Origin of the sequence: Paraburkholderia bengalensis (assembly GCF_037126505.1) — a bacterium.
Taxonomy (GTDB): Bacteria; Pseudomonadota; Gammaproteobacteria; order Burkholderiales; family Burkholderiaceae; genus Paraburkholderia; species Paraburkholderia bengalensis.
Genome location: NZ_JACFYJ010000006.1, coordinates 115,344 through 168,417, shown reverse-complemented (window position 1 = coordinate 168,417; position 53,074 = coordinate 115,344). Strand labels below are relative to the sequence as shown.

The following is a 53,074-nucleotide window of genomic DNA, read 5'->3' as shown; positions in this document are numbered from 1 at the left end:
CATCGGAATGACCTTCGACAGCGCATTGACGGTCGCGTCCTTGCGGCTATTGAACGCCGGGCCGACGTCGATGAACACGTCCATGCCGCGCTTGAAGCATTTGCTGATGACCGGCTGTCCATCGCTGCCGATCGACGGGACATTGATCGTCGCTGTCTCGAATGTCTTATCATCGTTGACGGCGCTGAACTTGCGGTTCTCTTCCGTGTAGATGTCGCATGCCATCGACAGGTAGATCTCGCCGCAGCGCTGCATCGCGCGCTTCATGCCGTCGGTGAATATGTACACCTGCATGTCCTGATGCGCCTGAACGCGGCTCACCAGCGCATCTGACGTGTTCGCGACCACTTCGCCGGCGGCCAGATCGCCGCCCGTCACGTCCATCATATCGGCAGCAGTGATCTGAATGAGACCGGCAAGCGCGGGCGGCACGTCCGGCTGCTTGATGTAGCCAACCGGGCCCGACATCGTGGTCGAACCGTCTGCACCCGTGACAGGGTTGATGAGCAGATACGGATTGTTCGCGATCAGGTCATTCGCCCACGTCAGTTCGTGGCCTGCAATCTGCTCGGGCGTCAGGATCGGCTTTTCGCGGGGCGTGAATGCAGTGATGTCGGCAAGCGTGCTGATCTGCATGTTGTAGAGGCGCTGCGAATCCTTGGCGAGACGCACCGATCCCTGGAAGCGTTCGATCCCGTCGATGATCTGGCGGATACCGAGCACGACCACGATCGGGATTTCCGTGCCTGCGATGTATCCGCAGTCTTTCAGCACGCCAGAGCCGTCGAGGAAGTACTTGCGCACGCGCTTGCGGTTGCGCTTGCCGGTGCGGACCTTCACGTAGCCGATCGATTGCCAGTGCGTTGCCTGCTCTGCCGCTGTCTCGCGCGATTCGGCATCGACGCCCGCATAGACCTTCTGTTCGAGGCCCGAGTGCGGCTCGCGCCACACGGCGAAGTCTTCCGTCTTCTGCTCCACCTCGTAGTACTCGCCGATGTACACAGCATCGTTTGAGAACCAGTCGAACTGCTTGAGCTTGCGCACCTCCTTGAAGCTTGACGGGCGCGTCTCGAGTTCCAGCTCGGCGCTGTCGAGGTATTCCGTCGTGTACGTGTCCCAGCTGATCGGGTTGAGCACCACGCACCACTTCGCATCCGACTTGTCGAGCTTCTTGCTGTCCGGATCGAAGAACACGCTGATGTCAGCATCGCTGATCGGCTCGAAGAGAATGCGCTGCGGCGCTTCGTCGTCGTAATCCGTCTCCGCGCGCACGTCGTAATCGTTCGTCAGACGCCATGCACCCATGCCGCCGGAGGCCGCCTCGTCGAAGGCGGAGACGAACGTATCCTGCGCCTTGCTGTACTGCTCGTCGGATCGATAGACAGTGCGCAGCGCGTTCATGTCGTCCTGGCGCGTGTCGTCATCACCGGAGCGGAAGTTGACCGTCATCGCGTTGGCGCGGTATTCCGAGACGATCCGGCGGACCGCCTTCTGCACCTTGTTGACGACGAAGCGCGGCCGGTTTTCGAACTGCGCGCCGAGGCCGCCCTCCCACTGGGCACCGTCGACGAAGGCAAAGCGGCGGTCTTCGAGCGCGGCAAGCCGGATCTGCTGCTGCGGCGCGTACGCGCGGTCAAAGCGCGACGTGGCACGCTCCCAGACCTTCTCCAAGCGTTCTTTTTTGGTCACAGCCATAGCGCCCACTTCCGTTCAATAGGTTCGAATTTGCGCCGCTCAAACAGCGGTGCAGCCGGAAAAGCCAGTTTCTCGCCTGCCATGAAACACTTCACGCCGCGGCGCCGGAGCTCCTGTTCGGTCGCTTCGAACAGCGCATTGCCGAACATCGCGCCGCGCCGGGTTTGCTCGACGAAGAAGATGTCGCCGATCCCTTCGAGGCAATCGATGTAGTGGATGCTCGGGCGCACGAAAACGACAAAGTAAGCGACGATCTGGCCATCAAGCCGCCCAATCATCATCACCAGCTGGTCCGCGTCCTGCATGGCGCGATAGAGCGCCACCTGCGGCTTCAGGTCGTATCCCTTCTGCTTGTGGATGCTGATCTCGTCATAGTGCTGGTGCAGCAGCGGAAGCAGCTCTGCGTACACTTCGTGGAACCGCTCGACCGCAAACACGGGCTTTTTCATGGCAATCCTAACGGCTCTGGTTGAACTGGTTCGCAGTTGTCGCGGCCCCTGCATACCCCACTTTCCTCGCAAGCTGGTTCACGAACTCACGACGCGCGGCGAGCGACTCATAGTTGCGCAGCGCTGCCGCCAGAAGTTTACCGTTCGAAAGAAGCTTCGCGGCGTTCTCCGTCGTGATCGATGACACCTTTTGCGTGATCGTGCGCGACAGTGCCCCCGTAAGCGCGCCGGCCGCCATGCCGCCGATCGCACCGACAGGACCGAACGCCGCACCAGCGCCGCCCGAAATCAGCCCCTGCACGGCGGCGTCCTTGAGCGCGGATCCAAGGTTGCTGCCGAAGCGCTTGTAGACGTTCTGGTTCTGCGCCGTGTCGCTGCCCGCGATCTTGCCAGTCTTCGCATAGCTGGCCGTCTGCCGCAGCAGATCGTCGGAGACGTTCGCGAACTGCTTCGCATCTTGCGGCGACATGTACGGCGTGTACTTGTCAGCCGTCGAGCGGAACTGGCTGCGGTTGAACTCCGTCTCGCCGCGGCTGTTCAGATTGCGTTCGGACACTTCGCTCATCGCGAGCTCGCGCGCGCGTTGCTGGCGCAGTGCGATCGCCTTTGCGCGATCGGCTGCTTCCATGTCGGGCAACAGCTTCTCGATGGCGCGTAGACCTGCGGGCGAATCAGCGTTCTGGATGGCTTCCTGCGCCTGCGCAAGCGCTGTCTGGCTGGCCCGCTGCGATTCGATCGCGCCCACCTGCTGCGCGTGCGCACCGTGCAGCTCGCGATACGCAGGTGATTGCGCATCGAGGATCTTCTGAAATTCGGATTGCGCAGCGGCATGCTTCTCGCTCGAGGCGAGCGCGCGGCGGATGAATTCTTGCCCGTGGCCGGGAAGACCGGTGAGGCCGTTCTTGTTCTGCAGGTGGCGTGCGAGTTCAGTCAGCGCGTCCAGTGTGTCGGCAGGCACCTTGTCGGCGGGACGGATGCCGGGCTTCATCTGCTCGGCCTTGATGCTGTTGATCGCAGAGACGAGCTTGCCGGGATCGACCTCCTTCGTCACCGGATCGACGACGCTGTACAGGCGGCTCTGGACCGCCTGCATGGCATCGATCGGGCCCGAGGCCTCGGCGAAGTTCGCGCGCGCCTTGGCATAGTCTGGAATGGCCGTGTCCATGACATTCAGCAGATCGTTCTTCACGCCCTGCAGCGTGCGAACCTGCGAGTTCTCGCCGGCGCGCGCGGCCGCGCTGATCTGATCGTCGAGCGCTGCCTTCGCGTTGACGAGACCGCGGCCCGACACATACTTCTGAGGCGCAGACTTCGCACCGCCCACGTTCGCATTGGAGCGGTTCGTCGCCGTCGTGAAGATGCTGCCTTGGCCCTGGTTGGCCGCCGTCGTCTCGGCCTGCGAGATCGCTTTCCTGATCGCGGGTTTTTGCAACAGAGCGGCCATCTCCGGCGTGTCGATGGGAATCCCGACATGCGTCGCAAGGAAATCGTCCGCCGCCTGTGCGCCGCGCGCGGTCTTCAGTGCCTCCAGTTGCTCCGGCGTGCCGATGATCTGCTCGAGCGTGTCAGCGGCGGCCGCCTGCCGCGCCCGCTGGAGATCGTCGAACACGGTCGATCCTTCGTCGCGCGCCATGCGCTGCGCGAGTTTCACAGGCGCATCGAACTGCGGCGTCTGGAGCTTCTGTGCGACGTCCTGTGCGAGCGGTTGTACTTCGCCCTGACCTTGCGCGGCGAGCGCGTCACTGCGCTGCGCGGCGGCTTCCGCGGCCTGCTCGACCGCCTGCGGATTGGCGGGCATGCCGGGATTATTCGGCGTGCCGCGCTGTGTCAGTTCTGCCGCGATTGCCGCATCGTTATCCGCGCTCGCGTTGGCGAAGACAGACGGATTGGCGTTCGTGCTGGCTTTCTGGACTGTCGTCACATTCGCATCATTGGCGAGTTCGGCCGCCGTCGGCGTGTAGCCAGGCGTCGCGGGTGCATTCGCCGTCTCCAGCCTCGTCGCGAGCTCACCGGGCGTATTGCCAGAAGCCTGCGCGATGTCGGCCGCAACGTTGGCATCCGCAGCATTGCCGGCCGCTGCCACCTTCGTCGCCTCCGACGGCGCTTTGCCGAACCATCCTTGCGCCTTGGCGATGCCCTTCGCGATGGTCGGATTCTCCATCAGCGAACTGGCGACGTGCCCGAGTGCCTTGCCGACGCCCAGACCGACAGCGCCGGCGACGCCCCCGACAGCAGCATCGCGCGCGATCTCCGAGCCCGACTTGTTGTCAGCGATGGACGGCACCGCGCCAGCGAGCGCACCGCCCGCGACGGCCGTCGGCAACGATGCGCCACCAGCGGCGACATAGGGCGCGGCCTCCCCGATCGCGCCCGCGACCTTGCCGGGAATGCTGTTGTTGGTGTCACGCGCGACCTGCTCTTCAACCTGATGCCGCGCGGCATTAGCCTGATCAGCGAAGTCGTTCGCACCGACAAGACGGCCGCCGGCCGAAGCGATGCCAAGCAGCCCGCTTGCGACGCCGCCGATACCGCGCTCGGCGACATCAGAGAGCGTGGAACCTGTCTGCGCTGCGGGTGCGCGCGTCACAGGCGCGGTGGGCATGGACTGGGCGGAGACGCCACCAAGAGGCGACCAGCTGTTGTCCTGATCCGGCTGCGGTGTCTGTGCCTGTGGCGGCAAAGCGAGCGAACCATCTGCCAGTCCTTTCTGGACGATCGCCAGCTGATCGGGTGTGAGCGTGCCGTTGCGCATCGCTGCGAGCGTCTGCGGGCCGATTGTCTTGGCCTGCGGCACCACGCCTTTCGCTGCTTCGAAGCTCGCTGGGGCGCCGCTCGATGCATTGTCCGATCCGGCATCCGCGCGCACGAGCTGCGCCGGATCGATCGCGATGCGCCCTGCCTTCACGCGCGCATCGACCGCATCCATGTCCTGCGGCGAGAGGCGTCCCGAGTTGTAGTCAGAGACGATCTGCGCATTTACGCCTGCACCGGGCGCGACAGCAGGTTGCGGCGGCGAAACGGACGCGGCAGGTTGCTGAGGCGGCGCCGCAGAACCGACGACCGTCGGATCGAGGCCATAAGACGCGGCGCTCGGCAGCGCCTGTGACTGCGGTTGCGAAGGCGGCGCATCAGGCGTGTCGATACCGCCGTTGCGCGCATAATGCGCCATCACGCGGTTCGTGTACGCACGCGTCTGGCCACCCCAGTTCGCCGGATCGGTGCCGCCGATGTATTGCGTGACGGCGCCCGCGGCGCTGCCCGTGCGCTGCATGCCTTCCTTGAGCAGATACGCGGCGCCCAGCGCGGCAGCTTCCGGCGATGCCGTCGGATCGATGTTGTACTTTTTGATGATGAGCGCGCGCGTCGCTGGCGTGATCTGGTACGGCGTGACCGCGCCGGCGCTGCTCACCTGATCGGCGTTCGACTTCTCGCCGGCAAGCCGGATGCTCTGCAACAGTCCCGCGGGGATGCCGGCCGCCTCCGACGCGCTCTGATCGGCCGCCGCGTAGACCGGATCCTTGTAGCTGACAGGAAAGACGGAATCGCTCATTTTGTCGGGTCGAAAGAGTCAGCACCACCGGGCGCCGTGTAGTAGCTCGGCGCGGCCTTTTTGGCGAACTGTGTGAAGCTGTCGCCTGCCTTGACGAATGCAGCACCGTCAGGCGTCTGGATGGTCATGTCGCGATACGCTGGGCCGAACGAACCGTTGTTGCTGCGGGCCCAATCACCTCGCGCGTTCGACCATGCGGCCTTGGCAGCGAGGAACTTCTGACGCGCCTGCAGATAGGTCGCCCATGCTTTCGGGCTGTCGGTCACCTGCGGCACGTTCTGGACGGCGCGCGCAGTCGCTGCGTCGGTGAAGTTGCCGTTGACCATGCTCGCCGTCTCTGCCTGCGTGACGACGCTCGCCGCTTCCTGACGAAGCTGCTGCAGGCGTGATGTGTCGCCCGTCCAGCGCCGCGCGGCCTGATCCCACGTCGCGCCGAGAACGCCGCTCGTGCCGCCGTTCTCGATCGTGTTGAACGCGTTCGCAAGCTCGCCAGACTGGTCGGAAAGCTGCTGGTTCGTCTGGCCTGCCGTGTACTCGGGCTGCGCCGCCGCGATCGCAGCGGGCGGCGCCGTGATCTGCTGGTTGACGAGTCCCGTCTGAGCCTGCGTCAGAGCAGTTCCAGCATTCGTCGCATTGACTCCCGCCGCTGCCTGCGCCGGAGCGTACGCTGCCTGTGTTCCAGCCAGGGAAGCGCCAGCATTCGCTGTTGCGACTTTCGCAGGGACTGTGTTCTGCGCGACTGCCGCGCCAGCTTGGTTCGCCTGATTCGCATACAGTTCCCCCGCCGTATTCGCACTGCCCGCGTTCAGAATGCTCGACGCAAGCTGCTTGGCGCCTTCGGGATTGTTTGTGATGAGCTTCTCGAATGAGCGCGTCTGCGCAGCACCAGCTGCGTCGCCTGAGTTCTCCTGACGCACGGCGCGCGCCTCAAGCAGCTCAAGCGCACCCGGCACGTCGTTGTCCATCAGACGAGCCTGCATGCCAGCGACAGTTGCCACCGCGTCCGACGACATGCGCTGACGGATGTTCACCCAGTTCACCTGCTGCTGGTTCGTGTTGGCATTCACCTGCGCGGCGAACTCCGGATACTTCTGCGCGAGCGCTGTCCAGTCGGCTGACGTCGCATTCGGATTGCTAGCAAGCCCGGCCGATTCCATCTGAAAAGCCTGCTGACGCTGGTTGTTCGCGATCTGCAGATTGGCGGTCGAAGCAGCGGCCTGATTCTGAGCATTGGTTGCGCCTACACGATCCTTGGCCGTCGCAAGGTTGTAGCCGAGCTGCTGACCGATAAGCGCGTCCTGACCCATTTCGGTGTCGATACCGCTTCCGATGTTTGAAAAGTCATACATCAGGTGAGCCCTCCACCAGCGAATGCGTTAATGCCTTGCGTAATCGACCCAAGGCCAGACTTGAAGGAATTGGACAGCGCCGCGTCGTATTGCGAGCTTGCGTTCGCTGAGTTCTGCGTCGCCTGATTCGAGTTGTTCTGATACACGTTGCTCGCGGCCTGAGACGCACTGATCGAGTTGAGGCCGTTGTTCATCAACTGGCCATAACCCGCGAGACGCTGCGTGATCAGGTTGTTCAGTGTGTTGATCGACGTGTTGGCGAGGATGTTGCTCGTGTTCGAGCCGCGCAGACCGCCTGTCGCCGAGGCGTTCGCGAGAATGTTCTCGTTCGCGGTCTGCATATCGCCTTGGAACTGCGCGCCGTTCTTGATGCCGCTGATGGCATTGTTCTGGGCGTCTACGCCGTTCGCACCGAGCAGGTCGCCGTAATCCGTCAAGCCAGTCTGGCCAGCCTCAAGATACGGTTGGATCTGGTCCTGCATGGTGTCGTACTGGCGTTGTGCGAGCTCGAGCTGGCTTCGCGCGGCCTGTTGCTGCGATGCGTTCGCCTTGCCGGCCTGATTTGCTGCCATAGCAGAGCTAGCCACGCCCGCTACGGCGACGGCTCCTACCGCTGCTGCAACCATGATTCACCCCACAGAAGATTCATAGCAACCCGAGAGAAAGTAAGTTCCTGCATCCAATGCCGCGCCGTCGTAACGGCTCAATGTCAAAACCGACGATTCCGGGCCAACCACGCCCGAGATCAAGACACCGTTGGCTGATGCGCCAGGAATGATTCCCCTCTGGTCGCTTAATCCTTGGTGAGTGAATGGAAGGGTCACCGTCGGCTTACCCGAAGCCGGCAGCGACAGCGTGATTTCAACGTAGATCAGCGTGCCGATCGAGGCCCACACGCCGGACGCCGAGCCGCTCGATGCGACGGGATCGAAGCCATTCATGGCGCTGCCGTTCACGACGTTCCCGATGGCATCAGCAACACCCGTATCGCCGTTCAGAGCGGCGGTCAGGAGTTGCTGCGGGACACGCGTAAGGTTTGCCATGGTCAGGTCGCCAGTGCTTCGAGTTCGATCAGCGCGCTGAACCACGTCACGTGCTGCGTCGTCACGTGCGAGATGCGGATCTGCATGCGATCGCGCGCCAGACCGGCGGGAAGCCAGCGGATGCGACGATCGTACGCGCCGCGCGGCACAGCAGACGCGAAGCGGATCCGTGACCAGCGGATGCCATCCGACGAGTACTGCATGCCGATGCGCGACGTGTCGCCAGCCTGGCCCGTGACGCATTTCAGTTCGATCGAGCGCAGGCCGGCAGAAACGAGCGGCAGCAGCGCCATCGGACTGGTTGAGCGGTGCAATACGGGCTCACCGTAGTGGCCGCCCGTCGATGCATCCAGAAAGCCAACGCGGTTGTCGGCTAGATCGCCACACGTCCATATGCCGTTGAACATCACCAGATCACGCGCGCGGTAGAAGTCCGTGTCGTTCGGCCCGCTGTTCAGCTGCGTCCAGAACTTCACGCCCTCGCTAACCGTCGCCGTCGCGTCGAACACCAGCGTCTTTGTCGGAAGGTGAACGTACAGCAGCTCGGAATCTTCGAACGAGATCGCCTCAAGCGTCACCACGGCGATCTGTTCGGCCGTGAGCTTCGCCAGCTCGTGATCGACGCCAGCAGAACTGATCTTGTTCGGTGCGTTGCCATTGAGCAGCCAGACGCCGACGGGCATGTTCCGGCCGTTTCCAATCCACGCCAGCGTGCGGTTGAAATAGCACATCGTCTGCCGGGAGACGCAGCCGATGTCGAACGTATACGACTGCTGCGCGGTGAACGGGAAGTTGTTGCCGCCCGTGTTGGCCATCGTCTGCGTCGTGTTCTTGCCGCCGACGTACAGCTGGTTGTTCAGCTTGTAGAGATAGCTGATGCCGTCCGGATCGTATTCGGCGCTGCCGAAGTAGCCGGGAAAGAACAGCGGATTGACCAGGCTGCTGTTGTAGACGCTCACGCCGTCCGTGACCATCACATAGCCCGCCATAAAGGCGGCGTCGACGACAGGCGTGATGTTCGTCGAACGCGACAGATCGACCTTCACGAAGTTGCCGAGGCTTGTCCATGTGACGTTGAACGACGCGCCCGTGCCGCCTCCACTCGACAGCACCTGCGGTACCGGATTGGTCGGGAGGAACTTCGTCTGCACCTGCGGCTTGGTTTGAATGATCGCGCCGTTGACGGCGCTCCCCGCCACCGCAATCACCTTGACCGTTGCGTATATGCCGAGCGGGCCGAGCGTGATCGTGTCGTTGACGGCATAACCGCTGCCGCCCGACACAATGGAAAGTCCGGATGCCTCGCTGAAGCCGGTGGGCGAGTAGTAGTACAGATTCCCCGCGCTGACGATCATCAAGAAGTCAAAGCTGTAGTCGAGCCGGCAGCGAAGGCCGTCGTTCTCCACTGTGCCGATCTTCGTGCGCGTGCCGTCCGTCGCATAGGCATAGACGGAAGCGCCCTGCACGCGGTACATGACGCCGTTCCAGACGATACCTCCGCGCGTCGACTCGCCTGTCACCGAAGATGCAGCCCACTGCGACAGGCCACCGTGATCGGTGGGCGTGCCGGCCTTCTGGTTCGTCGGGATCTGGCGCAGCTTCAGGTTGACGGCGAATTCCGCCTGCACATTGCCGTCATCGGTCGTGACGGTGCCGCCCGTCATCAGCGGGACAGGAAAGGGCTGGACATCGGCGAGCGGGACGCGTGCCATCGATCACTTCTTCTTCGAGACTTTCTTGAGCGCGGGATTGGCCTTTTTCGCGGCAGGCGACGCCTTGCGCGCGGCGCTCGCGAGGATGGCGCCCGCGTTCTTCATCGGGATGCCTTCCTTGCGCGCGATCTTCGACTGCTCAGCGGCGAAGCCGGGATGCTTTTTCGACATGGTTACGCTCCCGACTGCGGCGAGTAGAACAGGTCAACGCCCGACGTGTTGGCTGCAGCAAGCACCGTCGTATCGTTGTCGGCAGGGTTCAGCGTGATCGCCATCGCCAGACCGTTCTTGAACGCACAGGTCTCCACGCCGAAGTCCACGCGCGTCGTCTGGTTAGCCGGCAGCATGATCGTCATGGCCGGAACATCGGTGCCGAGAACGGGTGCGGACGCCTTGTCGAACAGTTTGAGATACGCGGTCACCGTCGCCCAGCCGGTCATGCCGTCGAAGCCGGTCGGCACCTGCGTGAGCGAGTTGACGTTCGTCGACGCACCCGTGACCAGGTGGAAGCGCTTGAGCGAGCTGATTGCTGTGACGTTCATGGAGCACCTCCGGAGACACCCGACCCGGTACCGCCTGCGATCAGGTCAGCCTGATTCGCCACGGCGATGAACCAGTCGCGCACGGCCTTGGCCTGCACGACGTTATTCGTCGCGGCGAGTTGCGAGAGCGTGACCGACACATCGCGGCGAATGCCGAACGGATCGAGAAACGCGGGCGGCCCGGGCGGCAACTCGGACCAATGCGGATTCTTCTTTGTGGCAGGCATGGCGGCTCCTAGAGGGCGACCTTGATGACGTTGCCGGCTGAGGTATCGATCCACAGTTCACCGGAGCCAGCGACCGGCTGAACCGTCGGCAGTTGCGCCAACGCCTGCAACAGCAGATTGAGCGACGTGCGCTGCGTGACGCCCGAGCTCGTCTTGTAGAGCGGCACCGCGTCAGACAGCTGCGGCGTATCGTTGAAGCACAGATCGTTGATCGTCGTCATGTCAGAACCCGTCGATGTTGTTGTCGCCGTTCCAGATCTCCATGTCCGGATCCAGATGCGCGTCAGGGCCAGCATCGAGGCGCGGCGGCCGGTTGACGTAGAACTGGACGCCATCCGCCCAGACCTGATTGCCGGAACCGACAGGCATGTTCGTGTTGCGCTGGTACTGTGGGATGCGCTTGCCGAAGAACAGCAGGTTGTCGCGCGCGAGCTTGAGCTGCGCGACCGTGACTGACGACAGGTTCTTGCCGATGCTCGGCGCCGCGACGATGGCAGCGGACAGGATCACGAGATTGACGAGGCCGGTCGGAATGTTGACCATCGTCGCCGCGTTCGCGGCATCGGGCGTGTCTGCGTAGACCCAGCCACGGATGCGCGCGCCCTTCGTCTCCAGTTCGGCCAGGTTGGCATCAAGCCGGTTGCAGATCCGCTCCATCTCTTCGGGCGGGAAATCGAAAACGGCCCCGGAGAGCCCAAGCTCTGCGAGGCCGTTCTCGACGAAGAACGATTTCGGAGCGCGCATGACTACGCTGCCGGCGGCGCAGCTTCGGCCTGCGCCTTGACCGCGGCCGCGATTTCCTCGGCTGTGCTGCGCGATGCGTAGCCCTGCGGCGGGTAGTTGACAGCCTGATACCCGGCAGCCACGTACTCTGCCACCGTCGGGCCGTCCGTGCGCAGCGCGTCGGCACCGTCAGCGGCCTGCTTCTTCGCCTTGCGGCCGTCCAGCTTCGCCTTCGTCGCGTCGATCTGCGCCTGAAGCGCGGCGTTTTCCTGCTCGACTTCCGCCGCATTGGCCGCTTCGAGCGCTGTCGCCGCGTCCGTATGCCAGCCGTCAGCCACGTGTGCATCGACCTCATGCTTCTCGACAACCTTCTGCACCAGCTTTTCCCACACGCGCTCGCCTTCCTGAGCGGCGAGGATGAACGGCTTGAAAATGGCGATCGACATGGTTCAACCTCGATTCGTTAGGAATACCGCGCATTTTATACGCAAAGCGCGAGAGTTCAACGCGGTTCTGACTTGACAATCTCGATTTTCACGGCGGCCGCGTCTGGTTTGCCGCCCACCGCCATATCGACCGACGACAAATCCGGGATCGCTTTCTTGAGCAAAACCTCTATCGCACGCAGCTGCGTCGGCGACAAATCTTTCAGTTTTCCAAGTGCATGATCTTGAAGCCGATTGATCAGCTGACTCGTCTTGATTTTCAGCCGTACGTCGTCCTGATGGGTTTTACGAAGACGGGCTGCCATTTCGCTCCCCTTGCGCCTGTTCGACGGCAATCTCGCTGTACAGGATCTGCGCGGCGGCGATCAGTTCCCGGGCCTCGGCAAGCGCCGACTCGCGACGGTCGACGGCCAGACACGTCTGGATCCGATCGACGCGGCGCTTCGCTTCCTTGAGCCATTCGCCGCTGTTGCACTGCTGCATGATTGGCATTTCTTCCCCCATGTGGTGTCGGTCATCGTCCGCAGATGACCAGAGCGGCCGAGTGCGCGTCGGCGTGGCGCGGTGCAGCTGCGGTTATTCGACGACTGTCCAGTCTTCGGCCAGCATGTCCGTTTGCGATGCGAGCCAGCCCATGAGGATTTCGCCGGTCGCGGTCTTCATCGTGATCGACGGCAGCACTGTTGCCGCGCCTCCGTTCGCCTCCGCATATTCGCGATTCGGCGGTGCCCAGAAGCTTGCCGCCGGCACTTCGCGCGTTCCGTTGCAGCTCAGCGCCAGCCACATGCCCTTGCCGTTCCAACCCGAGCGCGCGACCTTCTTTCCGGCCTTTAGCATGACCAATGCATCGCCGAAGCTCAGTGCTTGATTCGCGCCTTCGATCGCCCGATAGGCTTCTTCGAACGTTTCCTTAGGCGACCAGCTCGTGTAGCCATCCGCGTACTTCACGGCATAGCCTTCCTTGCCGTCGCGGTCTTCACGCCATGCGGTGATGATCTTCGTGCCGATGTAATCCTTGGTCATGCTTGGCTCCTATGCCGGTTGGTGCTGCTGTTCCTGCCACTCCGCGAACGGACGGCAGATGAATCGTTGAAGGCGGTGCGCTGCTTCGCGATTGGTCGCAAGTTCGCGACGGCTCTCGATCTGGCAGGCGACGCGGATGAAGTGCGCGGCCTCGTCGACGGTGGGCTCACGCGGCGGGACCATCCATTGGCTGATGAACGCGCGGAACCGCGGGTCGCGTGGGAGCATGCCGGCGAACTGGATCGGTTTGAGTCGAGGGCGTTGGTCTTTCATCACACCTCCAGCGGATCAGCGATGGGCATCGCGAGATCGAGCCCGGCCTGAGCAACGGGCGCCGCAATCGCTTCGATGGTCACGACCAGCCGCGCCTCGCCATCCGGTTCCGCGCGCTCTGCCGTGATGCGCCGCACCCACGCGTCATCCTCGAACGCCACGCCCTTGAGCGCGTCGAGCAGCACCTTCTGCGCGTTGTCGAGGTCGATGCACTGCACCGTGTCGTGCCACGCGTCGCCGAGCTTGCGCATGCGCGTGCGATAGTCCTGCGGCCGATTCGGATAGAGCGTGTAGGCGACGGCGATGCGGCCCGCGATGGGCTCGCGCACGCCAGCGGCACGCAGGATCCAGCCCACTTGCTCCTTGTACGCCTTGGCTTCGGCGCTCACGTACGTGCTGACGATGGCCGGGCCAGCCTTGGGTTTGATCACCCGCGTGCGCCAGTAGCGATTCGCCGAGATCGGGTACGGAAGCGTCACGGTGATCATGCTTTCCCCCCGTATGGGCTTACCTTGTCCGCGTGGCGCGAGACGAACATGCCAGCGATGAGCAGGACAACGGCGATCGGCAGCAGCCAGAAGAACATGACGCCGAGAAAACCGAAGACGGTCGCGACGTTGAAAAGATTCGTCGACGTCTCGTAGAGCGCTATCGAACGTGCGTAGCGCTCGCGGCGCTCTGCATCGGTGATACGGCTAGTGCGGTCTAGGCTCACGCTTGTGCTCCATCGTTGTCGAAAATCCCGCGCGCGACGGGCGGAAAGAAGTCGGATGCAGGCGCTGCGTGATCGACGTCAGCCGTCTGCACGGTGGTCGGAATACGCTTCTGGACGCCAATGTCCGCGACGGATTCGATGAGCGCTCGCTCGAGTCTCGCGAGCCACGCCCGGGCGCCGCCCGTCTGCTTTTCGTCGGCGGACATGAGCAGATCGCGCCGGCCGCCGCCGATGAGACGCTGCTGGATCGTGCGGTAGGCAGTGTCCTCGCCGTAGAACGAGCAGCCGTGCCGGCGCAGGTCGAGCGTCGAATCGACGATGTGCATCTGGCTTTCGCGCAGCTCACGCGTGATGGCGTCGTTGAAGTTCGACGGCTTGTCGACGTGGCAGAAGCAGTACCAGCGCCCTTCACTGCCGCGTGTGCCGAGCAGCGGGCAGCCGAATGCTGAGCAGTAGCCCCAAGGTTGTCCGTTGACTTCGCTCATGCGGCGACTCCCTGCGCGCGCTGACGCAGCACGCTTTCGCATTTTTCGAGCAGCCAGCCGTGATCACGACCCGGCGGACAGAGCACGCCGAGTTCCGACGCTTTTCGCTCAATGCCGGCGGGCGTGCGCTTCCAAGCGTTGTCCTCGCGCGGTGCGGGTTTGGGACGTCGAACCTTGTCGACCATTGAGCGGACGAATCCCGCATTGATCGCTGAGACGTCGCCCGTTGCATCGCGATCGGCCACAGCCAGCTCATACGCTGCACGCAGTTCGGCGGGGCTGACGCGCATTGCCGCGAGGTCAATGACCTGCTGCTGACTGGGCGTCATGTTCCGCGCAGCCTTGCCGCGTTCCCGTTCCCATCCGATCAAGCTCGTGGAAATTCCGGCGGCGGTCAGCACGCCGTCGATTTCGTGCGCGCGCGAGGATGTACCGCTGCCGTCGTTAGAACCTATGGTGTTAACTACTGGGTATTGGGTACTGGTGGATGGTGTCTGGGTAGCCGTTGCAGGCGTTGCAGGTGCCGTTTCAGGTAACGGCGGTTCGGCCGTTTCAGGTTTGGCCCCTGACGCCTCGTTCGCCAACGTCCGAAGTTCGCTCATCCCTATATTCCACGGGGCATGCAGCCCGGCGTCGGTGATGATCTTGAACAGTCGCGCGCGTTCTTCGCGGTGACGTTTGAGACGGTTGTCCTCGTTGACTTTCTTTAGCTCGCGCTCGGGCTCTCCGGATTGAAACTCCGCGATCACGCGATCGCATGTGTTTTGGTGCCAGCCGTCTTCGCGCAGTTCGAAGAACTCATTCAGGACGGACGCAACAGCGTCGCGCTGCACCTTCGTCGTCGCGCGGACCTGCCGGCACGCTTCCTTCACATCGGCCGGAATCGCTTGCTCCTTGCGGTAGTACCAGCGAAGCAGGCGCGTGTAAGCGAGGTCTTCGTCCCACGAAAGGTGTGATGTGGCCGCGTCGTAATCGCGGATGTGGTGCTCGTAATAGTTCATCGCGCCCCCGTTGCAGACCGTTTCAGATCGCGTTTCAGGTGCATGAGAGCAAGAACGCGACGAGCCTGTGCACGCCGCTGCTCCGACTGACGGATCAGGCGCTGCCAATGGACACGTTCGGCGGCGGTTTGCATGTCACCTCTCCGCCATGCCTTCGATGCGGCCGACGAGGCCGAATATCGTCCGGATGTGGTCGAACACGCGATCCTTGATCTTGCGAACCTCGTGCTGTTCGACGCGGCCATCGGAGAACGTCGCGTTGACCTCTCGCCCGATATCGCCGTTCGTCTCCCACGTCTTCGCCATCAGCTCGATCACATCGGAGTCGGCGCAGTTCTCGGCCTCGGGCAGTTTGATCAGCGTCATGCCGAGCTCGCGAGCCCACGCCTCGATGATCCGGGTGTCGCCCGTGATCTCGGTCATGCGTACGGCTTCAGCAAGCGTCAGGTGATTGCGGTTCTCCGGGCCGCGGTTGAGCACGACCTTGTTGCGCAGGATTGCCCCGGAGGTAAGGCCCATCAACGTCGCGAGCGTGTCCGTGTTGTGCGCGAAGTCATGAGCGACAGCGTGTGCGGCTTGCTGTGTATTCACGATTAATAGGTCCGTATGTGGTGCGGCGCGGCAGCAAACTGTTTAATTCGCTTAACGCAGCCTGCGGGGAATCAGGCTGCGGCTTTCTCTGCCATCACTTCGGCGTGCACGCGCTGAATGGCGAGCAGAGCCTTCGACGAGCAGTTCGGTTGCCCGCGGAGGATTCGATTGACGGTCGGCTGCGAGACGCCCAGGCGTTTCGCCAGCCCGATCTCACCGAGCTGCGTTTCAGCCTTGATTTCGGCGAGCATTTCAGAGGGTGTGCGCGGTTCCATGTCGTTTGTCCTTGGGAAGGGGCTATACGTACATGCAATACACTATACGATCATGAATAACGATGTCAATGAGGACGTGAATAGAGATTTGGCGTCGTTCTATTCGAACGCGTATATTCCGGGCATGAACATCGCCCAACGTCTTGATAAAGCAATGGAAATCCGTCGATTCGACAGCCAGTCAGCGCTGTCGAGGGCTTCGGGCGTCCCGCAACCGACGATTAATCGAATACTGAAAGGAACCACCGCCAAGCCAGACATCGACACGCTGCGAGCGCTCGCGAAGACGCTCGATGTGACCCTGGAATGGCTGACCGACGGCGTAGGAGCCGGCCCCGATGCGCCGAAGAGCAGGCAAAAACCCCCTCTTCCCGCGGATAAGGGAAACGTCAAGGTGTGGGATCATCCCGACCATCTGGAGCCGGACGAAGATGACGACGAGGGTGATGCGCGTATCTGGATCGACCGGTACGACTATCATTTTTCTGCGGGGACCGGCTTGATCCAGTGGGAAGTGCGGGAGAATCGAGCGCTGCCCTTCAGAGCGGCATTCTTCAAGGCAAAAGGGGCCAATCCCAAAGATTGCAAGCTGTTGGTCGCACGGGGCGACAGCATGGAACCCTATTTGTCCGACAAGAACATTTTCATGATTGACGTCTCGTCGACGCACATCATGGATGGCGAGCGCTATGCGATCTATTTCAACGACGAGCCGCTCGTAAAACAGATCTTCAAGCAGGCAGATGGCGGTCTGGTGCTGCATTCATACAATCCGGCCTACCCGGACAAGCATGTGCAGCGCGACCTGCTGCAATACGTGCACATCGTGGGTCGGGTGATTTACCGATCGGGGTGAGCATGAAGATGAAGCACGTTCTGACGGCCGCGGTCCTCGCGGCCGTTGCTCTTTCTGGATGCGCCAATCGCCAGCAGCGAGCCATGCAGCAGGCGTATGCCAATAAGCAGACGCTTCTAGAAAAATACGTCCATGACCGGTTTCCTTTGGTCAATTCCGGAAAAATATCGCAATCGGACTATTGGAAGGGCTTCTACTATGCCGCCGAGACTGATCCGGTAAGGCCGGCCGATCTCATCATGGCAAAGGGCGCGAATACTATGATCACCGCTGCCCAACAACTCGAGGCTGGCAAGATCACTCGCGAAGACTTCGAGGCAAAACGCCGTGAGGTGCAAATTCAGGAAGGCCAAGAAATGCAAACCCTGAAGGATCAATATGCGGCTCAGCAGGCTCAACAGGATCAAGCCAATCGGGCGGCGCTCATGAACTATTACCTGCAGACGCGCCCCGTCACCACCACGTGTTTCGGAAACACCTGCACCACCCGCTGATCCCCCGCAAACGAATCCTCGCCAGTGCGGGGATTTTTTTCGCGCATAGCTATTCACGAACGTATTGACATACCTATTCACTGTCGCATAGTATTTCTCTCAAGCGCTACCGAACAGCGCTCGGAGAGACCAGATGAACACCACCCAGATCTACACCGTCCGCGTGACCAAACCAGACGGCTACATCTACCGCAACCAGTACATCGGCGGCCGCGCGCTGCGCGAAGGTCTCGCCAACTGGGCTGAAGTGCTGCTGCCCGGCGAGACGCTGGTTGTCATCGAAGGCATCGATCCGGTGGAGGCCTGAGATGCGCAGCCGCCAACAAACCGTGGCCGCGCAGCTGGCCGATTTCTCCGCCTGGTACGCGCAGCGCCTCGACCGCGAGATCGACTACTGCGACGTCGACCGCGACGACGAAGGCAAATACGGCTGGTGCCCGCAATGCGAGTGCAACGTGCACTCCGTGCGCCGCGACTTCGGCATCGGTGCTTACGAGTACTGGGGCTCGCGCGAAGTGCACCGCGATCTGCGCGACGTCTGCCCGACGTGCGAAGGCGACCTCGAAGACGAGCGTCATGACGAAGACGAAGAGTCGGAGGCCTGACATGGACATCCAGCTCAAGCACATCGTCGACGCGATTCGCGCTCTGGAAGTCGCAGAGCACGCGCTTACCTCGAGCGATCCGGAAGAACGCGGCCGCGCTGGCGCGCAGTGCTGCATCGCGAAGATCCGCCTTGAGACAGCGATCGGCCACAACGCCGTTTCCGTTCTGGAGCACTGAGCCATGAAATTCAACCGTCTTCACACGGTCCTCGTGCTGCTCGCGAACGCCTACATGGAAATCGCCTGCCCAAATCCCGAGGCGCCGGAACTGAAGCGTCACTGGATCATCCGGCGCACGGTCGATCTGAACTCTCTTGTGTGGTGCTGACATGGAAAAGATCAAAAACGGTGGGCCGGCGTTCCCGGTCGAGTGCGATTGGATCGACGGCCATCCGCAAGGCAGGCAGACCGCGAACCACGCGGGATGGCACGAAGGCATGACGCTGCGCGACTACTTTGCGGCGAAGGCGATGCAGGGATTCGCCGCTTGCGAAGAGCAGTACTCGAATCTCGACACGATGGCCAAGGCCGCATACATCTGGGCCGACGCCATGCTCCGCGCCCGGGAGGCCTGACATGTGGATCGTCGCTGCCATCTGGATTTTCATCGGCGTCTGCGCGCTGGCCTTCAATCGCGGCGCTCACCGCAACCCAAGCACGCAGGGGAAGTGATGGAAATGGTCACACGCTACCGCCGCCGTCAATGGCGCGATCGCAAGCCCGTAACGATCGAAGACCTGCACATGAGCCATCAGGCGATGGGCGTCCTGTGCGCGCTGGCTGCCATCGGGACGGCGCTGATCATCCTGCTGATCGCGTTCGGGCAACCGTTCATCAACGCTCTGTTTGGAGGCTGATATGTCTCTCAAGATGGTTGATTTCAACGAGGCCGAACGTCAGGTCCGTCTCAAGGAAATGGCTGAGTTCGTCGATTCGCACGAGGATCGTCTCGCTGAAGCCAAGGAACGTCTCGGCGACAAGTACCTGCTCTCGCCGAATTACAACGGCCACTACGTGCCGATACTCACGAAGAAGGTGCCGCAGTGAGCACCCTTGCGCAACTGACGAAGCGTCGCGCGAAGTTCGAGGAATTTCTCTCGGCACGCGGCGCGCAGATCATGCAGCCGACCAATGAATGGGAAGTGCTGCGGTTCAAATCGTCGAAAGGCGTCTCGATCGTCTATCGGAACTCCAAAGATGGTCTGACGTGGACTGGCGAATCAGCCGACGCATGGAACGCCTTCACAGACAACCAGCACTGGCGCGGCGCTCCAGCGACGAAGCGACCGAAGAACGTCGAAGGCCATGTGCGCGCATTGCTGGCGCGCGACGGTGAAGGCTGCTTCTACTGTCTTAAGCCCACCGATGGCGATAACCGCACTGTTGAACACCTCGTCGCACGCTCGCACGGCGGTCCGAACCACCTGAGCAATATGGTTCTGGCGCATCGCCGTTGCAATTCGAACGCTGGACATCTGAGCGTGATGGAAAAGATCCGTATCCGTGAAGGAGCTACGAAATGAGCTTCCTAAAAGGCGCAGCGCATCTGCTGCTCATCTGGTTTGCGATCGTCGCGGTGCTCACTGGTACCGCCTTTCTGATGGTCACGTTCGACTTGATGCGCGACGTCACGCGTGACATTCAACCCGCCCACTACAACAAAGGTGCTGTATGAACCGCGAAGAATTCCTGCTGGCGCGCTCGTCAGGCGTCGGCGGCAGCGATTCGGCCGCCGCGCTCGGCCTGTCGCCGTACAAGACAACTTATGAGCTGTGGCTCGAAAAGACCAAGCAGCTCGCAGCCGAAGACCTCGACGATGTCGAACGCATCCAGTTCGGCCGCCTGATGGAAGACATCATCGCCCGCGAATACGCGCGCCGCACGGACGTGAAGGTTCGCCGTCGCAATCAGGTGATTCGCCACGCTAAATATCCGTGGATGCTCGCCAACGTCGATCGCGTGATAGAAGGCGTGCGCCGTGGCCTCGAATGCAAGAACGTCGACGCGATGGCATATCGCATGGGCGAATGGGGCGAGCCGGGTTCCGACCAGGTGCCCGAGCATTACCTCATGCAGTGCCACCACTACATGATCGTGCTCGACTATCCCGAGTGGGATCTGGCCGCGTGCGTCGGTGGCAACAGTCTCGGTACACGATCCGTCGCGACGCCGAGCTCGAGGAAATGATCGTCGAAGGCGAGCACGAATTCTGGCAGCGCGTCGAAAAGCACGAAGCGCCGGAGCCGGACTACACGCATCCGACGATGCTCGAACTGCTCAAGCGCATGTACACCGGCACCAACGGAGGCGAAGTCCAGTTCGACGATGACCTCATGCACTGGCATCGCGTGAAGCAGGAAGCCGACGCGATGATCAAGCAACAGAAAGCCGTCAGCGACGGCGCCAAGGCGCACTTGCTGCGCGCAATGGGCGACGCCGCGATCGCGCGCCTTCCGGACGGCAGCACGTACAAGCGCAAGGAAGTGACGCGCAAGGCCTACACCGTCGAATCTTCAACCTATATCGATTTCCGCCACACGAAGGCAAAGGAGTAATCACGTGAGCAATAACAACGTCGTCAAGCTCGAAGGCAGCCGCGAGATTATGGACGCTGAGATGTCGCCAGCGCGCATGATGCTCGACCTCAATACGCTGAAAACCGTGTCATACGTTGCCGACCTTATGGCCGAAGGTACGGTCACCGTGCCGGCGCACTTGCGCGGCAAGAAGGGCGACTGCTTCGCGATCGCGATGCAGGCCATGCTGCGCTGGCGCATGGACCCGTTCGCGGTCGCGCAAAAGACGCACCTCGTCAATGGAACGCTCGGCTATGAGGCGCAGCTGGTCAACGCCGTTCTGCAGGAATCGGGCGCGGTCAAAGGCGAGCCGGAATACGAATATCGCGGTGAAGGCAACACGCTGGAATGCCGCGTTGGCTTCATCCCCGCGGGCAAGAATGAGTTGAAGTGGACCGAGTGGCTCAGCTTTTCCGCCGTCACCACGAAAAATTCGCCGCTGTGGAAGACCAATCCGCGTCAGCAGATGGGCTATCTGCAGGTCAAGAACTGGGCGCGCGCATACAAGCCGGGCGCGATTCTCGGCGTCTATACCGTCGACGAGCTGGAGGACAATGCGCCGCCGCCCGCGTCGCGCGATATGGGCCGTGCCGACGAAGTGACGCCCGCCGGTAACTCGCGCACCGATGCCGTGCGCAGCAAGCTCGCATCGAAGCGCAGCGCGACGCCGAGCGTCGACAAGATCATCCGCGACATCGAGGCCGCCACCAACGCGCACGAACTGAAGAAGGCCATCGAGCCAGTCGAGAACCTTGCCAGCGACGCCGATAAGGAAAAGGCCCGCGCGGCCTATCAGGCGAAGATCAAGGCCGAGAAGGAGCGTGCTCAGCAGGCCGCAACGCAGCAGCAGGATGAGACGCACGGCGAGCCGCCGACTATCACCCTCGCCGAGCTGCAGGAGCGTTTCGCCAAGACTACGGACGTCGACGTGCTCGACGCTGATGCGACGCTGATCAGCCAGCTGACTGACGAGGACGAGCAGTCACGTGCGTGCGAAGCGTACGAATTGCGTCGTACCGAGCTGATCGGAGAGTGACGCGTGACCGTCGACACCCCCATCTGGAAGCAGCTGCGCAGCATCCGCAACGCAGATCTGTCGGCGGTCGATCGCGAGCTGCTGCGGCCCGCGTTCGCGGCGCTCGACGGTGGCCAGATCATCGCCGTCCCGCCGTACGTCGCCGCGCGCATCCGCGACATCGCGGCGCGGCAACCGAAGCAGTAACCACCCTCTTTTCCCCGAAGGAGATTTCATGCTTTCCATTGAACGTAAGCTCGTCAAGATTCTGAAGGTCACCGGAGTCGACGAGTTCAAAGGCGACCAGTATGACCACGGATGTAGCGTGCGCATCCAGTTTCTCGACACGAACGAGATCCTCGACGAACTGGATACACACGTTCGCCGCGCCTTCTACGAGAAGGATTCCGGCAAGCCCACTGTCGACGCCAAGGGGCAAACCGGCATGTCGTTGCCGCGCGGCGACATCGAGTTGACCAAGCGCCGCATGCTGAACGTCGAAACGCCGATCCGCTTCAAGAAGGAATTCGTCGGCTACACGATCGTGTTCCATCGCGGCGCGACCGAGACGTCTGACATCAAGCTGTCGGAGGTCAACATCACGAACATCAGCGCCGATCCGCAGGACGACGGCATGTGTCTTTATGAGGCAAACGCCTACATGAAGCCGGTCGCCCAGGTGCGCGGCTACATCGATCACATGTCGAAGTCGGAAATCGAGATCACGCTGACGCCGCCGTCGTCGCAGCAGCCCGACCTCGTCGATCAGGCGAACAAGGCCAAGCGCGATGGCAAAACAGCGGATGCCGGGAAGTCCGAAGACGCAGATAAACAGAAAGCCGATGCAGCTGCTGGCGATGCGCCGAAGGAAGACCCGTTCGCCGGTACCGATCTCGCGCGCGGCAAGGTGAAGACCGATGCGAAGGTGACGACGAAAGGTTCGCGCAAGGGCGGACCTCAGCCAGATGGTTCGTGGCCGTTCCCGAGCAGTCCCGCAGGCGCGCATTAACGACCGTTTCCGGCGGGCCCGCAATCCCGCGGGTTAGCCGATCCCCTTGGCCCGGCCTCGCGCCGGGTCCTTTTTCCCGAATTCAGGAGCAGCGATGGAATCCGCAGCTACCGCCCTTCCGGCAAACCTCTTTCCGTCCGCGATGAACGGCGCGCCCGATCTGGATGACAGCGCCGCTCCCGCGTCTAGCAAGCCGTCGTCGCCCTTCCCGACGTCCGCGTTCTCGCGCGCGATCGTGGCGCCGGAAATGCGCGAGGAAGCGCCGGCGCCGAAGGGCACGAAGATCGAACGCGCGATCGCGTTCATTCGCGACAACGGACCCGCAACGCTTGAACAGCTCGGCAAGCACCTGGACGTCAAGCGCGAGTCTGTGTCCGCGCATCTGCAGAACGCAATCAAGGACGGCCGCCTGGTGCGCGCCGACGGCAAGTTCACGCTCGGCGACGGAAAGCCGCCTGTCGAGGCAAAAGCGGCGCCCGTACCGAAGGCCGAGAAGAAAGCGGCGGCCGAGTCCGCGCCGCGCGCGCCGAAGGTAGCAGGCAACGATGCGAAGGTCGCCGCGTCGCTGTGCATTGGCGACCTGCAGATCATCGGCTGGGCCACCGGCAATCTAACGATCCGCGCCAATGACAACGTCGTCGATCTGAATGCGCCGCAGCTGGCCGCGCTGCGCGCGTTCCTCGAGCTCGCGAGGTAAGCATGCAACGCGAACTTTCACTGCTCGTCGACGGCGGGTTCGACGCCGCCGCGTTCTGGGCAGACAAGCCGTCGAAAAAATGGGTGGTCGCAGTCGGCCGCTGGAACGGCTCGCGATTCGTCGGCCATCAGCTGCACGTCAGCGCGTCGACGCGCGAGCGCGCCGAGCAGACTGCGCTCGCCAACGTGCCGGGCACGAAGAAGCTCGAAGCCCGCGCGCGGCTCGCAACGCCAAGCGATCTCGGCTGCGTGCGCAGCGACACGGCGATCCGCAAGCCCTATGCGTACGAGGTCACCAACGCCCTCGGCGAGCGCGAGCTGATCTTCGCGGATCTCGCGACGGCAGCTGATCTGAAACGGCCGAACGTGCCGCTCTACAAATGAACGAGCGCGAATGGCATATCCACATGGCGCGCATCCATTTGATGCACGCCAGAACATCCCGGCGCCACCCTGCCTGGCACGCGACGTTGCTGCTGTGGGCGGCCCGCCGTCGCGCAGCGCAACAGCCGTCGCTTATCGGACGCGGCCAAGGCGCCCTGTTCTGATCTAACCGCAAGGACAACGACATGCAAACCATTGACCGCGACAAGATTGCCATCCGCCCCGACATCCTTACGGTGAGCGGCCACTACTTCAACTTCCTGACGCCCGAGCATAACGAGTTCAGCATTGAAGACATTGCGCACGGGCTGTCACATATCTGCCGCTTCGCGGGCCATACGCGCGAATTCTATTCGGTCGCGCAGCACTCGCTTTATGTCAGTCGGATCGTGCCTCAGCAGCACGCCCTCGCCGGCTTGATGCACGACGCTGCAGAAGCGTTCATAGGCGACATCACTCGCCCGCTTAAAAAGTTGTTGCCCGAGTACCGCCAGATCGAAGAACGCGTCGAGCGCGCAATCTTCACCGAATTTGGCGTGCAGTTTCCGCTTCCAGCCGATGTGAAGCACGCCGATCTGGTGATGCTCGCGACCGAGCAGCGCGACCTCATGCCACCACATGACGACGAATGGGCGCTGATTAGGGGCATCGAGCCGCTCGCCGAAATGATCGAGCCCGTATCCCCAGCGCGCGCACGCGACATGTTCATCGATCGTTATCTCGAACTCGCGTTTCCCCATACAGACCTGAGCCTGTAAAGCGCAAATACAAAGCAAAGACTGTAGAGGACCACATGAACGACACAATGCGGATCTGCTGCGAGCTGGCGAAGACATACGGTGCGCTGACGATCGTCGACTTCATGCAGTACGGACGACTCGGCGAGGCCGCTGTGCGGCACGCCGTCGCCGACTGCATCAAGGCCGGATACATGCGCGAAGGCAAAAAGAAACAGGTGAGCGTCGGGCGCGGCAACTCGCGCAAGACGTTCGAGCGCACGCGCAAGGCACTGCCGCCGGGCGACGTAAAGCTGCCGGAGATCGTGCCGGCGGCGTCTGAATTCGTGGTGCACAGGCACTGGCAGGACGTCGCGCTGTACGGCGAGCACCGGAGCGCGGCATGAGCACGGTTCGCGACAACCTGATGTCTCGCCCGGGCTATTCGCCGTACTGCGGCAACGCCCGATGCGCGACGATGCCGCGCACGACGTGGAACGGCTCGCAGTTCCGCTGCTTCGAATGCGGCTGGGTGTCTCGGTTTCCGGCGGATTTCATCGACCAGTACAAAACAAGGTGGGGTCTATGAGCAACGTCCACGTCATCGGCGATCGCGCCATCACCCTGCGCGAAGCGGCCGCGCTGCTGCGTGTCTCGTACAACACGGTCTACGCGCGCCGGGAAGAACTCGGATTCTTCCAGATCGGATCGGTCTGGCGCATCTGGCCGGACGATCTGAAGGCGGCTGTGCGGGAGGAATACAATAAGCGCCGACCGGCGCGGACGGAACAGGAGAAAAAAGAATGTCTATCCGAAAGCGCGGCGGTGTCTGGTTCATTGACATCCGCACCCCAAGCGGTAAAAGAGTTCGCCGCTCTTGTGGCACGCAGGACAGAAAGGAAGCACAGGAATACCACGACAAGGTGAAGGCCGAGTTGTGGCGCTCGGCGAAACTTGGCGAGAAGCCTGCAAGGTTGTTCGAGGAAGCGGCGATTCGCTATCTCGCCGAGGAAGCAGAGAAGCGGGACTACGAGAGCAAGGAGCGCCATCTGGCCTGGTTTGGCGGCCGGTTTGCCGGACGCGCGCTCCATACCATCACCCGCGCGGAAGTCTTCGATGCATTACCCGTCGAGGACCAACGCAAGTACATGAAAGGCAAGAAGGTTAGCACAAGCACCCGCAATCGCTACCTCGCGACGATTCGCGGCATGCTGAACGCGGCAGTTAAGTGGGAATGGATGGACTCGGCGCCGAAGCTCAGCGACACGCCGGTATCGAACAGCCGTATCCGTTGGATCACGCCCGAGCAGGCGCGCGCGCTTCTCGCGGCCATCCCGACTGACTGGCTGCGCGACATCACGGAAATGGCCTTCAACACTGGCCTGCGCTGGAGGAACATCTCACAGCTCGAATGGACGCAGGTCGATCTCGTGCGCAGGCGCGCGTGGATCCATCCGGATCAGGCGAAGGGCAAGAAGCCGATCGGCGTGCCGCTGAATGACGCGGCCGTCGCGGTGATCCGGCGCCAGCTCGGGCGGCATGAGAAGTTCGTGTTCGTGAACAACGGCGCGCCGCGGCAGAAGTCTGACTTTCCGCAGTGGCGTCGCGCGTGCGAGCGCGCAGGTGTGCAGCCGTTCCGCTTCCACGACACGCGGCATACGTGGGCGAGCTGGCACGTGCAGAACGGCACGCCATTGAATGTGCTGAAGGAATTGGGCGGATGGGCGGATTACGACATGGTGTTGCGCTATGCGCACCTGGCGCCCGACCATCTGTCACAGCACGCGAACACGGTCACACTTTGGGCACAGTCGGCTCCGGATAGTTCGGGCGCAGTGGTCAGGAAGATTGGCTAGAAGCCTTATGCAGCAAGCGATTCAGCGATACTGGATCGGAAATTGGGAGACGGATCATGCCGGATGAGGAGTCCGGCGTCGCCCCAGCCAGAGCTAGATCCGTCATGTGTTGCATTATCGGCTCGCATCCGGCGCGCGTCATTGCACAAGATGGCAAGAGACTCTTACGAATCGGATCAAAATACGCTCATGCCACGCGCCGCGCGTCGAGCCCCAGTCTAAATGGCCGGCGCGTATCGGCTAATATAGCGATCTGATTGCGCCCCTCATTGCGCCTCGACCCACTAATTGCCCCCTGCTTTGCCGACCTTCACCCTACCTTCCGCACTTCAAGCGGAGCTCGAAATCCGCAAGAGCCGCTTCATTGCCTACGCGATACCCGTCGCCGATCGCGACGCCGCGATGAACGAGCTGCGCCTTCTGCGCGAACAGCATCCCGCGGCGACGCATGTCTGCTGGGCACTGCTGGCGGGTGGCCAGTCAGGCATGTCCGACGACGGCGAGCCGTCCGGCACGGCCGGCCGGCCAATACTCGAGGTGCTGCGCCATCACGACCTGGACGGGGTGCTGGCCGCTGTCGTGCGCTATTACGGCGGCGTGAAGCTGGGCGCGGGCGGCCTCGTGCGCGCCTATACCGACGCGATCGCGACTGCGCTGCAGGACGCGCCGCGCGTCGAGCGTATCTCCCTGGCGTCGCTGACTGTCCAGATCGGCTATGCCGACGAAGCCCGCGTGCGCCGGTGGATCGAGCAGGAAAATCACACGCTCGATGCAAGCGCCTACGGAATGGAGGTGCAATTGACGATACGCATGCCCGTCACCGCCATCGACACTGCACGCGATGCGCTGCGCGACATGACGCAAGGCCGCGCCGTGTTCCCTGACGACATCTGACCCACGCGCAAGCGAAAAAAGACGGCCTGCGTCACAGCACGTGACGCAGGCCGCTTCGAGCCTCCGGGCGAGCGCTTTGCCAGTGCTAGTGCATCGCAGCAAACGCCTTCGCCGATTGCCGCCCCTGCGCGCGCCCGTTGCTCCTTGCGCGTCTTCAAGAATCATGTCGGCGCGTTTCTCGGCGACCATCATCGTCGGCGCGTCGATGTTGCCTGACGTGATATTCGGGAAGATCGACGCATCGACGATCCGCAAGCCCGACATACAGTGCACGCGCAGACGCTCGTCGGCCACGGATGTCTCGCTGTCCGGCCCCATCGCGCATGAACCGCACAGGTGATAGATCGAGTGCTTGCGCCAGCGCTTTAGCGCGGCCGCGGCAGCGTCGACGGCGGCGATCGCCTCGTCGCGCGATGCTCCCGAAACATGCGCAATCAGCGCCTCGGTAGCGGGGTTACAGACGGGGATCAGTTCGCCCGCGGCGGGTTCGATGAACTGGCCGCTGACGAAATGCCGGTCGAGTCGCATCGTGTTTACCTGGTGACGCGTGCGTGAAGCGCATTACCGGCGGCAAGTCGGAAAAACGCGAAACATGCCGCCCACGCATGACCCGGATTCTTCTCTGCGCCCTGGCGGCGCGCAAGCGAGTAGTTCGACAGACAAACATTCGAAGAAGTCATGCATATAGGTCGCCGCAACGTGCGAGCGAACGATGCGATGCGTCGTTCAGCCGATAGGGAGGAATGCGTGCGGGAAGAATGCGAACGAAGCGCGAATACCGCGAATCAGTGCTGGCGCGAACCGGCATTGCACCGGTTGGACAACGTGGCGCGGCCAGGGGAAGGCCGCGCCAGTTAACGGTCCATACGGGACCGTCTCACACTAAATGGGCGTTGCGCAGCGTTCAAGCCTCGCCGGTCGAAGCGGCGGGTGCCTGTACGGTGACGGGCGTTTCGACGACGGGCGCCACGCTATTGGCGGGCGCCGGCTTTGCGCTTGCCTTTTTCGCCGCAGCCTTTTTCGCGGGCGCTCGGGTTGCGGCGGCACTCTTGGCAGCGACCTTCGTGCCGACTACTTTCTTTGCCGCCGCCTTCCTGCCGACTGCCCGCTTACCGGCCGTCGCTGTCGCCGCGCTGGCGGCTGATTTCGCTGCTGTCTTTTTAGCCGCTGTCTTTTTAGCCGCAGTCTTTTTGCCGGCCGATTTGGCCGCCGACTTTTTCGCCGCCGCCTTGACGCCCACGGCCGATGCTTTCTTCGCCACCTTGCGGCCTGCCGTCTTCGCCGTCACCGCTTTTTTGGCTGCCGCTTTCTTCGCGGCGGTTTTCTTCGTAGCAGCTTTCGCGCTCACGACGGGCTCCGCCGCAGCCGCCGCATCGATCAGAAACTTGCTGCGGTCTTTGACATTCTTGATCCACGCCGGCGGCCTGGCATGACCGCTCCATGTCGCGCCTGTCGCCGGGTCACGATACTTGGGCGGCAATTTGCCTTTTGCCGCCGTCGCTTTTCCCGCCTTGCCGTTCTGCCCAAGGCGTTCAACACGCTCGCGTTCACGCCGTGCCTTTGCGCGCCTTTCGATATCTTCCGTCGTCAGGCCATGCTTGATCATCAATTCCCTGATCTGGTCCAACGCGCCCTGCGCGCGTTTGGCGATGAGTGCCTCGGCCTGCGTCTGAAGTTTCTTTATACGTGCCTGGATGTTTTCCAATGTAGCCATTATTTCCTCCCTTTGAATCAGATACGCGGACTATGCCATGGAATTGCTTAGAAGCGCTATGGTTTTAGAGCGCGAGTAAGCAAAACGTCGTATGCCGACATACGCAATAGAGCTTTAGGCGCGCTCAAGGTTCACCACGCAGATCGCTTAAGCTTTTTGACGTGCCCGCTTGCGGCGAGAATAATGCGCCCTTTTCGTTCGTTGATACGGGCAGAGCTCATGCCTTTAGCCGACACATTGCTGCATGGCCGCATTCGTGCGCCCGACACGAGGACGCTGATAAACTTTCAGCAACCTTTTCTATTGCGAGTCCCTACGCGTTGCCGTGCTCTTTCGATGGCCGCTTCGACACCTGGAGATATTGATGGAGCACGCGTATGTCCAGCTACTGCACCTGCTTGCAGGCCACACGGCATGGACGCTGGTCATCGTGTTTCTCGCGGCCTTTCTCGAAGCTGTCGCATTCATCGGTACGTTCATTCCGGGCAGCACGGCGATGTTCATCGCGGGCGCGCTGGTCGGCACGGGCACGCTCAATCTCGGCTGGCTATTTGCATGCGCGATAGCGGGCGCCGTGGCGGGCGACGGCATGAGCTATTCGTTCGGGCGACGTTACAAGGACAGAATCGGCAAGCTCTGGCCATTCAGCACTCATCCTGGGCTGCTTGAAAGCGGGCAGAAGTATTTCGACAGGCATGGCGCGAAGAGCGTCGTGTTCGCGCGCTTCGCTGCGCCGCTGCGGGCCATCGTTCCCGTCGTCGCCGGCATGCTCGAAATGCCGCCCCTGCGTTTCTACGCGATGAATCTGCTGTCGGCGCTCCTATGGGCGCCCGCTCACATTCTGCCTGGCGTGGTGTTCGGCGCGTCGATCCAGCTCGCGGGGGCCGTGTCGTTCCGTCTCGTCGCGGTGCTCGCGATCGTCGTCGCAACCGTCTGGCTGTGCTTCTGGATCATGCGCGTCGTCGTTTCGCATGCGCGCGCGTGGGCAAGCATATCGCGCGAAGGCATCCTGCACTGGGCGCGCGATCACGAAGCGCCCTACGGCAAGCTGATTTTTCGCCTCGTCGATGCCGAGCAGGCCGCCATCGGTCTGCTGATCGGCATTTCGGCGTTCGTGCTGCTGTGCGCGGGCATTTTCTTCGGCGTGATGCAGGACGTGATCAGCGGCGATCCGCTCGTCCAGGTGGATCTGTCGTTCTATCGCTTTCTGCAATCCGCGCAGGCGCCCTGGGTTGGCGAAGTGCTCGCACGCGCGTCGACGCTCGGCAGCGTGCCGACGCTGGCGGCCCTCGTCCTCGCATCCATCGTGATGCTGGGCTATGAGAAGCGCTGGCGCACGCTCGTTTATTGGCTCGTGGCGGTGATCTTCTCGCAACTGCTGATCTTCGCGATGCAGGCAATCGTGCATCACGCGCCGCCCGCCGGCGCGCTCGCCGACAGCTTTGCGTTTCCCAGCAATCACGTCGCGGCGAGCGTCACTGTCTATGGCTTTCTCGCCTTCCTCGTCGCACGGCGGGTCGGCACGTTCACGGGAATCGCCGTCGCTGCGCTCGCGAGCCTGATCGTGATCGCCGTCGCGTTTGCGGGCCTGTATTCAGGGCGCTTCTCGTTCTCCGATGCCGTGGGCGGCGCCGCGTTCGCCGCCGTGTGGGTCGCCGTGGTGGCGCTGACGGCCGTCTGGCGCCACCCGGAAGCGCCGCCCGAGCGCGCCTACATGCCTCCCGTGTTGCTGGTCGTGCTGTGCGCGAGCGTCGGCGTGCAGCTCGCGCTTGGCAGCCAGCCCGATGCCGCGAAGCTGCTGCACGAGCAGCCGCCCGTTGTCGTCACGCAGGCGCAATGGACGGACTCGCTATGGCGGCAGTTTCCCTGCTATCGCTCCGACATGAAGGGCGACCGGCGCGAGCCCATCACCGTGCAATGGACAGCCGATTCACAGCAGATCGTCGATCAGCTGCGCAGCAGGGGCTGGCTCGAAGGCACGCGCTTCAATGCGCGCACGCTGTTCTCGCTGGTCTCGCCCGACGTGCCCGCGATGGATTTGCCCGTGTTGCCCAAGCTCAACGACGGCGAACCGTCTGCGCTCGTATTCAGCCGCGAGCGCATGCGCCGCGACGAACGCGACGTGCTGCGCTTCTGGCGCACCAACTACGCCGTGGCGCGCCACGACGGCGTCGCGCCGACGCCGATCTGGCTGGGCTCGCTCGTGCACGAGCGCCTGCTGCGGCCTTCGTGGCCCTTCAACGTGCTGCGCACCGACAGGCAACTCGATCCCCTCATCGCGCCCAAATCGCACGACGCAGAATGGCGGGGACTCGAAGTGTCGAGCAGCATCGGTTGCACTGATATTCCCGTCACGCTGATTGCGTCGAACCGTCGGTAGCCGCTGTTCCCGTCTCGCTCACCGTGCCCACCATACAAATGGCACGCGGCCATGCAACAATGCATCGCTGACGGCCGCGCGTCAGCAGACGCGACGTCGCGATGCAATGCGCACTGGAGTGATTGCAATTGATCGATTTCCATCCCTCGGCAATTTCTACCTGGGGAGCAGCCGTCGTCTTCCTGAACGTGCTGATCACGCGGCTCGGCATTCCCATTCCCGCCGTGCCCGTGCTGCTGCTGGCGGGCACCGCAATCGCCAACGGGCATTTGTCGTTCTGGCATGTGCTGACGGCCGCGCTCGCGGGCGCATTGATGGGTGACGGTGCATGGTTCGCCGCGGGACGCCTGCTCGGGCGCCGGCTGATCCATGCACTTGCGCGCCTGTCGGCAGCCGTCGAAGTGCGCATGCGCAAGGCGCGCGCACTGTTTGTGCGCTTCGGGCCCGCCATCGTCTCCGTATCGAAGTTCGTACCGGGCCTCGCGATCATCACGCCGCCGCTGATGGGCACGACGCGCGTCGGCACGATCATCTTTTTCGCCTGGGACGCGGCCGGCATTGTCGCGTGGGCCACGTTCTGGCTGCTAGGCGGCGCGGTCTTCGAGCGACAGTTGAGCATGCTGATCCGCCAAGTGCGCGCGCATGGCTGGACCATCATCGATGTCCTGTTCGCCATCGCGCTCGCCTATCTCGCGTTCCGCTTTATCCAGCGCTGGCGGCTGCAACGGCCGCTGTCGCTCGCGCGCGTTTCGCCCGAACAGGTCGACGCCATGATGCGTTGTGAGAAGCCGCCCGTGATTCTCGATGCGCGTCCTGACGAAACAAAAGGACAGGCGCCGCAGCGCATACCCGGCGCGTTGCCGCTCGACGTCCGTTCCCCCGATACCGTAGATGCAGCGCTGCTTGCGCGCGATGTCGTCGTCTATTGCGTATGCGCCGACGATGTCACGGCGAGATCGCTAAAGCAGCAGATGCGCCGTAAAGGGTTTACGCGAATCCGCGCGCTAAGAGGCGGACTCGATGCATGGGAAAGGCGGGGCTATGTCGTCGATCCATCGAGCAAACCGGACGGGCTTGCCGCCCAAAGCAATGCCGAGAACAATCGCGCGCTGCCGCGCGAGCGCGGCGTGACGCTGCGCGGCATTGCGCCAAGAAACGCGGCTTCGGGTTGATAGCGGGTTGATTGCGGGTTGATTGCCGCATAATTACGCTTTGCGCACTGGAAGCGCTAAAGAACAAACCCGGGCGTTATGCGTTCTTTTGAATGCGCTAAACGCGATTGCACAAGGCATTCGAATGAGCGGTGACCTCAAAAGCAAGCTGGCGCGATTCTGGCTAGAATCACTTCTTTAAGATTCGATGATTCAGGACCGTTCAGGTAAAACCTGGAGCTTAAAGGTATGCGCTGGCTATTTGTTATATGGTTTATCTTGAGCGTTGCGTATGTGGCCCGGCGCGGCAATGCGCGCTTCACTTTCGGGCGGCAGCTTTCGGACCACTCCACTTTTCTCGCGCCCATTAACGTCCTCTGTTATCTATTCTCGCCCCTCAAGGCAACCGCATATATCAACGAGGACCGCTTTCCGGAATTGGCGCCGCTCAAGGCCAACTGGAAAATCATCCGCGACGAAGCGCTCGCCGTGGACGCCGCGCAGAAAATATCCGCGTCCACTAATTACAACGACATCGGCTTCAATTCATTCTTTAAAACCGGCTGGCGCCGCTTTTACCTGAAATGGTATGACGAGCCGCATCCGTCGGCCCAATTGCTTTGCCCCGTGACCACGCGGCTGCTGCAGGAAATTCCGACCATCAAGGCCGCCATGTTCGCGCAATTGCCGCCGGGCGCGAGTCTGGTGCGCCATCGTGATCCGTATGCGGGCTCGGTCCGGTATCACCTGGGGCTCGTTACACCTGCAAGCCCGAAGTGCTATATCGACGTGGACGGCCAGCAATACTACTGGCGCGACGGCGAATCGGTGATGTTCGACGAAACCTACATTCACTACGCAAAGAACGAGACAGACGTGTCGCGCATCGTGCTCTTCTGCGACATCGAGCGGCCGATGTACTTCCGCTGGACAGCCGCGCTGAACCGCATGTTCTCGAGTGTCGTGATGCGCGCGGCCAGTTCGCCGAACGAAGAAGGCGACCGCACGGGCTTCCTGAACCGCGCGTTCAAGTACGTGTACGCCATTCGCCGCGTCGGCAAGCGCCTCAAGGCGTGGCACCGCCCGACTTACTACGTCGTGAAGTGGGTACTGTTCGGTTCGATTTTCGCGGGCATTCTTTACGCGCTTTGATGCGCGCCGGCTTTGAGCAGGCGTCGAACACGCAAGCGCGCTGCTAAAGCACGCCTTTGGCATTGGCCGCCAAACCATTCAAGCCACGCGCCTGTGCTAGCCGCGCGCAACTTCGTGCACGGGCACAAGCCCACCCACGACGATGCGGTCGCGGCCCGTCGCCTTCGCCTGATAGAGACTGCGGTCGGCTTCCTGCAGCCACGTGTGATAGTCGGGCAGATCGCCCGTCAGTTGCGCAATACCGACGCTGATCGTGCACGGGCATTCCGCCGACGCCTCTTTGGTCTTTTCCCGCACGCGCTGCACCAGCGCCTTTGCAATGGTGTGCGCCTCGCGCAAAGTCGCGCCCGGCAGCACGACGCCGAACTCCTCGCCGCCATATCGGCCGATACTGTCGCCCGTGCGGAAATGTCCGCGTAGGAGATCGGCGAATGCCTGCAGCACGGCGTCGCCGGCAGGATGGCCGCGTGTGTCGTTGATCCGCTTGAAGTGATCGAGATCGATCAGCAGCAGGCACGACGCGTAACGGTTCGCGCGGCAGCGCTCGAATTCGTCGGCCAGCAGGCCCTCCCAATGCCGGCGATTCCACAAGCGCGTCAGGCCGTCGGTGCGGCTCAGATGTTCCAGCTCGCGCGTGCGCTGCGCGAGCTTCTCCGACAGCCGATAACTCGCAAAGCCCAATGCAAGGGGATACACGACCAGAAACGGCAAGCACGCAAGGAGCGTCGGCATTTCCGACATCGGCGAAAAGGCAAAGCCGACTGTGACGAGCGCCGCCAGCATGCCGCTTCCATGCGCGACGACGCCGCGCGCAAAGAGCCGCAGTCCGCCCGCGGCGATATTGTTCATGCTGAGCATGGTGAGAATCAGCACGCTCGGCAGCACGTTAAAGCGCATCGCCACGACCCAAAAGCCGCCGAGCATCGCATCGACCATCAGGTTCAGACGTTCGCCGCGATACGGTATCTCACACGCAAGCGCGGCACGGCGCGCCACATGCGGCCAGACAAAGCCATGAAAGACCAGCAGCGACCACAGCACGATGCCGCGATGCTGTAATGCGAAGACGGAGGCAACGCAGAAGAAGCCGAGTCCAAGCCCGGCAATACGCAAACGATAGATGCGTTCGACAAAACTTTTCCCTTGCCCGGCCCTGCTTTTCGTTACCAACGTCATCGATCCCCGAGCAAGTGACTGCGAGAAATGGAGGACGCGCCCGTGATGATCACATGCGCCCAAGCCTCCGTTTGCACCAAGCTTGAACAACGCCATTACGCCGTTTGATGCACGCGCAACGTATGTATTAGACGTATCTATTGGTTAAAAATGATACCAGTACATGCAGTGGGCGCTTAGTGCATTTATGCGCTGGAAGCGCTTCTGCGAACCGACCGTTGTTTTCACACAAGATCGTCGCGCGGATTATCTAATGCACCGCCTCACTCGGGACACCGATCCGATGCAGATGAACCACTTTAAGTGATACAAAAACGGTAACCGCCTTATTGCCTCTTCATTGCCGCAATCAATGCCCGCTGATCAAAGGCGCTAGCGAGCCGCCGACGTTTCGACGCTGCGCCACGTTAGCCACACTTCCTGTCTGAGCCATTCGCGAAACACCGCGACGTGCGGCAAGTCGCCCTGTTCGCGACGCGTCACGAGCCAATAGGACGGGTGGCCGTAGACATGCACATTCAGTACCCGCACGAGCTGACCGTTGGCGAGTTCGTGCGCAATCATATGAGGATCGGCAATCGTGATGCCGAGCCCCGTCGATGCCCGCCGCTTTCAACCAGTGCTGCCACGTCAGATAGCGCTGGTTGTCGCCCAGCAGCACGTGCAGCAATGTGAACTGGTTCAGATCGGGCCACTTCGAAGGCTTTGAGCGCATTGAGCGCTGGCATTTTTCTTTTCAGGGAGATCTCGTTTCCGTCAGAAGCGCAATAGAGCAGGTTGCGGCGAGTTGTGGCAAATCGGCGCGCAGGCATCAGGCGGCCATTTAACGTCTGCACAGCGCCGCCTTTCTCACGACAAATGTTAAGAGGCATATCGGTCATGCGTTTGTCATCGTATCGACATACCGCCCTTGCAGGATCGTAAATCCCCCCCGCCCATCCCTAGAGGTCCGAGCCATGCCGGAACTTTCATACCCGCAGTCAGGCACCGCTTCTGCCAAAAACCGGAACTTAGGACTTGCCGTCTTTGTGATCGCTCTGGTCGCCGGCGCGATCTATTGCGCCTTTCAGCTAGTCGGCGATCTCGAGACCGTGCGCACGGCCTCGGTGCTTGCGTATCTGCTGCTAGGCGTCGCGCTATTGATCGCACTCGGCTTCGAGTTCGTCAACGGCTTCCACGATACGGCCAACGCCGTCGCGACCGTGATTTACACGCATTCGCTCGCGCCTAATGCGGCCGTCGTGTGGTCGGGCGCATGGAATTTCCTTGGCGTGCTGACGTCGAGCGGCGCCGTTGCATTCGGCATCCTGCAGTTGCTGCCCGTCGAACTGATCCTGCAAGTGGGCAGCAGCGCAGGCTTCGCGATGGTGTTCGCGCTGCTGATCGCAGCGATTATCTGGAATCTCGGCACATGGTGGCTCGGCCTGCCGTCGTCGAGTTCGCATACGCTGATCGGCTCGATCATCGGCGTCGGCCTGATGAACCAGCTGCTGCATGGCGCGAACGGCACGAGCGGCGTCGATTGGGCGCAGGCGGCCGGCGTCGGCAAGTCGCTGCTGTTCTCGCCGCTCGTCGGCTTCCTGCTCGCCGCGCTGCTGCTGCTGATCCTCAAGGCGCTCGTGCGCGTGCCGGCGCTGTACGCCGAGCCGAAGGGCAAAGAGCCGCCGCCGTTCTGGATTCGCGGCCTGCTGATCCTGACCTGCACGGGCGTGTCGTTTGCGCACGGCTCCAACGACGGCCAGAAAGGCATGGGCCTCATCATGCTGATCCTGATCGGCACGGTGCCGACGGCCTACGCGTTGAACAAGGCCGTCACGCCGGCCGAAACGCAAACGTTCCTCGCGGTCGCGCAACAGGCTTCCGCGGCTATCGGTAACTACGTGCCGCAAGGCGCGGCACCCGTCGTCGCGCCGCGCGGCGAAGTGGAGAACTACGTGCGCACGCGCCAGTTGACGCCCGCGACGGTGCCCGCGCTGCAGAAGCTGACGGAGCAGATCGGCCAGCAGGTCGGTGCGTCGGGTGCGATGGCGAACGTGCCGCAAGACATGGTCGATAACGTGCGCAATAACATGTATGTGGCATCCGAAGCGATCCGTCTGATGGAACAGGGGAAGCAGCCGGCGTTCACGCCGGAAGACACGAAGGCCATCGACAACTTCAAGAAGCAGATGGACCACGCGACCAAATTCATTCCGACGTGGGTGAAGGTTGCCGTCGCGATTGCACTCGGCCTGGGCACGATGGTGGGCTGGAAGCGCATCGTCGTGACGGTCGGTGAAAAGATCGGCAAGCAGCATCTGACCTATGGTCAGGGCGCGTCGGCTGAACTCGTCGCGATGGTCACCATTGGCGCCGCCGACGTGTACGGCCTGCCCGTGTCGACGACGCACGTGTTGTCGTCGGGCGTGGCGGGCACGATGGCCGCCAACGGTTCGGGCCTGCAATGGGCTACAGTGCGCAGCCTGGTCCTCGCATGGGTGCTGACGCTGCCGGCATCGATCGTATTGTCGGCGGGTCTGTACTGGCTGTTCCGCCATCTGTTCTGATGGGGGAACGCTGATGGCGCAGCACTGATGGCGCAGCATGCCCCGCATCGCGCGGGGCAATCGCCGCCGTGTTGATCCGATTTCGCGGCGACGACAAAAGAAAAAGCGCGGCATGGGTCAATGCCGCGCTTTTTCGTTTGAAGCCCTTGTGGATGATCAATAGATTTCAGGCACGATCATCGACGACGGCACCGGCTGGCGGCTATATTCGTCATGGAACACGCGTTCCGGCAACACGATGGAAGGATGATCGATCTCGTGATACGGCACCTGACTGAGCAGATGATGGATACAGTTCAGGCGCGCGCGCTTCTTGTCGACGGCCTGCACGACCCACCACGGCGCTTCGGGAATATGCGAGCGCTGCAGCATCACTTCCTTCGCCTGCGTATAGAACTCCCAGCGGCGGCGGCTTTCCAGATCCATCGGGCTCAGCTTCCATTGCTTCAGCGGATCGTGGATGCGCGCCTGGAAGCGGATTTCCTGCTCTTCGTCGGTAATCGAGAACCAGTACTTGATGATCTGGATGCCGCTGCGCACAAGCATCTTTTCGAACTCCGGTACCGAGCGGAAGAACTCTTCGTATTCGTCGTCGGTGCAAAAGCCCATCACACGCTCGACGCCCGCGCGGTTATACCAGCTGCGATCGAACAGCACCATTTCGCCGCCTGCCGGAAGGTGGCTCACATAGCGCTGGAAATACCATTGCGTGCGTTCGCGGTTGTTGGGCGCAGGCAGTGCGGCGACGCGGCACACGCGCGGATTCAGGCGCTGCGTGATGCGCTTGATCGCGCCGCCCTTGCCCGCTGCATCGCGACCTTCGAAGATCACGACCACTCGATGTCCCGTCTTGACGATCCAGTCCTGCAGCTTGACGAGTTCGCCCTGCAGGCGAAACAGCTCGCGGAAATAGTGCTTGCGTGCTTCGCGGGCCTCGGGCGTGAAGCCTTCTGCGCCATCGAGAATGCGGTCGTCGACTTCCATTTCGAGTTCTTCGTCGTACGCATCGACGAGATCCTCTTCGAAGCGGCGCCGCCGTGCGCTCAGCGAATCGGCGTCAAGTTCCTTCCCGGATTCCTTCATCACAGTAGCTCCTGTCGTTTCCGTTCCACGTTGCGCGCAAAGGTGGGTTCACGCTGCGCGTGGGCTCGTGTGATTGTGAGTCATTTTGGTGTCAGTCATATTACTCCGGGGCCGGCAGACAGTTGCGGCCATGATCGTCTCAGAGCCCATGCAGGCCCGGGAGCCCTGGAGCTCTGGGGCCCTAAAGCCCTAAAGCCCTAAAGCCTTTTGGCAATGCTGATTTCGTGTCCGTCCGGATCGACGATATGAAAGTACCGCTCTCCCCACGACGCATCGGCGGGCGCATGCTCCGGCGCGAAGCCCGCCGCAATCGCCTTGCGATAGACGGCATCCACGTCGGAAACATGAACGATCACGCGTCCCCACCAGAGTACGGGACCACGCGTATCGACGATCAGATTCAGATAGGTGCCGCCGAACGCAAACGATGTAAATGCCTCTTTGGGACCGCCATACGAGAGCGGAAATCCGAGCGCGAGGTAAAACGCGACGGCTCGCTCCATGTCGTGCGTGGCGAGCGTCACGGCACTCAATCCTTCGAATTGCGGCTCGGCCGCATCGCGTTGTGACTGGGCGTGGTCCATCGTCTCCTCCGTAGGGCCAGAAAGTAAAAACAGCGGGCATCGCCGACTGGCCATGCCCGCTGCTGCAGAAGCGCCTTCGATCAGGCGCCGTTCACCGGATGAGCGTTATGCGCCGCCCGATCAGTGGATCACGCGCGTCACGCCGCGGCCGCGCGGGTCGGACACGGGCTCCGGCGTCTCGCCGTTGATCTTGATAGCCTGAATGTCGCCATTGAAGTTCTGCGCCTGCAGCGTATAACCCTTCGCCTCAACCTGCTTGGCCAGCTCACCGTCGATGGGCGCATACGGCTCCCAGAAGATCGTATTCGGCGGCAACAGCTGATGATGGAAACGCATCGCGGCAACGGCGTCCTTCAACGGCATGTTGAAGTCGTACACGTTGTTGACCACCTGGAAGATCGACGTAAAGATGCGCGAGCCGCCCGGCGTGCCGATCACGAGCGACACCTGGCCGTCCTTCGTCAGAATGGTCGGCGACATCGACGACAGCGGGCGCTTTTTCGGTTCGATCGAGTTCGCGTCGCTGCCCACCACGCCGAACATGTTCGGCACGCCCGGCTTCGAGGCGAAATCGTCCATTTCGTCGTTCAGCACGATGCCCGTGCCTTCCGCCACGACACCCGAGCCGAAATAGCCGTTGATCGTGTACGTGTTCGACACCGCATTGCCCCACTTGTCGACCACGGAGAAATGCGTGGTCTCGGCTTTCTCGGGCATCGACGTGCCAAGTCCTGGCTGCACGCTCCTGGTATCCGACGGCGTTTGCGGATTCACCTCGGATGCGCGCTTCGCGATGTAGGCGTCGTCCGTCAGTTGCGCAACGGGCACCTTATAGAAGTCCGGGTCGCCGAGATATTGCGCGCGATCCGCGAATACGCGCTTCTCGATTTCGGCGATCAGGTGAATGTACTGCGGCGAGTTGAGATCGACGTTGGCGAAGTCGCTCTTGAGGTCTGCTTTCATCTTCAGCAATTGCACGAGACCGATACCGCCCGAACTCGGCGGCGGCGCGGTGATCACGCGATAACCGTTCCAGTTCGCCTGAATGGGTTGACGCCACACAGCCTTGTATTCCTGCAGATCGCGCTTGGTGATGAGACCGTGCCCCTTCATCGATGCCGCGATCTGATCGGCCGTTTTCCCGTTATAGAACTCGCGCGCGCCCTGATTCGCAATGCGCGTCAACACAGCTGCGAGATCCGGCTGCTTGAAATTCACGCCCTCTTTCAGATTGCCGAAATAGGTGTCGAAGTTCGTCTTGCCTTCGAAGTCCTTCTCCGCGGCTTCGCGGCGCTTGGCCAGTTGTTCGTCGACGATGAAGCCGTCACGCGCGTAGCCGATGGCGGGCGCGAGCACCTGCTTCCATTTCAGCCTGCCGAAACGGTGCTGCGCTTCCCACATCCCCGCCACCGTGCCGGGCACGCCCACGGCGTAATAGCCGAACAGGCTCTTGCCCTTGATGACATTGCCCTGATCGTCGAGATACATGTTGCGGGTCGCCGCCAGCGGCGCGCGCTCGCGATAGTCGATGAAATAGGGCTTGCCATTCACATACAGCGTCATGAAACCGCCGCCGCCGATATTGCCCGCTTCGGGATAGGTCACGGCTAGCGTGAACGCAATCGCCACGGCCGCATCGACGGCATTGCCGCCTTCCTTGAAGATCTTTTCCGCGGCATCGGCGCTGTACTTGTCCGCCACGGCGACGGCTGACGCCGTCAGTACGGGCTGTTGGGGAGGGGGCGCCTTCGCGTACGCCGGTGCGGACTCGAGAAAGCCCGCGGAAGTGGTCAAGAGCGCAGCGACGGCCAGCGCTGTTGCGGAGAATTTCGCTTTATCGATTAGTTTCAACGCGTGCCTCCAAAGACGTTCTTCTGGTTCAATAACGAAAAGAGTGTCTTGGGCTTATAACACGCAACCCGTGCGTTTGCGAAGAAGCCCTGTGCGTTTCATGCGCATAGGGCTTCGTTTCCCTCGCTTACTCCAATTGCAATAGAAGGGCGACGCTGTTATGCGGCCGCCGACTCCTTAAGCACTTGCGACGCCACTTCGTCGACAGCCATCTTCGTCAGCTTGACGATTTCATCGACTTCGCTGCGCGTCGTCACGAGCGGCGGCGCGAAACCGAGAATGTCGCCATGCGGCATCGCCCGCGCGATCAGTCCGTGCTGCAATGCGGCGGCCGATACACGAGGACCGACCTTCAACGCGGCGTCGAACGGACGGCGCTCTTCTTTATGCGCCATGAATTCAAGCGCCGCGAGCATGCCCGCACCGCGCACTTCGCCGACGAGGGGATGCGAGTCGAATGCCGCATGCAATTGCGCGAGCAGATAGCCGCCGACATCGGCCGCATTCGCGGTGAGATTCTCACGCTCGAGGATGTCGAGATTCGCAAGCGCGGCAGCCGCGCAAATGGGGTGCCCCGAATAGGTCCAGCCGTGCCCCATCGGACCGTGCTCCTGCGAACCTCGATCGATCACATCCCACACCTTCTCGCCGACGATCACGCCCGACAACGGCGCATAGGCGCTCGTCAGACCTTTGGCAACCGTGATCAGATCCGGCTCGATGCCGAAATGCTGCGCGCCCATCTTCGAGCCGAGGCGCCCGAAGCCGCACACCACTTCATCGCTGATCAGCAGGATGTCGTGCCTCTTCAGCACCTTCTGGATGGCGGGCCAATAGCCAGCCGGTGGCGGCAGAATGCCGCCCGTGCCCATCACCGGTTCGGCGATGAACGCGGCGATCGTATCGGCGCCTTCTTTCGCAATCAGCTTCTCCAGTTCTTCGACGCAATAGTCGACGAACTGCGCTTCAATCATGCCGGCCGGCGCCTGGCGATACCAGTGCGGACACACAGTGTGCTTGACGCGCTCGATAGGCAGATCGAAATGCTGATGGAAACTGGGCAAGCCCGTCAGGCTGCCCGTCACGATGCCCGAGCCGTGATAGCCGCGCTGGCGCGAAATGATCTTCTTCTTGTTCGGCCGGCCCTTCACGTTGTTGTAGTACCAGACGATCTTGATCTGCGTTTCGTTCGCATCGGAGCCGGACATGCCGTAATACACCTTCTTCATGCCCTTGGGCGACCAGTCGATGATGCGCGACGACAGTTCGATGATGGTGTCCGTCGAATGCCCGACATACGTGTGGTAATAGGCAAGCTTCTTCGCCTGCTCATAGATGGCTTCGGCGACTTCCGTGCGGCCATAGCCGATGTTCACGCAGTACAGGCCCGCGAAAGCGTCGATGAACGACTTGCCTTGATGATCCTCGATACGGATGCCTTTTGCGCCCGTGACGATGCGGCCGGGCAATGCGCCGCTCGCGTGATCGTGAGCGTGCGTAGACGGATGCATGAAGTGCGCGCGGTCGGCGCTGAACAGTTGATCGAGTTGAGTCATGTGATGCTCCATTTCTGACCGGTAATTGAATGACGCGCTCACGCGGCAACGGGCCGATGAGCAGAAAAAGCCGAATCGGTGACGGGCAGGCCGAGTTGACCGAGGCAAAAGTAACGCGTTTCGACAAACGGCTCGAACCCCTCGAGTCCGCCTTCGCGGCCAAGGCCCGATGCCTTCATGCCGCCAAAGGGAATCGGCGCGCCGGTGAATTTCGCGCCATTGACCGACACCATCGCGAAGTCGAGTCGGCGGATCACCTGAAACACGGTGTTCAGATCTTTCGCGCACACGTAGGCGGCAAGACCGTATTCCGTATCGTTTGCGCGCGCGATGGCTTCGTCGAGCGTATCGAAGGGCGACACGGCCGAAATGGGCGCGAAGTTCTCTTCGTCGTACACGCGCATGCCTTTTGCCGCATCGGCGATCACGGTCGGCTCGAAGAACCAGCCACCGCGTGCGTGCGGCGAGCCGCCTGCCAGAATGCGTGCGCCCTTCGCGCGCGCATCGTCGACGCGTTGCACCGTTGCATCGAATGCGGCCTGATGCATCAACGGACCGACTTCGCTGCCCGCCTCGAATGCCGCGCCCACTTTCAACGCACGCACAGCCTGTGCATAGCGCTGGATGAATGCGTCATACACAGGACGTGCAACGAGAATGCGATTCGCCGCGCAACAGTCCTGGCCCGATGTCTGAAACTTCGCGGCCACGGCGACGCGCACCGCCTGCTCGAGATCGGCGTCTTCAGTGATGATTAGCGGCGCGTTACCGCCGAGTTCGAGTGCTGTCTTCTTGATGCCGCTTTGCGCGGCCGCCTGCATCACGAGCGACCCGACGCGCGTCGAGCCCGTGAAGCTCACCGTGCGCACGCGCGGATCCCGCACCAGCGTTTCCATTGCCATTTGCGGCTCGCCGAGCACGACGTTGAACACGCCCGGGGGAAAGCCCGCCTCTTCCGCGAGCTGTGCGAGCGCGAGCGCGGAGAACGGCGTTTCGTGTGCAGGCTTGACGACGACAGTACAGCCGGCAGCAAGCGCCGCGGCGGCTTTGCGCGTAATCATTGCGTTAGGGAAGTTCCACGGCGTGATCAACGCGGCAACGCCGACGGGCTCCATCATCGTGCCGAGATGCGCGCCGTCGATATGCGTTGGAATGGTGCGGCCATTCAGACGTTTGGCTTCGTGCGCAAACCATTCGATAAAGCTCGCGCCATAGGCGATTTCACCCGCTGCTTCGGCGAGCGGCTTGCCCTGCTCGAGCGCGAGAATGCCGGCAAGATCGTGTTGATGGCGCAGCACCAGTTCATGCCAGCGCAGCAGCAATGCCGCGCGCTTCGCGACGGGAACCCAGCGCCAGCTATCGAATGCGCGCTGTGCGGCAGCGACGGCCTGCGTGATCTGCGACGCTTCGAGCATCGGTACATGGCCGATCACTTCCTGATCTGCAGGGTTTTGCACAGGCACCGTGGAGGCGGTTTCGCTGTGCATCCAGCGTCCGTCCACATAGCACAGCGATTTGAATAGTACGGGGTGGCCCAACAGCATGGCGATCTCCTGGTTGCAGTAGCTACTCAGTACTCTAATGGGCGCGCGGCTTCGGTTTTTTTGGTTTCGAGCTAGAGGGTGTGATGTTTTTTCTGTTTCTGGACCCGCAGGTAAGGATTTTTCAAGTCCTGAAAGTCACGAACACCTGCACAGAGTTCGCCGCAGTGAGGCCTGTGCAAATGCGCTGGCAGCGAGCGTGAACAAGTACAGTGCGGCGTGAAGTGCGGGGACGTAGAGAGCCCGTGGGTAATAACGAGCACTCGCGGTGTGAGCCCGCTTTCTTTGCTTACTTTCTTTGCGGCGGCAAAGAAAGTAAGTGCCGCCCCGCACAGGGGCAACGCTTGCGAAGCAAAGACAAAACGCGGATGCCGACGCAAGCGGCAATACAAACAGGGCAACGCCCAAACACAAAGAACAAAACCTACTCCCACGCCGGCATACCCTCGAACCCGCCCCCTTTGACCACTTTGGTGACTACATAAGTGAAGTACCGCTCGATCCCAAGCTCATCCGTCAGCAACGCATCGATAAACCGCTGATAGTGGTCGATATCCTTCGACACCACATGCAGCACATAGTCGACACCGCCGCCCGTCGCGTGGCATTGCGTGACTTCAGGCGCCTCGGCGATGCGCTCTTCGAAGCGCCGCATATCGTGCGCCGTGTGACGCGCAAGCGTCACCTCGACGATGATGCGGCTCCCGTTGAATGCCTTCGTCCAGTCGATATCCGTCCGATAGCCACGAATCACGCCGCTTTCTTCGAGTCGCCGCACGCGCTCCCACGCTGGCGAGATCGACAGGTTCACTTCCTCGGCAAGACGGGACTTCGTAATGCGCCCGTCCTGCGCGAGGATGCGAAGAATCGCGAGATCGTAGCGATCGAGTTTCATCATCGGCGCGTGCCTCTAGCCTGTCGTTGCAGCCCGTTTGCCCATCGCAACGGGAATGCCGCGCTCGACGATATCGGCGACCACGGCCACCGTATCGCCGATGCGCACCAGCCCCGGAAAATGCCGGGCAGCAAGCAGGCCACTGCGGCGCGCGCGATATTCGACGGGCCGCGCGCCCGTGCGTGTCGCGTCGTGCACGCGCGCGATCACATCGCCCGCTTCGACGCTGTCGCCGAGATCCTTGCAAAGCTCCAGCAGGCCGTCGTGTTCGCTCGTCGTGTAGCAGGTGCCGTCGGGCATGTCGAGCAAGGTCGTCGTGCGCGGCGGCAATGCCTGATCGTCGCGGGACGCGAGTGATGCGAGCACGCCCGCACTCGCAAGAAAGCCACGCACGCCGCGCTCGGCTACCGCGACGCTCGCGACCGTCGCCGTTCCCCCGCCGCCCAGTTCTGTCGATACGAAGACCTTGCCCGCTTCTTCGACGGCCGTGTCAAACAAGCCGACACTGTCCAGCTCGAGCATCCGCATCGAATACGGCGCGCCGAATGCGCGCATTGCCGCCTCGCAACGCGACTGCTGCTGCGCATCCTTCAACACGTGCACGGCGGCGAACGGCACGAAATCCAGCGTGCGGCCGCCCGCATGCAGATCGAGCACGTAGTCGGCGAGCGGCAGCAGATAGCGCTGAAAATAATCGGCGATTTTCTCGGTCACCGTGCCGTCCGGCTTACCCGGAAAGCTGCGATTCAGATTGCCGCGATCGATCGGCGACGTGCGGCTTCCCGCGCGAAACGCCGGGTAATTCATGAACGGCACGATGATCACGCGCCCATTGACCTCGCTTGCCTGCAAGGTCGACGCGAGCTTCGACAGCACGATGGGCCCTTCGTATTCGTCGCCGTGATTGCCGCCCGTCAGCAGTGCCGTTGGACCGTCGCCATTGCGGACCACCGTGATGGGAATCATCACGGCGCCCCACGCGGACGCATCGTGCGAATGCGGCAGCTTCAGAAAACCGTGCTGCACGCCGTCGGCGTCGAATTCGACCGTGGCGGAAATGGGTGAAGCCCGCATTGCACTACTCCTTGACGAACAGCTTGCGCGGCGTGTTGCAGAAGGTCTCGACGCCCGACCCGGTAATCAGGATGCTCTCGGTAATTTCGAGGCCCCAGTCGTCGAGCCACAGGCCGGGCATGAAGTGAAACGTCATGCCGGGTTCGAGGACGGTCTTGTCCCCCGGACGCAGGCTCATCGTGCGCTCGCCCCAGTCGGGCGGATAGCTCGCACCGATCGGGTAGCCGCAGCGGCTGTTCTTCTCGATGCCCGATTTGCGCAGCACGGCAAAGAACGCGTTGGCGATGTCCTCGCAGGTGTTGCCCGGCTTCGCCGCCGCCAGCCCCATTTCGATGCCTTCCACCACGGCCTTTTCTGCATCGATGAAATGCTTCGGCGGCTTGCCGAGAAACACCGTGCGCGATTGCGGGCAGTGATAGCGCCTGAAGCAGCCGGCGATTTCGAAGAACGTGCCCGCGTTCTTTTCGAACGGCGTGTCGTCCCAGGTCAGATGTGGCGCGGCGGCATCGGCGCCCGTGGGCAGCAGCGGCACGATGGCGGGATAGTCGCCGCCATGGCCGTCGACGCCCGTGATTCCCGCAGAGTAGATCTGTGCGACGAGATCGTTCTTGCGCATGCCCGGCTCGATCGTCTCGACGATGTGCGCATGCATCTTCTCGACGATGCGCGCAGCCACGCGCATGCACTCGATTTCGCGCGGCGACTTCACGGCACGCTGCCAGTTGACGAGCGCCGTCGCGTCGCGAAAGGTCGCCTGCGGCAAATTGCGCTGCAACGCTGCATAGGCAGCGGCGCTAAAGTAGTAGTTATCCATTTCGACACCGATGCGCCGCGTTTGCCAGCCGCGGGCCTCGATCACTTCGCGCGCGAGGTAATCCATCGGATGACGTTCGGTGGACTGCACGTAATGATCCGGATAACCGACGATGTTCTCGCGCTTCATGAACACCGTGCGCAGCGCGCCGTTCGCATCCTGGCCGCGTCCATACCAGACGGGCTCGCCGTCGAGCGAAAGCAGCACGCACTGATGCACGTAGAACGACCAGCCATCGTAGCCGGTCAGCCACGCCATGTTGGTCGGGTCCGTCACGATCAGCAGATCGATCTGCGCCTTCTCCATTGCGCGGCGCGTCTTCGCGATGCGCGCGTCGTATTCGCCGCGATCGAACGGCAGCCGGACGACGGGTGCCGCCGGCGTCACGTCGTCGCGCTCCAGTTGAGGTGTATCTGACATAGTCTCCTCTCAGCCCTTCATGTCGTTGCGGAAAATGGTCCCTGCGTTGGCCGCGCGGGCGCGCGCGAGGGCAAGCGTCGCGATCGCCGTGTCCTGCGCGCCCGTGCCCGTCAGGTCGCAGAGCGTGATGTCGCGCTCGCCCGTGCGGCCTTGTATCTGTCCTGCGATGATCTGGCCGAGTTCGGCGTGCGGCGCATTCGCGTCCATCACACGCGCTTCGATTGCGTGATGCAGTTCGCCCAGCACGCGCGTCTGCGTGACGCGGTCGCATACGTAGCGCGCCGCCGCTAACGCTTGCGGCGCGATTTCATTCTTGTGCTCGGCATCCGAGCCCATCGCCGTGATGTGCAGACCAGCATGCAGATCGGCGGCGTGAATCAGCGGTTCGCTGCTCGGCGTGGTCGTGATCGCGATATCGGCTTCGGCAAGCGCGTGGTGAACGTCGCGCGCGACTTCGCATGCGATGTGCAATTGCGCGGACATATCCGCTGCGAATCGCTCGGCGTTCGCGCGATGGCGCGCCCACACCGTCACGCGCTCGACTTTTCGCACCAGCGCGAGCGCCTGCAATTGCAGACGCGCCTGCTCGCCCGCGCCGATTACAGCGACGCTGCGCGCATCTCGCTTCGCCAGCCAGCGCGCCGCGACAGCGCCCGCAGCCGCCGTGCGCACGGCCGTCAGGTAGCCGTTGTCGAGCAGTACCGCTTCCGTCAGGCCCGTTTTCGCCGACAGCACGAGCATCAGGCCATTCAGGCTTGGCAGCCCAAGCTTCGGGTTGTCGAAGAAGCCGGGGCTCACCTTGATCGCGAAGCTGTCGAAGCGCGGCAGATACGCAGTCTTCACGTCCACTTCGCCGCGATGCTCGGGCAGATCGAGCCGCAGGATGGGCGGCATCGCAACGGCCTCAGTCGCGAGCGCGAGAAACGCCGATTCGATCTGCTCGATGGCTGCGAGATCGAGCGGCACAAGCTCGCGCAGTTGTGCTTCGCCGAGCAGGGTGATGGCCGTCATGCGTTCGCTCCTTCGCGTTTCGTTTCAAGTTCCGCTTCGGGTATCGTTTCGGGTTTCGCTTCGCCTGCCGCTCCGACGATGCGGCGATGCTGGTTCATGTCGATATTGGCGCCCGTGACGATCAACACGATCGGGCCACGCGCCGCCGACGCATCGCCGAGATGCCCCGCGAGCAGCGCGGCAATGCCGACTGCGGCGGCGCCTTCCAGCACGAGCCGCTCGCTTTCATACGCATGCACGATGCCGCGCGCAATCGATGCTTCGTCCAGCAGGACGACGCTGTCGATCAGTTCGCGCGTCAGCGAAAACGTGTAGCCGTTGTCGAGGCCAATGCCGCCGCCGAGCGAATCGGCGAGCGTCTCCACTTCATCGACCAGCACGGGCTTGCCTGCCGCGAGGCTCGCGTGCATGGCCGCGCCGCGCTCCATCGTCACGCCCGTCAGCCGCGCAGCGGGCGCGCTGCGCTTCACGGCCAACGCGACACCTGCGAAGAGCCCGCCGCCCGACAGCGGCACGACCACATGCTCGACATCGGGCAAGTCTTCGACGATTTCGAGGCCGATGGTGGCCTGCCCCGCGATCACATCGGGGTGATCGAATGGCGGCACATAGGCGTAGCCCTCGTCGCGGACGAGCCGCTGCGCCTCGCGCTGCGCATCGTCCTGGCTCTTGCCGGCGATGTGCACCTGCGCGCCGAGCGCGCGCACGGCTTCGATCTTGTTGGGCGGCACAAGCGACGACATGCACACGGCCGCCTCGATGCCGAGCGCGCGCGCCGCATGCGCGACGGCGCGGCCATGATTGCCCGTCGATGCCGTGACCACGCGCCGGCATCCTGCTTCGGCAAGACGCGCAAGCGCGTTCGTCGCGCCGCGCAGCTTGAAGCTGCCCGTAGGCTGGACGGTTTCAAGTTTCAGATAGACGGGTGTGCCGGCAAGTGCGGACAGCACCGGCGACTCGACGAGCGGCGTGCGCAGCACGCGTCCTCGAATGCGTAGTCGCGCGCGAAAGAAATCGGCAAGCGAAAGGTCGGACATTGGCATCGGCCCTGCACAAATTTCACGACCGATGCGGTTTTTGCCTGTGACGTCATCGACATTCGACGCAAACCGCAACGGACTCAGTGCGGCCAGTCTAATGTTCTAAATACCGTTTTCTATTGTCCTGGTACATTTCGGTTTGCGCGGCTTCGTGATCGCGTCACACCTCACGTGTCGCGCGTCACGCGTCGCGCAGGCAGCGGCGCAAGCAACGGCCTGTCTAGCCGAAGTCGTGCACCTGCGGATACTGCTCGAACACGTCGCGCATCGTTTCGAGCGCCTCTTCGTACACGTCGTCGCTGACTTCGGCGCCCACGCACAGGCGCACCGCATTGGGCCGTTCCGCGCCGCGCACGAGAAACGGATCGGGCGACGTCACCGCGATATTCCGGTTGCGCAACTCGCGCACGAGCCGGTCCGCCTGCCAGTGATCGGGTACGCGCAGCCACACGGACAGCCCCTGCGGATGCGAGCCGAGTACATACGGACCCAGCAGTTTTTGCGCGAGCGCCTGTCGAACCGCGAGCCGCACGCGCTGCATCTCGACGAGACGCGTGGCCGTGCCGTCATTGATCCAGCGCGTCGCCACTTCCGCCATCGGCGAGGTCGCCATCCAGCTGCTCACGCGCAGCACGCTTTCGGCGCGCAACGCGAGGCGGCGCGGCGTCGTCAGATAGCCGATGCGCAAACCCGCCAGCACCGACTTCGACATGCTCGTGCAATAGAACGACAACTCGGGGATGTGGCTCGATATCGGCGCGGGACGCGTGACGGGCAAAGGGCCATACACGTCGTCCTCGATCACGTATACGCCGTAGCGTTCCGCGATCCGCGCAATCGAGCGGCGCCGCGACTCGGGCATCAGCGCGACGGTGGGATTGTTCAACGTCGGCGTGCAGACGAGCGCCGTGATGCGCTCGCTGTCGCACATCTCTTCGAAGTGCTCGGGATGGATGCCGTATTCGTCGATCTCCAGCCCCTTCAACGTAAACCCCAGGACATTCGCGGAGCCGATCACGCCGTGATCGGTCAGACTTTCGCATAACACGGTATCGCCGGGGCCGACCAGCGAAGCGAGCGCGAGAAAGATGCCATGCGCCGCGCCGTTCGTGACGAGCAGCGTGTCCATCGAAGCAGGCATGCCCATCGTCTGCAGCCATGCAATGCCGGCCTGGCGATGATGCTCGAATCCCGCGATCGGCCGGAACGCGCGTATCCACGGCTGGTCTTCGATCTTCGACAGCGTCGCGCAGACCTTGCGCCACATTGCGTCGTGTTCGGGCGTGTGAATGATGCGCGCGATCGAAAAGTCCACCACGGAACGCTCGGCCGTATCGAGCATGTAGTTCGACATGGTCTCCGTGACGCGCTCCGCGACGAAACTGCCGCGCCCCACTTCGCAGCGGATCAGCCCTTGCCGCTCCAGCTCCTTGTAGGCGTTCGTGACCGTCTGCACGCTGATCGACAACTCCGACGCGACATCGCGCTGCGGCGGCAGGCGCGCGCCCGCGCGCAGCGACTCGCTTTCGATGTCGCTTGCGATCGCCTTCACCAGCCGTTTGTATTTTGATTCGACGCCATGCACCGCGCCCACTGCTTCCCGCCATTGCTCGATCACCTGCCGCCTCCGCTGCCGCCCTCGCATGCACATCCTGCATAGTGCGACGGAAGGGCCCCGGAAAATTATTGTCCTAGAGCAATCAGAACAAAAAAATGGCTTTGTATGCTGCGTTCATGGGTTGCATTCCGGGCCATTCGAACGCTCTGGATTGCTTGCCACATGGGGTTTTCCCGGGTCTGGACGCACGCCGCATAGCGCCATTCACTGCACATTTTTCGCCCTCTTACGGAATCGACATGAAATCGAAGCGCACGTCAGTCATGCTCGGCGCCCTCTGCCTCGCGGCAGCCGGCCTTGCCATGCACACCCAGTTCGCGTCGGCTGAAACGACGTTGCAGCGCATCCAGCGCACCGGCGAGGTGCGCATCGGCTACGCGAACGAAGCACCGTTCGCCTACACGACACCCGATGGCAAGGTGACGGGAGAGTCGCCGGAAATTTCCCGCAAGATCTTCGAAAAGCTCGGCGTGAAGAAAGTGGACGCCGTGCTGACGGAATGGGGTTCGCTGATTCCGGGCCTGCGCGCGGGCCGCTTTGACGTGATCGCGGCGGGCATGTACATCACGCCCGAGCGCTGCAAGCAGGTCGCATTCGCCGATCCGCAATATCAGATTCAGGACACGCTGCTCGTGTCGAAGGGCAATCCGAAGAACCTGCACAGTTATGGCGATGTCGCGAAGCAGCCGGACATCAAGCTCGCCGTGATGGCGGGCGCTGTTGAAGTCGCCAACTCGCGCGATGCAGGCGTGAAGGATGCGCAATTGCTGCAGGTGCCCGACACGACGGCACAACTGCAGGCCGTGCGCACGCGCCGCGCCGATGCAGCAGCGGGCACTGCGCTGACGATGAAGGGTCTCGCCGCGAAAGATGCGGGTCAGGTCGAAACGGTGTCGGTGTTCAAGGACGATCCGAAGCACACAGGCTACGGCGCGCTCGCGTTCCGGCCCGAAGACACCGATCTGCGCGATGCCGTGAACAAGCAGTTACATCAATGGCTCGGCACGCCCGATCATCTTGCGACCGTCGGGCCGTTCGGCTTCGACAAAACGAATCTGACCACGAAGACGGCCGCGGACATCTGCGGCAAGTGATTCGCGACGGATGATTCACAACGAGTGATTGCGCGATACACCGCGCGCAATCGATCGGGCCGCGATTTCATGTGCTGCTGACGAAAGCCATCCGACGTAGCACAGCGCGAATCGCGCGCCCCGGGGAGGCACCTGATTTGCTTCCCGCATTCAATCCCAGGCGCACGCGTGCGCCGTCATGCAAGCGAGGCCACCGCCATGCGTGAACTGTTTCCTTTGCTGCTGCAAGGTACGCTCGTCACCATCGAGATTGCCGCGCTCGGCACGCTGCTCGCCATCGCAATGGCCTTTATCGCCACGGCGGCCAAGCTGGCGCCGTGGGCGCCGCTGCGCTGGGCGGGCAATGTGTACGTCGAAGTGTTTCGCGGCACGTCGCTGCTGGTGCAACTCTTCTGGTTCTTCTTCGTGCTCCCGCTGCCGCCGTTCCGGATCGAGTTGACGCCGTTCACCGTGGCGATCGTCGGTCTGGGTCTGCACTACGGCGCATACGGCTCCGAGATCCTGCGCGGCGCGTTGCGCTCGGTGCCTGGCGGCCAGTTCGAGGCTGCGGTCGCGTTGAACATGTCGGCCTTTACGCGGACGCGTCGCATCGTGCTGCCGCAGGCGATGATCAACGCGCTGCCGCCCGCGACGAACCTGATGATCGAATTGTTGAAGGGCACGTCGCTGGTCTCGCTGATCACGCTGTCCGATCTCACGTTCCGCGCCCGCCAGCTCGACGAAGCAACGTTCAAGACGGCGGAGATCTTCTGCCTCACGCTCGTCATCTACTTCGTGCTCGCGCAGTTGCTCGTCACGCTGATGCGACATTTCGAACGGCGGGTGAGCCACGGCATGTTGGCTCACGCGCACTCGCCACGCACCACGCAAAAGGCGGCGTCATGAATCACTTCTTCGACTTGCAGTACGCCGCGCACATCCTGCCCGCTCTCGCGCGCGCATCCGTCTATACGATCCTGATCACGCTGGTCGGCTTTGCGATCGCGCTCGTGCTCGGCCTCGTGCTCGCGATTCTTCGGCGCAGCCATATCAAGGCCGTGTCCCGCAGCGTGGGGTTCGTCGTGGAGTTCATCCGCAGCACGCCGCTGCTGATTCAGGTGTACGTGCTGTTCTATGTACTGCCCATCTACGGCATCACGATGTCCGCATTGACGGCGGGCACGATCGGCATCGC

The 53,074-nt window shown here is 62.3% G+C and carries 68 protein-coding genes and 2 pseudogenes (2 of these 70 only partly in view); 32 read left to right on the top strand and 38 right to left on the bottom strand.

Annotated features, from left to right (window positions below):
* The 23 genes from H3V53_RS06390 to H3V53_RS06280 form a co-directional block, all read right to left on the bottom strand.
* Nucleotides 1–1,695, bottom strand: the 5' portion of a protein-coding gene (locus tag H3V53_RS06390) for a portal protein (RefSeq protein ID WP_336597231.1). Its footprint begins 612 nt before the window's first position; 1,695 of the gene's 2,307 nt are visible here — the first part of the coding sequence; its start codon is at nt 1,693–1,695; its stop codon lies beyond the left edge, outside the window.
* Complete coding sequence (locus tag H3V53_RS06385) at nt 1,686–2,144, bottom strand: GNAT family N-acetyltransferase (protein ID WP_336597230.1); 459 nt, start codon at nt 2,142–2,144, stop codon at nt 1,686–1,688. The genes H3V53_RS06390 and H3V53_RS06385 overlap by 10 nt, the downstream gene beginning before the upstream one ends.
* 7 nt (nt 2,145–2,151) lie before the next feature.
* A complete protein-coding gene (locus tag H3V53_RS06380) occupies nt 2,152–5,694 on the bottom strand; it encodes a hypothetical protein (protein WP_336597229.1) in 3,543 nt (1,180 codons plus the stop codon).
* Nucleotides 5,691–7,043 (bottom strand): hypothetical protein, encoded by a 1,353-nt coding sequence (locus H3V53_RS06375; RefSeq protein ID WP_336597228.1) that lies wholly within the window; start codon nt 7,041–7,043, stop codon nt 5,691–5,693. Before H3V53_RS06375 ends, H3V53_RS06380 begins: the two co-directional genes overlap by 4 nt.
* The gene (locus H3V53_RS06370; protein WP_336597227.1) at nt 7,043–7,615 is read right to left on the bottom strand and encodes a hypothetical protein; all 573 of its coding nucleotides are present in this window, start codon (nt 7,613–7,615) and stop codon (nt 7,043–7,045) included. The genes H3V53_RS06375 and H3V53_RS06370 overlap by 1 nt, the downstream gene beginning before the upstream one ends.
* Nucleotides 7,616–7,672: 57 nt before the next feature.
* The gene (locus H3V53_RS06365) at nt 7,673–8,086 is read right to left on the bottom strand and encodes a hypothetical protein (RefSeq protein WP_336597226.1); all 414 of its coding nucleotides are present in this window, start codon (nt 8,084–8,086) and stop codon (nt 7,673–7,675) included.
* Between the two features lie 2 nt (nt 8,087–8,088).
* On the bottom strand, nt 8,089–9,798 hold the full coding sequence (locus tag H3V53_RS06360; RefSeq protein ID WP_336597225.1) for a packaged DNA stabilization protein: 1,710 nt from the start codon (nt 9,796–9,798) through the stop codon (nt 8,089–8,091).
* Nucleotides 9,799–9,801: 3 nt separating this feature from the next.
* Nucleotides 9,802–9,969: a hypothetical protein gene (locus H3V53_RS06355; protein WP_336597224.1), complete on the bottom strand. Its 168-nt coding sequence runs from the start codon at nt 9,967–9,969 to the stop codon at nt 9,802–9,804.
* Nucleotides 9,970–9,971: 2 nt separating this feature from the next.
* The gene (locus H3V53_RS06350; RefSeq protein ID WP_336597223.1) at nt 9,972–10,340 is read right to left on the bottom strand and encodes a hypothetical protein; all 369 of its coding nucleotides are present in this window, start codon (nt 10,338–10,340) and stop codon (nt 9,972–9,974) included.
* Nucleotides 10,337–10,567 (bottom strand): hypothetical protein, encoded by a 231-nt coding sequence (locus tag H3V53_RS06345; RefSeq protein WP_336597222.1) that lies wholly within the window; start codon nt 10,565–10,567, stop codon nt 10,337–10,339. The genes H3V53_RS06350 and H3V53_RS06345 overlap by 4 nt, the downstream gene beginning before the upstream one ends.
* Before the next feature lie 8 nt (nt 10,568–10,575).
* Nucleotides 10,576–10,788 carry a hypothetical protein gene (locus tag H3V53_RS06340; protein ID WP_336597221.1) on the bottom strand — a complete coding sequence of 71 codons (213 nt, stop codon included), beginning with the start codon at nt 10,786–10,788 and terminating at the stop codon, nt 10,576–10,578.
* Nucleotide 10,789: 1 nt separating this feature from the next.
* Nucleotides 10,790–11,311, bottom strand: a complete 522-nt coding sequence (locus H3V53_RS06335) for a packaged DNA stabilization gp4 family protein (protein WP_336597220.1) — start codon at nt 11,309–11,311, stop codon at nt 10,790–10,792.
* 2 nt (nt 11,312–11,313) lie between these two features.
* Nucleotides 11,314–11,736 (bottom strand): hypothetical protein, encoded by a 423-nt coding sequence (locus H3V53_RS06330; protein ID WP_336597219.1) that lies wholly within the window; start codon nt 11,734–11,736, stop codon nt 11,314–11,316.
* A 56-nt stretch (nt 11,737–11,792) separates the two neighbouring features.
* Entirely contained in the window at nt 11,793–12,041 is a 249-nt protein-coding gene (locus tag H3V53_RS06325; protein WP_336597218.1) for a hypothetical protein, read from the bottom strand.
* Nucleotides 12,022–12,219, bottom strand: coding sequence for a hypothetical protein (locus H3V53_RS06320; protein ID WP_336597217.1), 198 nt, complete (start codon nt 12,217–12,219; stop codon nt 12,022–12,024). Before H3V53_RS06320 ends, H3V53_RS06325 begins: the two co-directional genes overlap by 20 nt.
* A 93-nt stretch (nt 12,220–12,312) precedes the next feature.
* A complete protein-coding gene (locus H3V53_RS06315; RefSeq protein ID WP_336597216.1) occupies nt 12,313–12,759 on the bottom strand; it encodes a DUF2829 domain-containing protein in 447 nt (148 codons plus the stop codon).
* 9 nt (nt 12,760–12,768) lie between these two features.
* Nucleotides 12,769–13,032, bottom strand: coding sequence for a hypothetical protein (locus H3V53_RS06310; RefSeq protein WP_336597215.1), 264 nt, complete (start codon nt 13,030–13,032; stop codon nt 12,769–12,771).
* A complete protein-coding gene (locus H3V53_RS06305; RefSeq protein ID WP_336597214.1) occupies nt 13,032–13,520 on the bottom strand; it encodes a RusA family crossover junction endodeoxyribonuclease in 489 nt (162 codons plus the stop codon). Before H3V53_RS06305 ends, H3V53_RS06310 begins: the two co-directional genes overlap by 1 nt.
* Entirely contained in the window at nt 13,517–13,747 is a 231-nt protein-coding gene (locus H3V53_RS06300) for a hypothetical protein (protein WP_336597213.1), read from the bottom strand. Before H3V53_RS06300 ends, H3V53_RS06305 begins: the two co-directional genes overlap by 4 nt.
* Nucleotides 13,744–14,232: a hypothetical protein gene (locus H3V53_RS06295; RefSeq protein ID WP_336597212.1), complete on the bottom strand. Its 489-nt coding sequence runs from the start codon at nt 14,230–14,232 to the stop codon at nt 13,744–13,746. Before H3V53_RS06295 ends, H3V53_RS06300 begins: the two co-directional genes overlap by 4 nt.
* Nucleotides 14,229–15,233: a YdaU family protein gene (locus H3V53_RS06290; protein WP_336597211.1), complete on the bottom strand. Its 1,005-nt coding sequence runs from the start codon at nt 15,231–15,233 to the stop codon at nt 14,229–14,231. Before H3V53_RS06290 ends, H3V53_RS06295 begins: the two co-directional genes overlap by 4 nt.
* Nucleotides 15,234–15,368: 135 nt before the next feature.
* Nucleotides 15,369–15,824, bottom strand: coding sequence for a phage regulatory CII family protein (locus H3V53_RS06285; RefSeq protein WP_336597210.1), 456 nt, complete (start codon nt 15,822–15,824; stop codon nt 15,369–15,371).
* A gap of 71 nt (nt 15,825–15,895) precedes the next feature.
* Nucleotides 15,896–16,099, bottom strand: a complete 204-nt coding sequence (locus H3V53_RS06280; protein WP_336597209.1) for a hypothetical protein — start codon at nt 16,097–16,099, stop codon at nt 15,896–15,898.
* A gap of 52 nt (nt 16,100–16,151) precedes the next feature.
* On the opposite strand from H3V53_RS06280, the gene H3V53_RS06275 reads away from it, so the two are divergent.
* The 24 genes from H3V53_RS06275 (at nt 16,152) to H3V53_RS06160 (ending at nt 27,200) form a co-directional block, all read left to right on the top strand.
* Nucleotides 16,152–16,955, top strand: coding sequence for an XRE family transcriptional regulator (locus H3V53_RS06275; protein ID WP_336597208.1), 804 nt, complete (start codon nt 16,152–16,154; stop codon nt 16,953–16,955).
* Nucleotides 16,956–16,957: 2 nt separating this feature from the next.
* Entirely contained in the window at nt 16,958–17,449 is a 492-nt protein-coding gene (locus tag H3V53_RS06270; RefSeq protein WP_336597207.1) for a hypothetical protein, read from the top strand.
* A 133-nt stretch (nt 17,450–17,582) separates the two neighbouring features.
* On the top strand, nt 17,583–17,756 hold the full coding sequence (locus tag H3V53_RS06265; RefSeq protein ID WP_336597206.1) for a hypothetical protein: 174 nt from the start codon (nt 17,583–17,585) through the stop codon (nt 17,754–17,756).
* A gap of 1 nt (nt 17,757) precedes the next feature.
* Complete coding sequence (locus tag H3V53_RS06260) at nt 17,758–18,054, top strand: hypothetical protein (protein ID WP_336597205.1); 297 nt, start codon at nt 17,758–17,760, stop codon at nt 18,052–18,054.
* Nucleotide 18,055: 1 nt separating this feature from the next.
* Nucleotides 18,056–18,232 (top strand): hypothetical protein, encoded by a 177-nt coding sequence (locus tag H3V53_RS06255; protein WP_336597204.1) that lies wholly within the window; start codon nt 18,056–18,058, stop codon nt 18,230–18,232.
* 3 nt (nt 18,233–18,235) lie between these two features.
* Nucleotides 18,236–18,382: a hypothetical protein gene (locus tag H3V53_RS06250; RefSeq protein WP_336597203.1), complete on the top strand. Its 147-nt coding sequence runs from the start codon at nt 18,236–18,238 to the stop codon at nt 18,380–18,382.
* 1 nt (nt 18,383) lies between these two features.
* Nucleotides 18,384–18,629 carry a hypothetical protein gene (locus H3V53_RS06245; RefSeq protein WP_336597202.1) on the top strand — a complete coding sequence of 82 codons (246 nt, stop codon included), beginning with the start codon at nt 18,384–18,386 and terminating at the stop codon, nt 18,627–18,629.
* Between the two features lie 96 nt (nt 18,630–18,725).
* Nucleotides 18,726–18,911: a hypothetical protein gene (locus H3V53_RS06240; protein WP_336597201.1), complete on the top strand. Its 186-nt coding sequence runs from the start codon at nt 18,726–18,728 to the stop codon at nt 18,909–18,911.
* Between the two features lies 1 nt (nt 18,912).
* Nucleotides 18,913–19,101 carry a hypothetical protein gene (locus H3V53_RS06235; protein ID WP_336597200.1) on the top strand — a complete coding sequence of 63 codons (189 nt, stop codon included), beginning with the start codon at nt 18,913–18,915 and terminating at the stop codon, nt 19,099–19,101.
* Between the two features lie 71 nt (nt 19,102–19,172).
* The gene (locus tag H3V53_RS06230) at nt 19,173–19,577 is read left to right on the top strand and encodes an HNH endonuclease (RefSeq protein ID WP_336597199.1); all 405 of its coding nucleotides are present in this window, start codon (nt 19,173–19,175) and stop codon (nt 19,575–19,577) included.
* The gene (locus H3V53_RS06225; RefSeq protein WP_336597198.1) at nt 19,574–19,729 is read left to right on the top strand and encodes a hypothetical protein; all 156 of its coding nucleotides are present in this window, start codon (nt 19,574–19,576) and stop codon (nt 19,727–19,729) included. Before H3V53_RS06230 ends, H3V53_RS06225 begins: the two co-directional genes overlap by 4 nt.
* Complete coding sequence (locus H3V53_RS06220; protein WP_336597197.1) at nt 19,726–20,241, top strand: YqaJ viral recombinase family nuclease; 516 nt, start codon at nt 19,726–19,728, stop codon at nt 20,239–20,241. Before H3V53_RS06225 ends, H3V53_RS06220 begins: the two co-directional genes overlap by 4 nt.
* Nucleotides 20,238–20,609, top strand: a complete 372-nt coding sequence (locus H3V53_RS06215; protein ID WP_336597196.1) for a hypothetical protein — start codon at nt 20,238–20,240, stop codon at nt 20,607–20,609. Before H3V53_RS06220 ends, H3V53_RS06215 begins: the two co-directional genes overlap by 4 nt.
* A 4-nt stretch (nt 20,610–20,613) precedes the next feature.
* Nucleotides 20,614–21,666, top strand: coding sequence for a recombinase RecT (locus H3V53_RS06210; protein WP_336597195.1), 1,053 nt, complete (start codon nt 20,614–20,616; stop codon nt 21,664–21,666).
* A gap of 3 nt (nt 21,667–21,669) precedes the next feature.
* Nucleotides 21,670–21,852, top strand: a complete 183-nt coding sequence (locus H3V53_RS06205; RefSeq protein ID WP_336597194.1) for a hypothetical protein — start codon at nt 21,670–21,672, stop codon at nt 21,850–21,852.
* Between the two features lie 28 nt (nt 21,853–21,880).
* A complete protein-coding gene (locus H3V53_RS06200) occupies nt 21,881–22,654 on the top strand; it encodes a hypothetical protein (RefSeq protein WP_336597193.1) in 774 nt (257 codons plus the stop codon).
* Nucleotides 22,655–22,748: 94 nt separating this feature from the next.
* The gene (locus H3V53_RS06195) at nt 22,749–23,351 is read left to right on the top strand and encodes a hypothetical protein (protein ID WP_336597192.1); all 603 of its coding nucleotides are present in this window, start codon (nt 22,749–22,751) and stop codon (nt 23,349–23,351) included.
* 2 nt (nt 23,352–23,353) lie between these two features.
* Complete coding sequence (locus tag H3V53_RS06190) at nt 23,354–23,734, top strand: hypothetical protein (RefSeq protein WP_336597191.1); 381 nt, start codon at nt 23,354–23,356, stop codon at nt 23,732–23,734.
* A gap of 185 nt (nt 23,735–23,919) precedes the next feature.
* Nucleotides 23,920–24,492, top strand: a complete 573-nt coding sequence (locus H3V53_RS06185; protein ID WP_336597190.1) for a YfbR-like 5'-deoxynucleotidase — start codon at nt 23,920–23,922, stop codon at nt 24,490–24,492.
* Nucleotides 24,493–24,527: 35 nt separating this feature from the next.
* Nucleotides 24,528–24,857 carry a hypothetical protein gene (locus H3V53_RS06180; RefSeq protein ID WP_336597189.1) on the top strand — a complete coding sequence of 110 codons (330 nt, stop codon included), beginning with the start codon at nt 24,528–24,530 and terminating at the stop codon, nt 24,855–24,857.
* Nucleotides 24,854–25,039, top strand: a complete 186-nt coding sequence (locus tag H3V53_RS06175; RefSeq protein WP_336597188.1) for a hypothetical protein — start codon at nt 24,854–24,856, stop codon at nt 25,037–25,039. Before H3V53_RS06180 ends, H3V53_RS06175 begins: the two co-directional genes overlap by 4 nt.
* Nucleotides 25,036–25,377, top strand: coding sequence for a helix-turn-helix domain-containing protein (locus H3V53_RS06170; protein WP_336597187.1), 342 nt, complete (start codon nt 25,036–25,038; stop codon nt 25,375–25,377). Before H3V53_RS06175 ends, H3V53_RS06170 begins: the two co-directional genes overlap by 4 nt.
* Nucleotides 25,374–26,306 (top strand): tyrosine-type recombinase/integrase, encoded by a 933-nt coding sequence (locus H3V53_RS06165; protein ID WP_336597186.1) that lies wholly within the window; start codon nt 25,374–25,376, stop codon nt 26,304–26,306. The genes H3V53_RS06170 and H3V53_RS06165 overlap by 4 nt, the downstream gene beginning before the upstream one ends.
* A 300-nt stretch (nt 26,307–26,606) precedes the next feature.
* A complete protein-coding gene (locus H3V53_RS06160) occupies nt 26,607–27,200 on the top strand; it encodes an IMPACT family protein (protein ID WP_336597257.1) in 594 nt (197 codons plus the stop codon).
* Nucleotides 27,201–27,344: 144 nt separating this feature from the next.
* Here H3V53_RS06160 and H3V53_RS06155 read toward each other — a convergent pair.
* A pseudogene (locus H3V53_RS06155) lies at nt 27,345–27,653 on the bottom strand (GMC oxidoreductase); the annotation flags it as partial.
* 451 nt (nt 27,654–28,104) lie between these two features.
* A complete protein-coding gene (locus tag H3V53_RS43585) occupies nt 28,105–28,680 on the bottom strand; it encodes an H-NS family nucleoid-associated regulatory protein (protein ID WP_419539430.1) in 576 nt (191 codons plus the stop codon).
* On the opposite strand from H3V53_RS43585, the gene H3V53_RS43580 reads away from it, so the two are divergent.
* The 4 genes from H3V53_RS43580 (at nt 28,630) to H3V53_RS06130 (ending at nt 33,597) form a co-directional block, all read left to right on the top strand.
* Complete coding sequence (locus H3V53_RS43580) at nt 28,630–28,965, top strand: hypothetical protein (protein WP_419539431.1); 336 nt, start codon at nt 28,630–28,632, stop codon at nt 28,963–28,965. The genes H3V53_RS43585 and H3V53_RS43580 overlap by 51 nt on opposite strands.
* Before the next feature lie 313 nt (nt 28,966–29,278).
* Nucleotides 29,279–31,294, top strand: coding sequence for a bifunctional DedA family/phosphatase PAP2 family protein (locus H3V53_RS06140; protein ID WP_336597185.1), 2,016 nt, complete (start codon nt 29,279–29,281; stop codon nt 31,292–31,294).
* Between the two features lie 128 nt (nt 31,295–31,422).
* Nucleotides 31,423–32,466 carry a DedA family protein/thiosulfate sulfurtransferase GlpE gene (locus tag H3V53_RS06135; RefSeq protein WP_336597256.1) on the top strand — a complete coding sequence of 348 codons (1,044 nt, stop codon included), beginning with the start codon at nt 31,423–31,425 and terminating at the stop codon, nt 32,464–32,466.
* A 228-nt stretch (nt 32,467–32,694) separates the two neighbouring features.
* Complete coding sequence (locus tag H3V53_RS06130; RefSeq protein ID WP_336597184.1) at nt 32,695–33,597, top strand: aspartyl/asparaginyl beta-hydroxylase domain-containing protein; 903 nt, start codon at nt 32,695–32,697, stop codon at nt 33,595–33,597.
* A 96-nt stretch (nt 33,598–33,693) separates the two neighbouring features.
* Here H3V53_RS06130 and H3V53_RS06125 read toward each other — a convergent pair whose 3' ends face one another.
* Together H3V53_RS06125 and H3V53_RS06120 are read right to left on the bottom strand one after the other, a co-directional pair.
* The gene (locus H3V53_RS06125) at nt 33,694–34,710 is read right to left on the bottom strand and encodes a diguanylate cyclase (RefSeq protein ID WP_336597183.1); all 1,017 of its coding nucleotides are present in this window, start codon (nt 34,708–34,710) and stop codon (nt 33,694–33,696) included.
* Nucleotides 34,711–35,145: 435 nt separating this feature from the next.
* A pseudogene (locus tag H3V53_RS06120) lies at nt 35,146–35,461 on the bottom strand (LysR substrate-binding domain-containing protein); the annotation flags it as partial.
* 268 nt (nt 35,462–35,729) lie between these two features.
* On the opposite strand from H3V53_RS06120, the gene H3V53_RS06115 reads away from it, so the two are divergent.
* Nucleotides 35,730–37,319, top strand: a complete 1,590-nt coding sequence (locus H3V53_RS06115; protein WP_336597182.1) for an inorganic phosphate transporter — start codon at nt 35,730–35,732, stop codon at nt 37,317–37,319.
* A gap of 156 nt (nt 37,320–37,475) precedes the next feature.
* Here the strand turns inward: H3V53_RS06115 and ppk2 are convergent, their stop codons facing one another.
* The 11 genes from ppk2 to ehuR form a co-directional block, all read right to left on the bottom strand.
* Nucleotides 37,476–38,402, bottom strand: a complete 927-nt coding sequence (gene ppk2, locus H3V53_RS06110; RefSeq protein WP_336597181.1) for a polyphosphate kinase 2 — start codon at nt 38,400–38,402, stop codon at nt 37,476–37,478.
* A gap of 197 nt (nt 38,403–38,599) precedes the next feature.
* Nucleotides 38,600–38,986 (bottom strand): VOC family protein, encoded by a 387-nt coding sequence (locus tag H3V53_RS06105; RefSeq protein WP_336597180.1) that lies wholly within the window; start codon nt 38,984–38,986, stop codon nt 38,600–38,602.
* A 120-nt stretch (nt 38,987–39,106) separates the two neighbouring features.
* On the bottom strand, nt 39,107–40,837 hold the full coding sequence (gene ggt / locus H3V53_RS06100; RefSeq protein ID WP_336597179.1) for a gamma-glutamyltransferase: 1,731 nt from the start codon (nt 40,835–40,837) through the stop codon (nt 39,107–39,109).
* A 158-nt stretch (nt 40,838–40,995) separates the two neighbouring features.
* Nucleotides 40,996–42,393 (bottom strand): aspartate aminotransferase family protein, encoded by a 1,398-nt coding sequence (locus tag H3V53_RS06095; protein ID WP_336597178.1) that lies wholly within the window; start codon nt 42,391–42,393, stop codon nt 40,996–40,998.
* Between the two features lie 38 nt (nt 42,394–42,431).
* Nucleotides 42,432–43,937, bottom strand: coding sequence for an NAD-dependent succinate-semialdehyde dehydrogenase (locus H3V53_RS06090; RefSeq protein ID WP_336597177.1), 1,506 nt, complete (start codon nt 43,935–43,937; stop codon nt 42,432–42,434).
* 421 nt (nt 43,938–44,358) lie between these two features.
* A complete protein-coding gene (locus H3V53_RS06085; RefSeq protein ID WP_336597255.1) occupies nt 44,359–44,829 on the bottom strand; it encodes an Lrp/AsnC family transcriptional regulator in 471 nt (156 codons plus the stop codon).
* Nucleotides 44,830–44,844: 15 nt separating this feature from the next.
* Complete coding sequence (gene doeB / locus H3V53_RS06080; protein WP_336597176.1) at nt 44,845–45,903, bottom strand: N(2)-acetyl-L-2,4-diaminobutanoate deacetylase DoeB; 1,059 nt, start codon at nt 45,901–45,903, stop codon at nt 44,845–44,847.
* A 4-nt stretch (nt 45,904–45,907) separates the two neighbouring features.
* A complete protein-coding gene (gene doeA, locus H3V53_RS06075) occupies nt 45,908–47,137 on the bottom strand; it encodes an ectoine hydrolase DoeA (RefSeq protein ID WP_336597175.1) in 1,230 nt (409 codons plus the stop codon).
* A 9-nt stretch (nt 47,138–47,146) separates the two neighbouring features.
* Nucleotides 47,147–48,148: a cyclodeaminase gene (locus tag H3V53_RS06070; protein WP_336597174.1), complete on the bottom strand. Its 1,002-nt coding sequence runs from the start codon at nt 48,146–48,148 to the stop codon at nt 47,147–47,149.
* A complete protein-coding gene (gene eutB, locus H3V53_RS06065; RefSeq protein ID WP_336597173.1) occupies nt 48,145–49,185 on the bottom strand; it encodes a hydroxyectoine utilization dehydratase EutB in 1,041 nt (346 codons plus the stop codon). The genes H3V53_RS06070 and eutB overlap by 4 nt, the downstream gene beginning before the upstream one ends.
* Before the next feature lie 223 nt (nt 49,186–49,408).
* On the bottom strand, nt 49,409–50,833 hold the full coding sequence (gene ehuR / locus H3V53_RS06060; RefSeq protein WP_336597172.1) for a MocR-like ectoine utilization transcription factor EhuR: 1,425 nt from the start codon (nt 50,831–50,833) through the stop codon (nt 49,409–49,411).
* Between the two features lie 212 nt (nt 50,834–51,045).
* Between ehuR and ehuB the strand changes: the two genes are divergently transcribed.
* The 3 genes from ehuB to ehuD all read left to right on the top strand — a co-directional run.
* Nucleotides 51,046–51,900, top strand: a complete 855-nt coding sequence (gene ehuB, locus H3V53_RS06055; protein ID WP_336597171.1) for an ectoine/hydroxyectoine ABC transporter substrate-binding protein EhuB — start codon at nt 51,046–51,048, stop codon at nt 51,898–51,900.
* Nucleotides 51,901–52,098: 198 nt separating this feature from the next.
* Entirely contained in the window at nt 52,099–52,785 is a 687-nt protein-coding gene (gene ehuC / locus H3V53_RS06050; protein WP_336597170.1) for an ectoine/hydroxyectoine ABC transporter permease subunit EhuC, read from the top strand.
* A protein-coding gene (gene ehuD, locus H3V53_RS06045; protein WP_054920513.1) for an ectoine/hydroxyectoine ABC transporter permease subunit EhuD crosses the window boundary here: on the top strand, nt 52,782–53,074 show its 5' portion. It continues 367 nt past the right edge of the window; 293 of the gene's 660 nt are visible here — the first part of the coding sequence; the start codon lies at nt 52,782–52,784; the stop codon falls past the right edge of the window. The genes ehuC and ehuD overlap by 4 nt, the downstream gene beginning before the upstream one ends.

Bases quoted from the DNA above. Each gene is read 5' to 3' on its own strand.
- H3V53_RS06190 (WP_336597191.1), top strand. From the start codon at position 23,354: ATGCAACGCGAACTTTCACTGCTCGTCGACGGCGGGTTCGACGCCGCC.
- H3V53_RS06200 (WP_336597193.1), top strand. From the start codon at position 21,881: ATGCTTTCCATTGAACGTAAGCTCGTCAAGATTCTGAAGGTCACCGGA.
- H3V53_RS06230 (WP_336597199.1), top strand. From the start codon at position 19,173: ATGCAGCCGACCAATGAATGGGAAGTGCTGCGGTTCAAATCGTCGAAA.
- H3V53_RS06315 (WP_336597216.1), bottom strand. From the start codon at position 12,759: ATGACCAAGGATTACATCGGCACGAAGATCATCACCGCATGGCGTGAA.
- H3V53_RS43580 (WP_419539431.1), top strand. From the start codon at position 28,630: ATGACCGCTCCATGTCGCGCCTGTCGCCGGGTCACGATACTTGGGCGG.
- H3V53_RS06180 (WP_336597189.1), top strand. From the start codon at position 24,528: ATGAACGACACAATGCGGATCTGCTGCGAGCTGGCGAAGACATACGGT.
- H3V53_RS06365 (WP_336597226.1), bottom strand. From the start codon at position 8,086: ATGGCAAACCTTACGCGTGTCCCGCAGCAACTCCTGACCGCCGCTCTG.
- H3V53_RS06310 (WP_336597215.1), bottom strand. From the start codon at position 13,032: ATGAAAGACCAACGCCCTCGACTCAAACCGATCCAGTTCGCCGGCATG.
- H3V53_RS06250 (WP_336597203.1), top strand. From the start codon at position 18,236: ATGAAATTCAACCGTCTTCACACGGTCCTCGTGCTGCTCGCGAACGCC.
- H3V53_RS06175 (WP_336597188.1), top strand. From the start codon at position 24,854: ATGAGCACGGTTCGCGACAACCTGATGTCTCGCCCGGGCTATTCGCCG.
- H3V53_RS06140 (WP_336597185.1), top strand. From the start codon at position 29,279: ATGGAGCACGCGTATGTCCAGCTACTGCACCTGCTTGCAGGCCACACG.
- H3V53_RS06185 (WP_336597190.1), top strand. From the start codon at position 23,920: ATGCAAACCATTGACCGCGACAAGATTGCCATCCGCCCCGACATCCTT.
- H3V53_RS06350 (WP_336597223.1), bottom strand. From the start codon at position 10,340: ATGAACGTCACAGCAATCAGCTCGCTCAAGCGCTTCCACCTGGTCACG.
- H3V53_RS06255 (WP_336597204.1), top strand. From the start codon at position 18,056: ATGGACATCCAGCTCAAGCACATCGTCGACGCGATTCGCGCTCTGGAA.
- H3V53_RS06225 (WP_336597198.1), top strand. From the start codon at position 19,574: ATGAGCTTCCTAAAAGGCGCAGCGCATCTGCTGCTCATCTGGTTTGCG.
- H3V53_RS06130 (WP_336597184.1), top strand. From the start codon at position 32,695: ATGCGCTGGCTATTTGTTATATGGTTTATCTTGAGCGTTGCGTATGTG.
- H3V53_RS06270 (WP_336597207.1), top strand. From the start codon at position 16,958: ATGAAGATGAAGCACGTTCTGACGGCCGCGGTCCTCGCGGCCGTTGCT.
- H3V53_RS06245 (WP_336597202.1), top strand. From the start codon at position 18,384: ATGGAAAAGATCAAAAACGGTGGGCCGGCGTTCCCGGTCGAGTGCGAT.
- ehuR (WP_336597172.1), bottom strand. From the start codon at position 50,833: ATGCGAGGGCGGCAGCGGAGGCGGCAGGTGATCGAGCAATGGCGGGAA.
- H3V53_RS06330 (WP_336597219.1), bottom strand. From the start codon at position 11,736: ATGTCGATCGCCATTTTCAAGCCGTTCATCCTCGCCGCTCAGGAAGGC.
- ehuC (WP_336597170.1), top strand. From the start codon at position 52,099: ATGCGTGAACTGTTTCCTTTGCTGCTGCAAGGTACGCTCGTCACCATC.
- H3V53_RS06265 (WP_336597206.1), top strand. From the start codon at position 17,583: ATGAACACCACCCAGATCTACACCGTCCGCGTGACCAAACCAGACGGC.
- H3V53_RS06195 (WP_336597192.1), top strand. From the start codon at position 22,749: ATGGAATCCGCAGCTACCGCCCTTCCGGCAAACCTCTTTCCGTCCGCG.
- eutB (WP_336597173.1), bottom strand. From the start codon at position 49,185: ATGTCCGACCTTTCGCTTGCCGATTTCTTTCGCGCGCGACTACGCATT.
- H3V53_RS06370 (WP_336597227.1), bottom strand. From the start codon at position 7,615: ATGGCAGCAAATCAGGCCGGCAAGGCGAACGCATCGCAGCAACAGGCC.
- H3V53_RS06290 (WP_336597211.1), bottom strand. From the start codon at position 15,233: ATGAACTATTACGAGCACCACATCCGCGATTACGACGCGGCCACATCA.
- doeB (WP_336597176.1), bottom strand. From the start codon at position 45,903: ATGCGGGCTTCACCCATTTCCGCCACGGTCGAATTCGACGCCGACGGC.
- H3V53_RS06215 (WP_336597196.1), top strand. From the start codon at position 20,238: ATGATCGTCGAAGGCGAGCACGAATTCTGGCAGCGCGTCGAAAAGCAC.
- H3V53_RS06385 (WP_336597230.1), bottom strand. From the start codon at position 2,144: ATGAAAAAGCCCGTGTTTGCGGTCGAGCGGTTCCACGAAGTGTACGCA.
- H3V53_RS06170 (WP_336597187.1), top strand. From the start codon at position 25,036: ATGAGCAACGTCCACGTCATCGGCGATCGCGCCATCACCCTGCGCGAA.
- H3V53_RS06235 (WP_336597200.1), top strand. From the start codon at position 18,913: ATGTCTCTCAAGATGGTTGATTTCAACGAGGCCGAACGTCAGGTCCGT.
- H3V53_RS06070 (WP_336597174.1), bottom strand. From the start codon at position 48,148: ATGACGGCCATCACCCTGCTCGGCGAAGCACAACTGCGCGAGCTTGTG.
- H3V53_RS06375 (WP_336597228.1), bottom strand. From the start codon at position 7,043: ATGTATGACTTTTCAAACATCGGAAGCGGTATCGACACCGAAATGGGT.
- H3V53_RS06360 (WP_336597225.1), bottom strand. From the start codon at position 9,798: ATGGCACGCGTCCCGCTCGCCGATGTCCAGCCCTTTCCTGTCCCGCTG.
- H3V53_RS06095 (WP_336597178.1), bottom strand. From the start codon at position 42,393: ATGACTCAACTCGATCAACTGTTCAGCGCCGACCGCGCGCACTTCATG.
- H3V53_RS06220 (WP_336597197.1), top strand. From the start codon at position 19,726: ATGAACCGCGAAGAATTCCTGCTGGCGCGCTCGTCAGGCGTCGGCGGC.
- H3V53_RS06115 (WP_336597182.1), top strand. From the start codon at position 35,730: ATGCCGGAACTTTCATACCCGCAGTCAGGCACCGCTTCTGCCAAAAAC.
- H3V53_RS06355 (WP_336597224.1), bottom strand. From the start codon at position 9,969: ATGTCGAAAAAGCATCCCGGCTTCGCCGCTGAGCAGTCGAAGATCGCG.
- H3V53_RS06340 (WP_336597221.1), bottom strand. From the start codon at position 10,788: ATGACGACGATCAACGATCTGTGCTTCAACGATACGCCGCAGCTGTCT.
- H3V53_RS06085 (WP_336597255.1), bottom strand. From the start codon at position 44,829: ATGAAACTCGATCGCTACGATCTCGCGATTCTTCGCATCCTCGCGCAG.
- H3V53_RS06335 (WP_336597220.1), bottom strand. From the start codon at position 11,311: ATGCGCGCTCCGAAATCGTTCTTCGTCGAGAACGGCCTCGCAGAGCTT.
- H3V53_RS06320 (WP_336597217.1), bottom strand. From the start codon at position 12,219: ATGCAGCAGTGCAACAGCGGCGAATGGCTCAAGGAAGCGAAGCGCCGC.
- doeA (WP_336597175.1), bottom strand. From the start codon at position 47,137: ATGTCAGATACACCTCAACTGGAGCGCGACGACGTGACGCCGGCGGCA.
- H3V53_RS06260 (WP_336597205.1), top strand. From the start codon at position 17,758: ATGCGCAGCCGCCAACAAACCGTGGCCGCGCAGCTGGCCGATTTCTCC.
- H3V53_RS06275 (WP_336597208.1), top strand. From the start codon at position 16,152: ATGAATAACGATGTCAATGAGGACGTGAATAGAGATTTGGCGTCGTTC.
- H3V53_RS06325 (WP_336597218.1), bottom strand. From the start codon at position 12,041: ATGGCAGCCCGTCTTCGTAAAACCCATCAGGACGACGTACGGCTGAAA.
- H3V53_RS06090 (WP_336597177.1), bottom strand. From the start codon at position 43,937: ATGCTGTTGGGCCACCCCGTACTATTCAAATCGCTGTGCTATGTGGAC.
- H3V53_RS06305 (WP_336597214.1), bottom strand. From the start codon at position 13,520: ATGATCACCGTGACGCTTCCGTACCCGATCTCGGCGAATCGCTACTGG.
- H3V53_RS06380 (WP_336597229.1), bottom strand. From the start codon at position 5,694: ATGAGCGATTCCGTCTTTCCTGTCAGCTACAAGGATCCGGTCTACGCG.
- ehuB (WP_336597171.1), top strand. From the start codon at position 51,046: ATGAAATCGAAGCGCACGTCAGTCATGCTCGGCGCCCTCTGCCTCGCG.
- H3V53_RS06295 (WP_336597212.1), bottom strand. From the start codon at position 14,232: ATGAGCGAAGTCAACGGACAACCTTGGGGCTACTGCTCAGCATTCGGC.
- H3V53_RS06240 (WP_336597201.1), top strand. From the start codon at position 18,726: ATGGAAATGGTCACACGCTACCGCCGCCGTCAATGGCGCGATCGCAAG.
- H3V53_RS06280 (WP_336597209.1), bottom strand. From the start codon at position 16,099: ATGGAACCGCGCACACCCTCTGAAATGCTCGCCGAAATCAAGGCTGAA.
- H3V53_RS06345 (WP_336597222.1), bottom strand. From the start codon at position 10,567: ATGCCTGCCACAAAGAAGAATCCGCATTGGTCCGAGTTGCCGCCCGGG.
- H3V53_RS06105 (WP_336597180.1), bottom strand. From the start codon at position 38,986: ATGGACCACGCCCAGTCACAACGCGATGCGGCCGAGCCGCAATTCGAA.
- ppk2 (WP_336597181.1), bottom strand. From the start codon at position 38,402: ATGAAGGAATCCGGGAAGGAACTTGACGCCGATTCGCTGAGCGCACGG.